General features: G+C 68.4%; 54 protein-coding genes and 1 pseudogene (1 of these 55 cut by a window edge). 23 read left to right on the top strand and 32 right to left on the bottom strand.

Annotation, left to right across the window (positions count from 1 at the left end):
• A protein-coding gene (locus ACWGRX_RS23130) for a hypothetical protein (protein ID WP_452119480.1) crosses the window boundary here: on the bottom strand, positions 1-2,251 show its 5' portion. Its footprint begins 137 nt before the window's first position; the window shows 2,251 of its 2,388 coding nt (coding positions 1-2,251); the start codon lies at positions 2,249-2,251; its stop codon lies beyond the left edge, outside the window.
• 257 nt (positions 2,252-2,508) lie between these two features.
• On the opposite strand from ACWGRX_RS23130, the gene ACWGRX_RS23125 reads away from it, so the two are divergent.
• The gene (locus tag ACWGRX_RS23125) at positions 2,509-3,099 is read left to right on the top strand and encodes a hypothetical protein (RefSeq protein ID WP_452119479.1); all 591 of its coding nucleotides are present in this window, start codon (positions 2,509-2,511) and stop codon (positions 3,097-3,099) included.
• Between the two features lie 8 nt (positions 3,100-3,107).
• On the opposite strand, the gene ACWGRX_RS23120 is transcribed toward ACWGRX_RS23125, so the two are convergent.
• The 3 genes from ACWGRX_RS23120 to ACWGRX_RS23110 form a co-directional block, all read right to left on the bottom strand.
• A complete protein-coding gene (locus tag ACWGRX_RS23120; RefSeq protein ID WP_452119478.1) occupies positions 3,108-4,904 on the bottom strand; it encodes a hypothetical protein in 1,797 nt (598 codons plus the stop codon).
• A gap of 99 nt (positions 4,905-5,003) precedes the next feature.
• The gene (locus ACWGRX_RS23115) at positions 5,004-5,441 is read right to left on the bottom strand and encodes a YMGG-like glycine zipper-containing protein (RefSeq protein ID WP_291636089.1); all 438 of its coding nucleotides are present in this window, start codon (positions 5,439-5,441) and stop codon (positions 5,004-5,006) included.
• A gap of 372 nt (positions 5,442-5,813) precedes the next feature.
• A complete protein-coding gene (locus ACWGRX_RS23110) occupies positions 5,814-7,256 on the bottom strand; it encodes a cytochrome P450 (RefSeq protein ID WP_452119477.1) in 1,443 nt (480 codons plus the stop codon).
• Positions 7,257-7,470: 214 nt separating this feature from the next.
• Here ACWGRX_RS23110 and ACWGRX_RS23105 point away from each other — a divergent pair, with 214 nt between their 5' ends.
• Positions 7,471-7,752 carry a hypothetical protein gene (locus ACWGRX_RS23105; RefSeq protein WP_291636093.1) on the top strand — a complete coding sequence of 94 codons (282 nt, stop codon included), beginning with the start codon at positions 7,471-7,473 and terminating at the stop codon, positions 7,750-7,752.
• Between the two features lie 196 nt (positions 7,753-7,948).
• On the opposite strand, the gene cueR is transcribed toward ACWGRX_RS23105, so the two are convergent.
• Together cueR and ACWGRX_RS23095 are read right to left on the bottom strand one after the other, a co-directional pair.
• The gene (gene cueR, locus ACWGRX_RS23100) at positions 7,949-8,359 is read right to left on the bottom strand and encodes a Cu(I)-responsive transcriptional regulator (protein ID WP_291636095.1); all 411 of its coding nucleotides are present in this window, start codon (positions 8,357-8,359) and stop codon (positions 7,949-7,951) included.
• Positions 8,360-8,370: 11 nt separating this feature from the next.
• Positions 8,371-10,881, bottom strand: a complete 2,511-nt coding sequence (locus ACWGRX_RS23095) for a heavy metal translocating P-type ATPase (protein ID WP_452119509.1) — start codon at positions 10,879-10,881, stop codon at positions 8,371-8,373.
• A 187-nt stretch (positions 10,882-11,068) separates the two neighbouring features.
• Between ACWGRX_RS23095 and ACWGRX_RS23090 the strand changes: the two genes are divergently transcribed.
• Positions 11,069-11,815: a 2OG-Fe(II) oxygenase gene (locus ACWGRX_RS23090; protein ID WP_452119476.1), complete on the top strand. Its 747-nt coding sequence runs from the start codon at positions 11,069-11,071 to the stop codon at positions 11,813-11,815.
• Positions 11,816-11,834: 19 nt separating this feature from the next.
• Here the strand turns inward: ACWGRX_RS23090 and ACWGRX_RS23085 are convergent, their stop codons facing one another.
• The 10 genes from ACWGRX_RS23085 to ACWGRX_RS23040 all read right to left on the bottom strand — a co-directional run bounded on the left by ACWGRX_RS23085 (position 11,835) and on the right by ACWGRX_RS23040 (position 21,970).
• Entirely contained in the window at positions 11,835-12,281 is a 447-nt protein-coding gene (locus ACWGRX_RS23085) for an NUDIX hydrolase (RefSeq protein WP_291636101.1), read from the bottom strand.
• A 261-nt stretch (positions 12,282-12,542) separates the two neighbouring features.
• Entirely contained in the window at positions 12,543-12,938 is a 396-nt protein-coding gene (locus tag ACWGRX_RS23080; RefSeq protein ID WP_452119475.1) for a c-type cytochrome, read from the bottom strand.
• 210 nt (positions 12,939-13,148) lie between these two features.
• Positions 13,149-14,000 (bottom strand): alpha/beta fold hydrolase, encoded by an 852-nt coding sequence (locus ACWGRX_RS23075; RefSeq protein ID WP_452119474.1) that lies wholly within the window; start codon positions 13,998-14,000, stop codon positions 13,149-13,151.
• Positions 14,001-14,082: 82 nt separating this feature from the next.
• Positions 14,083-14,595 carry a cupin domain-containing protein gene (locus ACWGRX_RS23070; RefSeq protein WP_291636107.1) on the bottom strand — a complete coding sequence of 171 codons (513 nt, stop codon included), beginning with the start codon at positions 14,593-14,595 and terminating at the stop codon, positions 14,083-14,085.
• Between the two features lie 171 nt (positions 14,596-14,766).
• Entirely contained in the window at positions 14,767-15,066 is a 300-nt protein-coding gene (locus tag ACWGRX_RS23065) for a formate dehydrogenase subunit delta (RefSeq protein ID WP_452119473.1), read from the bottom strand.
• The gene (gene fdhD, locus ACWGRX_RS23060) at positions 15,063-15,845 is read right to left on the bottom strand and encodes a formate dehydrogenase accessory sulfurtransferase FdhD (RefSeq protein ID WP_452119472.1); all 783 of its coding nucleotides are present in this window, start codon (positions 15,843-15,845) and stop codon (positions 15,063-15,065) included. Before fdhD ends, ACWGRX_RS23065 begins: the two co-directional genes overlap by 4 nt.
• A 46-nt stretch (positions 15,846-15,891) precedes the next feature.
• The gene (gene fdhF / locus ACWGRX_RS23055; protein WP_452119471.1) at positions 15,892-18,774 is read right to left on the bottom strand and encodes a formate dehydrogenase subunit alpha; all 2,883 of its coding nucleotides are present in this window, start codon (positions 18,772-18,774) and stop codon (positions 15,892-15,894) included.
• Between the two features lie 10 nt (positions 18,775-18,784).
• Positions 18,785-20,356: a formate dehydrogenase beta subunit gene (locus tag ACWGRX_RS23050; protein ID WP_452119470.1), complete on the bottom strand. Its 1,572-nt coding sequence runs from the start codon at positions 20,354-20,356 to the stop codon at positions 18,785-18,787.
• Positions 20,353-20,823 carry an NAD(P)H-dependent oxidoreductase subunit E gene (locus ACWGRX_RS23045; RefSeq protein WP_291646402.1) on the bottom strand — a complete coding sequence of 157 codons (471 nt, stop codon included), beginning with the start codon at positions 20,821-20,823 and terminating at the stop codon, positions 20,353-20,355. The genes ACWGRX_RS23050 and ACWGRX_RS23045 overlap by 4 nt, the downstream gene beginning before the upstream one ends.
• Before the next feature lie 232 nt (positions 20,824-21,055).
• Entirely contained in the window at positions 21,056-21,970 is a 915-nt protein-coding gene (locus tag ACWGRX_RS23040; RefSeq protein WP_291646403.1) for a LysR family transcriptional regulator, read from the bottom strand.
• 234 nt (positions 21,971-22,204) lie between these two features.
• Here ACWGRX_RS23040 and ACWGRX_RS23035 point away from each other — a divergent pair, with 234 nt between their 5' ends.
• The 8 genes from ACWGRX_RS23035 (at position 22,205) to ACWGRX_RS23000 (ending at position 29,847) form a co-directional block, all read left to right on the top strand.
• Positions 22,205-23,698: a xylulokinase gene (locus tag ACWGRX_RS23035; RefSeq protein ID WP_452119469.1), complete on the top strand. Its 1,494-nt coding sequence runs from the start codon at positions 22,205-22,207 to the stop codon at positions 23,696-23,698.
• A gap of 171 nt (positions 23,699-23,869) precedes the next feature.
• Complete coding sequence (locus ACWGRX_RS23030; RefSeq protein ID WP_452119468.1) at positions 23,870-24,649, top strand: SDR family NAD(P)-dependent oxidoreductase; 780 nt, start codon at positions 23,870-23,872, stop codon at positions 24,647-24,649.
• Between the two features lie 8 nt (positions 24,650-24,657).
• Positions 24,658-25,605 (top strand): ABC transporter permease, encoded by a 948-nt coding sequence (locus ACWGRX_RS23025; RefSeq protein ID WP_452119467.1) that lies wholly within the window; start codon positions 24,658-24,660, stop codon positions 25,603-25,605.
• Between the two features lie 70 nt (positions 25,606-25,675).
• Entirely contained in the window at positions 25,676-26,617 is a 942-nt protein-coding gene (locus ACWGRX_RS23020) for a sugar ABC transporter substrate-binding protein (RefSeq protein ID WP_452119466.1), read from the top strand.
• 139 nt (positions 26,618-26,756) lie between these two features.
• Positions 26,757-27,518: an ATP-binding cassette domain-containing protein gene (locus tag ACWGRX_RS23015; protein ID WP_291636127.1), complete on the top strand. Its 762-nt coding sequence runs from the start codon at positions 26,757-26,759 to the stop codon at positions 27,516-27,518.
• A 5-nt stretch (positions 27,519-27,523) separates the two neighbouring features.
• Entirely contained in the window at positions 27,524-28,453 is a 930-nt protein-coding gene (locus ACWGRX_RS23010; protein WP_452119465.1) for a nucleoside hydrolase, read from the top strand.
• Positions 28,454-28,465: 12 nt separating this feature from the next.
• Complete coding sequence (locus ACWGRX_RS23005; RefSeq protein ID WP_452119464.1) at positions 28,466-28,987, top strand: hypothetical protein; 522 nt, start codon at positions 28,466-28,468, stop codon at positions 28,985-28,987.
• The gene (locus tag ACWGRX_RS23000) at positions 28,984-29,847 is read left to right on the top strand and encodes a GNAT family N-acetyltransferase (protein ID WP_452119463.1); all 864 of its coding nucleotides are present in this window, start codon (positions 28,984-28,986) and stop codon (positions 29,845-29,847) included. The genes ACWGRX_RS23005 and ACWGRX_RS23000 overlap by 4 nt, the downstream gene beginning before the upstream one ends.
• Here the strand turns inward: ACWGRX_RS23000 and ACWGRX_RS22995 are convergent.
• Positions 29,828-30,727 (bottom strand): nickel/cobalt efflux transporter, encoded by a 900-nt coding sequence (locus ACWGRX_RS22995; RefSeq protein WP_452119462.1) that lies wholly within the window; start codon positions 30,725-30,727, stop codon positions 29,828-29,830. The genes ACWGRX_RS23000 and ACWGRX_RS22995 overlap by 20 nt on opposite strands.
• Before the next feature lie 201 nt (positions 30,728-30,928).
• On the opposite strand from ACWGRX_RS22995, the gene ACWGRX_RS22990 reads away from it, so the two are divergent.
• The 3 genes from ACWGRX_RS22990 to ACWGRX_RS22980 all read left to right on the top strand — a co-directional run bounded on the left by ACWGRX_RS22990 (position 30,929) and on the right by ACWGRX_RS22980 (position 33,474).
• Positions 30,929-31,219, top strand: a complete 291-nt coding sequence (locus ACWGRX_RS22990) for a metal-sensing transcriptional repressor (protein ID WP_291636137.1) — start codon at positions 30,929-30,931, stop codon at positions 31,217-31,219.
• A 103-nt stretch (positions 31,220-31,322) separates the two neighbouring features.
• Entirely contained in the window at positions 31,323-32,087 is a 765-nt protein-coding gene (locus tag ACWGRX_RS22985) for an SDR family NAD(P)-dependent oxidoreductase (protein ID WP_291646418.1), read from the top strand.
• A gap of 139 nt (positions 32,088-32,226) precedes the next feature.
• Positions 32,227-33,474 carry an alpha/beta hydrolase gene (locus ACWGRX_RS22980; RefSeq protein WP_452119508.1) on the top strand — a complete coding sequence of 416 codons (1,248 nt, stop codon included), beginning with the start codon at positions 32,227-32,229 and terminating at the stop codon, positions 33,472-33,474.
• Between the two features lie 55 nt (positions 33,475-33,529).
• Here the strand turns inward: ACWGRX_RS22980 and ACWGRX_RS22975 are convergent, their stop codons facing one another.
• From ACWGRX_RS22975 to ACWGRX_RS22940, 8 genes are all read right to left on the bottom strand, one after another.
• Positions 33,530-34,390 (bottom strand): TonB family protein, encoded by an 861-nt coding sequence (locus ACWGRX_RS22975; protein WP_452119461.1) that lies wholly within the window; start codon positions 34,388-34,390, stop codon positions 33,530-33,532.
• The gene (gene exbD, locus ACWGRX_RS22970; RefSeq protein WP_452119460.1) at positions 34,387-34,827 is read right to left on the bottom strand and encodes a TonB system transport protein ExbD; all 441 of its coding nucleotides are present in this window, start codon (positions 34,825-34,827) and stop codon (positions 34,387-34,389) included. The genes ACWGRX_RS22975 and exbD overlap by 4 nt, the downstream gene beginning before the upstream one ends.
• 6 nt (positions 34,828-34,833) lie before the next feature.
• Entirely contained in the window at positions 34,834-35,832 is a 999-nt protein-coding gene (exbB, locus tag ACWGRX_RS22965) for a tonB-system energizer ExbB (protein ID WP_452119459.1), read from the bottom strand.
• 265 nt (positions 35,833-36,097) lie between these two features.
• Positions 36,098-36,862 (bottom strand): SDR family NAD(P)-dependent oxidoreductase, encoded by a 765-nt coding sequence (locus ACWGRX_RS22960; RefSeq protein WP_452119458.1) that lies wholly within the window; start codon positions 36,860-36,862, stop codon positions 36,098-36,100.
• 197 nt (positions 36,863-37,059) lie between these two features.
• On the bottom strand, positions 37,060-37,539 hold the full coding sequence (locus ACWGRX_RS22955; protein WP_291636151.1) for a copper chaperone PCu(A)C: 480 nt from the start codon (positions 37,537-37,539) through the stop codon (positions 37,060-37,062).
• A gap of 41 nt (positions 37,540-37,580) precedes the next feature.
• Positions 37,581-39,176, bottom strand: coding sequence for a copper resistance CopC/CopD family protein (locus ACWGRX_RS22950; protein WP_452119457.1), 1,596 nt, complete (start codon positions 39,174-39,176; stop codon positions 37,581-37,583).
• Positions 39,177-39,221: 45 nt separating this feature from the next.
• The gene (locus ACWGRX_RS22945) at positions 39,222-39,743 is read right to left on the bottom strand and encodes a YcnI family copper-binding membrane protein (RefSeq protein WP_452119456.1); all 522 of its coding nucleotides are present in this window, start codon (positions 39,741-39,743) and stop codon (positions 39,222-39,224) included.
• Between the two features lie 221 nt (positions 39,744-39,964).
• Positions 39,965-40,318, bottom strand: coding sequence for a hypothetical protein (locus tag ACWGRX_RS22940; RefSeq protein ID WP_452119455.1), 354 nt, complete (start codon positions 40,316-40,318; stop codon positions 39,965-39,967).
• A gap of 63 nt (positions 40,319-40,381) precedes the next feature.
• Between ACWGRX_RS22940 and ACWGRX_RS22935 the strand changes: the two genes are divergently transcribed.
• From ACWGRX_RS22935 to ACWGRX_RS22910, 6 genes are all read left to right on the top strand, one after another.
• Positions 40,382-40,633 (top strand): hypothetical protein, encoded by a 252-nt coding sequence (locus ACWGRX_RS22935; RefSeq protein WP_452119454.1) that lies wholly within the window; start codon positions 40,382-40,384, stop codon positions 40,631-40,633.
• Positions 40,630-40,944: an NIPSNAP family protein gene (locus tag ACWGRX_RS22930; protein ID WP_316018786.1), complete on the top strand. Its 315-nt coding sequence runs from the start codon at positions 40,630-40,632 to the stop codon at positions 40,942-40,944. The genes ACWGRX_RS22935 and ACWGRX_RS22930 overlap by 4 nt, the downstream gene beginning before the upstream one ends.
• A 4-nt stretch (positions 40,945-40,948) precedes the next feature.
• Positions 40,949-42,814 (top strand): TRAP transporter large permease, encoded by a 1,866-nt coding sequence (locus ACWGRX_RS22925; RefSeq protein WP_452119453.1) that lies wholly within the window; start codon positions 40,949-40,951, stop codon positions 42,812-42,814.
• On the top strand, positions 42,811-43,800 hold the full coding sequence (locus ACWGRX_RS22920) for a TRAP transporter substrate-binding protein (protein WP_452119507.1): 990 nt from the start codon (positions 42,811-42,813) through the stop codon (positions 43,798-43,800). The genes ACWGRX_RS22925 and ACWGRX_RS22920 overlap by 4 nt, the downstream gene beginning before the upstream one ends.
• 168 nt (positions 43,801-43,968) lie before the next feature.
• Complete coding sequence (locus tag ACWGRX_RS22915) at positions 43,969-45,906, top strand: mechanosensitive ion channel family protein (protein WP_452119452.1); 1,938 nt, start codon at positions 43,969-43,971, stop codon at positions 45,904-45,906.
• Between the two features lie 79 nt (positions 45,907-45,985).
• Entirely contained in the window at positions 45,986-46,213 is a 228-nt protein-coding gene (locus tag ACWGRX_RS22910; RefSeq protein ID WP_291646433.1) for a hypothetical protein, read from the top strand.
• A gap of 38 nt (positions 46,214-46,251) precedes the next feature.
• On the opposite strand, the gene ACWGRX_RS22905 is transcribed toward ACWGRX_RS22910, so the two are convergent.
• Together ACWGRX_RS22905 and ACWGRX_RS22900 are read right to left on the bottom strand one after the other, a co-directional pair.
• The gene (locus ACWGRX_RS22905) at positions 46,252-47,580 is read right to left on the bottom strand and encodes an ATP-binding protein (protein ID WP_452119451.1); all 1,329 of its coding nucleotides are present in this window, start codon (positions 47,578-47,580) and stop codon (positions 46,252-46,254) included.
• On the bottom strand, positions 47,580-48,239 hold the full coding sequence (locus ACWGRX_RS22900; protein ID WP_452119450.1) for a response regulator: 660 nt from the start codon (positions 48,237-48,239) through the stop codon (positions 47,580-47,582). The genes ACWGRX_RS22905 and ACWGRX_RS22900 overlap by 1 nt, the downstream gene beginning before the upstream one ends.
• 187 nt (positions 48,240-48,426) lie before the next feature.
• Between ACWGRX_RS22900 and ACWGRX_RS22895 the strand changes: the two genes are divergently transcribed.
• Both ACWGRX_RS22895 and ACWGRX_RS22890 read left to right on the top strand, forming a co-directional pair.
• Positions 48,427-49,062, top strand: coding sequence for a DsbA family protein (locus ACWGRX_RS22895; protein WP_291636175.1), 636 nt, complete (start codon positions 48,427-48,429; stop codon positions 49,060-49,062).
• A gap of 52 nt (positions 49,063-49,114) precedes the next feature.
• Complete coding sequence (locus ACWGRX_RS22890) at positions 49,115-49,777, top strand: L,D-transpeptidase (protein ID WP_452119449.1); 663 nt, start codon at positions 49,115-49,117, stop codon at positions 49,775-49,777.
• Between the two features lie 99 nt (positions 49,778-49,876).
• Here the strand turns inward: ACWGRX_RS22890 and purU are convergent, their stop codons facing one another.
• The 4 genes from purU to ACWGRX_RS22870 all read right to left on the bottom strand — a co-directional run bounded on the left by purU (position 49,877) and on the right by ACWGRX_RS22870 (position 53,382).
• Complete coding sequence (purU, locus tag ACWGRX_RS22885) at positions 49,877-50,737, bottom strand: formyltetrahydrofolate deformylase (RefSeq protein WP_452119448.1); 861 nt, start codon at positions 50,735-50,737, stop codon at positions 49,877-49,879.
• Between the two features lie 199 nt (positions 50,738-50,936).
• Positions 50,937-51,215: a GNAT family N-acetyltransferase gene (locus ACWGRX_RS22880; RefSeq protein WP_291636180.1), complete on the bottom strand. Its 279-nt coding sequence runs from the start codon at positions 51,213-51,215 to the stop codon at positions 50,937-50,939.
• Positions 51,216-51,322: 107 nt separating this feature from the next.
• On the bottom strand, positions 51,323-52,711 hold the full coding sequence (locus ACWGRX_RS22875; RefSeq protein WP_452119447.1) for a sensor histidine kinase: 1,389 nt from the start codon (positions 52,709-52,711) through the stop codon (positions 51,323-51,325).
• Positions 52,708-53,382 carry a response regulator gene (locus ACWGRX_RS22870; protein ID WP_452119446.1) on the bottom strand — a complete coding sequence of 225 codons (675 nt, stop codon included), beginning with the start codon at positions 53,380-53,382 and terminating at the stop codon, positions 52,708-52,710. The genes ACWGRX_RS22875 and ACWGRX_RS22870 overlap by 4 nt, the downstream gene beginning before the upstream one ends.
• Before the next feature lie 456 nt (positions 53,383-53,838).
• Here ACWGRX_RS22870 and ACWGRX_RS22865 point away from each other — a divergent pair.
• Positions 53,839-54,849, top strand: a pseudogene (locus ACWGRX_RS22865) (P1 family peptidase); the annotation flags it as partial.
• 385 nt (positions 54,850-55,234) lie between these two features.
• Here ACWGRX_RS22865 and ACWGRX_RS22860 read toward each other — a convergent pair.
• Positions 55,235-55,513, bottom strand: a 279-nt coding sequence (locus tag ACWGRX_RS22860) for a hypothetical protein (protein WP_452119445.1), incomplete at its 5' end; no start/stop codon positions are given.

Here is a 55,513-nt window from a genome sequence, read left to right as displayed (position 1 = left end):
CGGCGCGCAGTCGTCGATAGGCGGCTCCGAAACCGGGATCTCCGGGATCCGCCAGGGCCTTGGCCGCGAAGGGCGTGCCCGCGAAGGCGGCATCGGCCTCTCGCAGGGCGAGGTCGACCAGGAGCAGCCGGCCATAGCCGCCCAGGATCCGGCGCAGCGCCGCCATGTGGGGGGCGGTGGTGTCATCCGGGCCCAGGACCCGGTCGATCTGTGCCTGGATCGCGGCCAGTGCCGGAGCCAGGCTCTCCACCGCATCGATGGTTTCGACGAAGCCCTGCGACGTCGCTGCTAGTCGCGAAGCGCCGCGCAACGGATCGCTGCCGCGATCATTCCGGGCGGCCAGGCCTGCCAGCCCCGCGATGGCCTCCCAGCTGGTGACGAGTTCGCCCGCCGCCCGTTTCTGCGTGGCTTCGCGGCGAAGCCCTGCGAAATACGCGTGCAGCAGCATGATCTCGCCTGGCGTGAGTTCACCCAGCCGCTTGGCGACTTCGTCCAGCAGCGCCGACGGCTGGCCTGCCTGTGCGCCGGAAGCGACGAGCTCGCTGCGCTGTCGCGCCACCTCCTCGAGCGCCGGCGTGGCCGGCGGCCGGCGCTGCGTCGTGCGTCGCAATTCGAGCAGCAGGCCGTCGAGATTGCTCAGCGGGCGCAGGCCGCGGCGCTTGCGGGCCTCGGAGATCGTCTGCTCGACCTCGGCGATTGCGTCGGCATCCAGCCAGCTCTGATGCGCGCAGGCAGCGATGTCGTGCAGAAGGCGCATCGCCCGGCGGTCCTGCCCGGCCAGCGTCATCGCCTCGCGGCTTAGGAGCTGCGGCAAGGCCGGATCCTCGTACCAGCCGAGCAGGCGTTCGGTTTTCGCCGCGGGACGTCCGGGGCCGGGGCTGGGCAGGAGCAGGCGCACCGTGCAGGCGCGCGCCGCGACCTTCGGTTGCGCCACCGCCCAGAGCAGCATGGCGGTCTGCTCGGCGAGTGCGCGCTCGCCGAGCTCGTCGGCCCGCGACGGATCGAGGCCCGTCAAGGCGGCCGCCGCACCCAGCAGATCGTCGGTGGCCCCTGGCGCCTTGGCGCGCGCGTCGATCCGGGCGAAGGGGCCGGCCTCGGCCTGTAAGGGCATCCGCGCCGCCGCGAATTCGGCCAGAAGCGCGCTCAGGCGGGCGGGGCGCGCCGCCGTTTCCTGCCAGCGGCCCTCGGCCGCTCGGCCGGCGGCCAGGGCGAGATCGTCGCGCAGCGGTGCAGCTGCGCCGGGCGTCGCCACGACAAGCGCCTGCCCGGTGCCGCCGCCGAGCGCGAGACCTGTCGAGACCGAGGCGGCATAGCTTTCGCGATGTGCGACGGCGCCGAACTCGCCGTCCTGCCAGCGGATCGTCATCGGGGCGCCGCTCGCCGCCTCGCCCGCGCCGGTCCAGACGAGCTGCCGGCGCGGCTCGGCGAAGATCAGAACCTCGTCCTCTTCGAGCCAGTCGGTCAGGATCAGCTGGCAGCGTCCGTCCGTCTCGTCGTTCGGGCGCAGCAGGCGAAAGCCGCGGCGCAGCGCCGCGACGCGCCCGAGGCCGGTCGCGTCGGCATCGCGCAGATCGGCGGGAGCGCCGCCGAGCGCGTCGAGTTCCTCCTCGACGGCGAGCCGCAGCTCCTGGTCGAGCTGTGCCAGGGCCTGACGGGCCTGCCGCATCGCGGCCGGCAGATGCGCGACCAGAATGCCGGCCTGGCTGCCTGCGCCGGCGAAGTCGATTGTCAGCCCGTTATCGCGGCTTGCCTCGACGCGCGTCAGCGTCGCCTGCTCGTCGGCCGGGTGCATGAAAGGGCCTGCGAGCAGGCGCAAGGCGCCAGAACCGGTTTCCGCGAGCTGGTTCAAGCCGCTGGCGATCAGAGACGGAGGAGCCGAAGCGGGGCGCTCGGCGAGCGCAAGGCGCTCGAGCAACAAGCTTCCTGCCGCGTCGCCGGCATGCGCCCGCAGCAGCGAGAGGCCGGCGCCGGCCGGATCGGCCTGGTTCGGTGTCAGGCGCTCGTCGAGTTGTATCGCGACGGAGCGGCTCTGGCCGTCGCCGCCGACGGTGACGGCATGAAGGACGCGGCAGCCGGGTGGCAGCGAGCCATGCAGCGGCGCGTCCTCGTCATCGCCCGCGGCGATCAGCGTGACGCGGCCACCGGCTTCTTCGGCAGCGAGGAAGCGGACTCGGGCGCCTTCGGTCCAGATTGCGGCGACATGGCGCGAGCCGTCCCAGATGATGGCGACGGGCGCCACGGAAAGATGCACGGGAGCTGGCTCCGGATGGACTGGCGCGGGAGGATGTCGGTGGCGGACCTTGCGCGATGGTCCGTCGTCTTGCAAGACGTTGGGGCATGGCTGGCGGCGAAGCTTCCGTATTGCTGGCGGAAGCTGTCGCTTGCGAGGTCTAGCGGTCCCGCCCTAATCTTGCCGAGATGGGCGCGCGACTTTGCGGGACGTGCTTGCCTTGTCCTGCTCGTTCGAGCCGGACATGTCGATAAGCGAACAGAGCGGAGAGCGGTTTCATGGCGGCAGAGCCGGTTTGTTTCGCGGCCTTGCCCGCCGCCTTGCCCGCGCAATGGGGCGTTTCGGCCACCGACGTGCTGACGGGCGACGAGGTCGTGCGGCGTCGCCTCATCCTGACCGGCCTTGCCGAGACCGCTCGTGAGCAGGAGACGCAGGCGAGCTTCCTGGCGCCGCGCCTGCTGCCGCGCCTGTTCCGTGAGCCGGTCCAGGCCGGGGCGGAGGCGCGGGCAGCGCTGGCGGGCGCTGAGCGGCTGGTGATCCTGCTGCCGATCGGTCGCTATGACGACGGTGTCTGGGCGCCGATCATCGAGCGCATCCTGCTCGAAACCGCGGAAGGCACGGCGCGACCGCGTGAGACGATCCTGGCCTGGAGTGGGATCGAGCCTTTCCTGGCGCCGTTCGGCCGGCGCGCCCAGGAGATCTGGAGCGATCCGCGGCTGGTCGAGACTCTGCTGGGCGTGTTCGAGCGCTCCGCCCGTTCGCTCGCCGCCGTCCTGCGCGAGTCCGGTGCCGGACTTCGGCGCGGCCTGATCCGGTTCGAGCCAGGCTCGGGCGAGGCGCCGGCGCGGGTCGCGCTGGCGCTGGCCTGAGCCGCCGGCTACTTCCAGACGAGGGCGTTGGCGAGATCGCGGCGGCCGCATTCGAGCGACATGGCGTTGACGGCGGCACGGTAGCCCTGCAGCGAATAGACCACATGGGCCGGCCGGCCATCGGGCGTGGTGCCGGTGAGTTCGAGGGTCGTGCCTTTGTTGTAGCCGGCGACCGCGTCCATATCGAGGATCGGCTGGCCGTTCGAGCCTTCCTTCATCGGGCGGATGAAGTTGCCGGGCGCGCTGGCGTTGAGCGCGCGGACCTCGCCGCCTTCGGTGACCGAGGCCTCGATCGGCGCGCCGGTGCGGTAATAGCGCTTGTCGTCGAGCAGGTGCTGGATCGCGCCGCTGCCCTCGCTCTCGGCCGAGAGCAGGATGAAGGGCGCCTGCTCGCGCCAGTTCAGCGGCCCGGCCTCGGTCGCGGCGGTATAGGCATAGCAGGTCCGCTTGCCGGTCGCCGGATTCTCGACGACGCTAGCATACCAGTTCTGGAACCGGCGGATCAGGCGGCCGGGTGCTTCCGGCATCAGCATGTCGCTGGTGTCGACCGCGCGGGCCCGCAATTGATATTCCTGCCGCGTCGGGCCGGTATTGGCGACGCGGATGGTGTACTGGCCCGGGCCGAGCCGGTAGCGGCGCAGGTTCGGCCGGCTGGGATTGGCGATGTGGATCGTCCGCAGCGGGGGATGGCCCGGCGCGAAGACCTCGACCAGCAGCTTGCCGGGGCCGCGCAGGCTCGGCAGCGGGATGTCGACCTCGACATAGGATTCGCGGGCGATCGAGAAGGCGTATTGCTGCAGGCCGCGTCCGCCTTCGACCCGGCCGTCGATCCGCAGCGGCGCCTCGCCCAGGCGCGGGGCCGAGACTGCGTCCTGACTGCGCGAGGAGCCGAGCGCCGCCCAATGCGTTGCCGTCGGCAGATCGTCGAAGGCGACGAGGCCACCGCTGAACACCGGTGTCGTATCCTTGCGGTTGGCACTGACGGAGATGCGGTAGCCATTGTGCCGCTGCTCGACCGAGACTGAGGCGCTCCAGCGCCTGCCTTCTTCCGAGGACGGGTCGTGCAGCATCGCGAAGGAGACCTGCCGGGGCGCCCGGATGCGCGACTTTTTCTCCTCGTCGGCCTGTTTGCTCAGGGCCCGACGCATGCGGTCGGAGAAGAATTCGAGCCAACCCGGATTGACCGGTGCGCCGTTCAGCATGTGCGCGGACAGGGCCAGCGTGTTGGAGGTCTCGGTCGATTGCTCCCAGACCGCCTCGGCGACCTCGTCGAAGATGTTCTCCGTCCGCCGATAGATTTCGCCGATGAACTCCTCGGAAACCGTGAAGGGGTCGAGGCTCGGAGAACAGCTCACATAATCGTTCCAGCCATGCGCCGAAAGCAGCAGCCGGGTCGAGGCGCCGATGCGCTGGCCGGTGGCCCGGATCTCGATCTCGATCTTGCTGAGCTGTTCCTTGGCATTGCCGGCGAGGACGCTGTCGAGGATACCGGTGTCGTTGAGGTTCAGGACCGGGCCGATGTCGAGGAAGGGCGCCATCCGGACGCCGTCCAGCCGTGAGAATGCGGCATGGACCTGTTGCATGACGTTGTTGCCCTGGTCCCGCGAGAACGCGTTCTCAGGCTGGGGACGCGACGCCGTGCCGAGCCGGATCGGCAGCTTCAACGGGCCGCATTGCTTCTCGATGCGCTGCCACAAGGCCTGCGCTGCCGAACCGATCGGGTCCTGCGGATTATATCCCGGGAAGGTCTGGGTCTGCGCCGCCGCCACGGTCGGCGACGCGGCTATGAGCCAGACCGTCGCCATCCAACTCACCAACTTCGGCAACGCTCTCGCCGTCATCCTCGTCCCCATGGACCCTCCCTCGCGGCGCGAGGGAGGGCCGTTCTTCTGGCTGTGCCCGGCTCAGATGCCGGACGCTTCGTTCGTCGAAAGATTGACCTCGACCGTATCGGTACCGGCGGCCTGGCCGTTGCGCGTCACGGTGCGCTCGACGACGCGAACGCGCTGGCCGGCGCTGTTGTTGTAGGACTTCACCGTACGCGCCTTCACGACCACGTCCTGGCCGCTCGAATTGCGGAAGCGCTGGGTGTTCGAGCCCGAACGCGCCGCGATATAGGCGGCCTCGCGGGCCCGCTCGCGCTCGATCGCATCGGCGATCACGAGGCCGGTCAGGCCGCCGATCGCCGCACCGATCGCCGCGCCGCGCCAGCCGCCGAACGCGCCGCCGATCAGGGCGCCGGCGCCGGCGCCGATGGCGCCACCGGTCGCGACACGCTCCTGCGACGCGGTGCAGCCGCCCAGCGCAAGCGCGCCAGCGACGAGAATGGTTCCGACTTTCATGGTCTTGGCATGCATTACGTCACCCCACTGCAAGTTTGCTTCTTGAAACATGGCGCTTGCAGCTGTCACAGCCTTTGCGGCCGGCTGGGCCGTTTTCGCCAAACCGGCCAGGAACATGCAGCACCACACGCGCCATCTGTTCCATATCGCCCATTTCCGGGCAAGAGGTCAGAAATGTGGCAGTCGCTTGTGCCAATAGTGGCAGAGCTGTGCCCGGAGACGCGGTCAGCGTGAAGCAAAAGCCGTCGCCACAGGGTTCCATGCGCGGAAACCCGAGCTGGTGAGCCGAAGTCAGATCAAGACGACATCTTGTCGGATGAATGCCTTTTTCTTGGCGCCTGTGGTTAATTGGTCGCGCCTGACCTGTCTGCATTACGAAAGGTCACTTGTGTCGAATCGTGGTGCCGCGTGGCGTGGTCTGACGTGCATCGGCATGCCCTGGTCCGGCCGCAAGGTAATCTGCTGGACCGGCATCGGTGTCTCTCCAGCATGCTCGAAGCGGAACGCACGCAGCAGTGTGGCGAGCACGATCATGGCTTCGACCATGGCGAATTGCTGGCCGATGCAGATGCGTGGTCCGGCCCCGAAAGGCAGATAGGCATAGCGTTCGATGCTCTCGCGGGCGCCGGGCAGGAAGCGCTCGGGCCGGAAGCGGTCCGGCTCGCGCCACAAGGTCTCGTGGCGATGGAGCAGATAGGGCGAGATCACCACCAGCGCGCCTCTCGGGATGAAGCAGCGCCCGCCGACATCATCGTCGGCCAGCGCCGTCCGCGACAGCGAGGGCACCGGAGGGTAGAGGCGCATCGCCTCTTCGATCACGGCGCGGGTCAGCGCCTGCCCGGAACCCGACAGCGCTGCTGTCGCCAGGTCGTTGACCGCGTCGATTTCTGCCTCGACCGCCTGCCGCGTCGCGGGGGCTTGCGACAGCAGGTAGAGCGCCCAGGTCAATGCATTGGCGGTCGTCTCGTGGCCGGCGCCGATGAAGGTGATGATGTTGGCGCCGATCTCCGCCTCGGACAGGCCGGAGCCGGTCGCCGGGTCGCGTGCCTCGAGCAGCGCATCGAGCAGATCGGGCTGGCCGGCTGCCGAGACATGGGCGCGCAGGGCGCGGCGCGCGGCGATGATCGCCTCGACCTGCGCCTCGAAGAAGGCGATCGAAGGACGTGCCATCCAGCGTCCGAGGCGCGGCAGCCAGGCCGGGGCGCCGAGAATGTCGAGCGGGTCGATCCTACCTTGCGTTCCGAAATAGGCGGTGAGGGCCTTGGCGAAGGCCGGGGCACCGCCGGCGATCGCGTTCGAGAACATGGTCTCGGCCAGGATGTCGAAGGTGACCCGCGTCATCTCCTGCGCGATGTCGACGATCCGGCCTGGCCGCCTCCGGGAAAGGCGCTCTGCGGCCGCTGCGGCCGGTCCCAGCATCCTGGTGGCCAGCGCGGCGACCGCGCGCGGAGTGAATAATGGCGCCAGCGTCCGACGAGCCCGTTTCCAGGCCTCTCCCTCGGCCGTCAGCAGCCCCTCGCCCAGCCCGGGGGCGAGGATGCTGCGTTGCAGGTCGTCCTTGCGATAATTTGCGGCGTTGTCGACCAGGACATGGCGTATGGCCGTCGGATCGGACAGGACGACGCCATAGCCGAAGATGCCGTCGCCCGCGATGATCGGCTCGCGGAAATGGCGTCGGCGCCAGATGGTCAGCGGGTTGCGGCGCAGGCGCAGCAGGATTTCAAGCCGGCCGAGTTCGCGCTCGCCCGGCAGTGGCGCAGGGGGACGCTGCCGCTGCCGCGCTCTCGGATCGCTCGCGAAACCGGTTGGGCTCATCGGCGCTGTCTCCCGCTGAAGGCGGTGCGAACCGATGCGAGCCTGTCGCCGCTTTCGGGCCGCATCAAGGCGCGGTGACATGTCACGGCGCGACTTCGGTCTTGGTCATGCATCTAGTGCAGAGCGGAGGTGATTGCTGCGCTGCGGCTAAACTCCGACATAATCTTGTGCGATGCACAATAGGTGCCTATCTTCGCCCCCAAGGAGCGATCCAATGCCTGCCTACAAGAATCCCCCGCCGCGCATCTTGCGGCCCCGAGTCGAGCCGCCGACCCTGGACGAGGCCATTACGGCCGCGCAGGGCCTGAGCGATTTGCCGCAGGAGCAGGCCGAGATCGCCGCCAATCTGATGGGCGTGCCGGTTTCCGACGTCGTGCCGCTGGTTCGCAAGGCTGCCAACCGCACCATGGTGACGACGCCGAACCGCGCCGTCGTCGTCGTTCGTCGCCCGGTGCGGACCTTCTCGCCGCGCCTCGCCGAGGCGATGCGGCGCTGAGCTGCCGCCATAGCATCGGACCGAAAAGTGGACTCCACTCTTCGGAAGACTCCGATGCGATAACAATGAGATAGATCACCGTGACCGCGTCCGAACGGACGCGCGGCGATCCAGGGTCGATCGCCAGTTTCTTCTGCGATCCACAGAATGAAGCAATGCCGGCCTTTCGGGCCGGAAAAGCGCGGATCGGCCTGGTTCAGGCCGATTGCTGCGCACTGCCCTGACTGCCGATCTCGTCCAGGATCGGGCAGTCCGGCCGGCCGTCGCCATGGCAATGGCTGGCCAGGTGGCGCAGCGTCTTGGCCATCGCCTTGAGCGCCGCCGCCTTCTCCTCGAGTTCGGCGACATGCTTCAGCGCCATCGCCTTGACGTCGGCACTCGCCCGCGAGCGATCGCGCCAGAGGGCGAGGAGGGCGCCGGTCTCCTCGATCGAGAAGCCGAGGCTGCGGGCCCGGCGCACGAAGCGCAGCGTGTGGACGTCGTCCTCGCCATAGACGCGATAGCCCGATTGCGAGCGCGCCGGCGGGGGGATCAGTGCGATCTCCTCGTAATAGCGGATCATCTTGGCGCTGACGCCAGAAGCCTCCGCCGCTTGTCCGATATTCATGCCGTCCTCCTTCAGGCCGTGGCCGGCAGAGTGGCAGGCCGGGCCTCTTCCGTCCGCGGCTGCGCGGCGAAGCGCTTCAGTCTCAACGCGTTGCCGAGCACGCTGACGCTGGAGAATGCCATGGCGAAACTGGCGAAGACCGGTGACATCAGCACCCCCCAGAGCGGATAGAGCAGCCCGGCCGCGACCGGGATCAGCAGGATGTTATAGCCGAAGGCCCAGCCGAGATTCTGCCCGATATTGGCCATCGTCGCCTTGGACAGCGCGATCGCTTCGGGAACATGGCGCAGATCGCCCGAGATCAGCACGATATCGGCGCTTTCGATGGCGATATCGGTTCCCGCGCCCATGGCGATGCCGATATCGGCCTGGGCCAGAGCGGGCGCGTCGTTGATGCCGTCGCCGACGAAGGCGATGCTGCGCGCGCCATCGCCCTGGAGTTCGGCGACGATTCGCGCCTTGTCGGTCGGCAGCACCTCGGCGCGGACCTCGTCGATCCCGAGCCGGCGGCCGATCGCCTCGGCGGTCGCCCGGTTGTCGCCGGTCACCATGACGATGCGCAGCCCCTGCCGGCGCAGGCTCTCGATCGCCGCCGGCGTGCCGGGCTTGATCTGGTCCGCGACCGCGATCAGCGCGGCGAGCCTGCCATCGATCGCGGCATAGAGCGGCGACTGACCGTCGCGCGCCAGGGCCTCGGCACGCCCGGCGAAGCCAGCCGGATCGATGCCGAGCCGCTGCATCAGGCGCTGCGAGCCGACGGCGACGAGCCGCCCTTCGACCATGGCCTCGATGCCCAGGCCGGGCTCGGCCTGGAATTCGCTGGCCGGGGCGAGCGCAAGGCCGCGCCGGCCGGCCTCATCGACGATCGCCTCGGCCGAGGGATGCTCGGAGGCGCTTTCCGCCGAAGCGGCCAGACGCAGTGCTTCCGCCTCGTCGAAACCGGCGGCAGCCAGGATTTCCGTCACCTCGGGCGTGCCCTTGGTCAGGGTCCCCGTCTTGTCGAAGGCGATGGTGGAGATGCCGCTGAGGCTCTGCAGGGCCGCGCCCTGGCGGAACAGGATGCCGAGCTCGGCCGCCTTGCCGGTGCCGACCATGATCGAGGTCGGGGTGGCGAGACCCATCGCGCAGGGGCAGGCGACGATCAGCACCGCGACCGAATTGACCAGCGCATAGGTCAGGGCCGGCGAGGGGCCGAAATAAAGCCAGGCCGCGAAGGTCAGAACCGAGACGGCGATCACCGCCGGCACGAACCAGTTGGTCACGCGGTCGACCAGTGCCTGGATCGGCAGCTTGGCGCCCTGCGCCGTCTCGACCATGCGCAGGATCTGCGCCAGCAAGGTATCGGCGCCGACCTTCTCGGCCCGGAAGCGCAAGGCACCGTTCCGGTTGATCGTGCCGCCGATCACGCCGGCTCCGGCGCTCTTATGGGCAGGAGCCGGCTCGCCGGTGACCATCGATTCGTCGACATAGGACGAGCCTTCGACGACCTCGCCATCGACAGGGACCTTCTCGCCGGGCCGCACCAGCACGAGATCGCCGACGCGCACCTGCTCGACCGCGATCTCGCGTTCGGCGCCGTCGCGCAGCACGCGGGCGGTCCGGGCCTGCAGGGTCACCAGCCGGCTGATCGCCGCGCTGGTGCGGCCCTTGGCGCGGGCCTCGAACCAGCGCCCGAGCAGGATCAGGGTGACGATCACCGCGCCGGTCTCGAAATAGGTGTGGGCCGTGCCTTCGGGCAGCCAGCCAGGCCGGAAGGTCGCGACGGCCGAGTAGAGATAGGCCGCGCCGGCGCCGATCATGACGAGCGCGTTCATATCGGGTGCCCCACGCAGCAGCGCCGGCCCGCCCTTCTGGAAGAAGCGCAGTCCGGGCCAGAACAGCACGAGGCTGGCCAATGCGAAGGCGCTGAACTTCAGAGTGAAAGGATCGAAGCGGCGGAGGAGCCAGTGATGGAAGGCGTCGCTTAGATGCGGCCCCATCTCGATGAGCATCAGCGGCAGCGTCGCCAGCGTGGCGACGATGACCGCGCGGCCGAGCTCGCTCTGCTCCGCCTCTCGCCGTTCCTGGATGCCGGCTTGCGGGTTCGTATTGGCACCGAGAGGCTCGGCCTCGTAGCCGGCAGCGGCAATGGCGGCGATCAGTGCCGGCATGACGGCGGGGTCGGCCAGCTGGATGGTCGCGCGCTCGGTCGCGAGGTTGACGTTCGGCGCCAGCACGCCGGGCACGCCGCGCAGGGCCTTCTCGACCCGGCCGACGCAGGAGGCGCAGGTCATGCCGGTGACCGACAGGTTCACCTCGGTTTCGACCGGCTCGTAGCCGGCGCCGCGGATCGCCGCGGCGATGGCGGCCGTCTCGCCGCCTGCGATCTGCGCTCGCCCGGTCGCGAGATTGACCTGCGCACTGGTCACGCCGGGCACGGCCGCGATCGCCTTTTCGACCTTGCCGACACAGGAGGCGCAGCTCATTCCGTCCACGGTGATGTCGAGCACGGTGGTTCCGCGCGGTTCGAGCGTTGCTTGCATCGCCATGATGTCCGCTTTCCTTCTCATCGTGCTGAGATGGCTACACCTTCCCATCATTGGAAGGTCAAGCGGCGATTTTGGCTGTTTCGCGACTGCTGGCGCGATGGCGAAATCGCAGGAACCGGGTGGCGCCCGGGCTGGATCGCTGGCGAGATCGGGCGCAGTTCCCGGCTCGAAAGGAAGCGCCATGCCCGCAACGAACCGCCAAAGCATGTCGTCAGACGAGCAGGACCTCGAATCGATGGTCTCGGCGCTCGATTGGGCAGGGATCGAAGCCGAGCTCGACGCGTATGGCGTCGGCCTGACCGGCCGGATGCTCGATGCAGAGGCTTGCGCTGCCTTGCGCGGTCTCTATGGCGAGCCAGCGCGTTTCCGCAGCCGGATCGTGATGGCACGGCACGGCTTCGGGCGCGGCGAGTACCAGTACTTCGCCCATCCGCTGCCTGGGCCGATCGCCGACCTGCGCCCCCTGATCTATGCGCGGCTGGCGCCGATCGCCAATCGCTGGAACGAGACGCTCGGTATCGCCCAGCGCTATCCTGCAAGCCTCGACGCGTTCCTGGCGCTTTGCCATGCGGCCGGCCAGCAGCGCCCGACGCCGCTGCTGCTGAAATACGAGGCCGGCGACTATAATTGCCTGCACCAGGACCTTTATGGCGACCTGTTCTTCCCCTTTCAGATGGTGATCCTGCTCTCGCAGCCCGGCCGCGATTTCACCGGCGGCGAGTTCACTTTGGTCGAACAGCGGCCGCGCATGCAGTCGCGGCCGGAGGTCGTGCCGCTCGCGCAGGGGGAGGCGGCGATCTTCGCCGTTCAGCACCGGCCGGTTGCCGGCACACGTGGTTCCTATCGGGTCAATTTGCGCCATGGCGTCAGCCGCATACGCAGCGGCGAGCGCTTCACCGCCGGGCTGATCTTCCATGATGCCCGCTGAACCCGGGCCTTGCGCGCCTTCATGGGGCTGCGATGTCGAGCCCGGCGACGATCGCACCGAGCGCCGGCTCGTCGATCAGATCGGCTGCATCAGCCTGGGTGAACCAGAGACAGCGGCGCTGGTCCTGTTCTGGCCAGACCGGCAGCTGCTGTTTGACCTCGAGCAGATAGAGCCGGACCTTGCACAGGATGAAATGGTCGGGCTTGCGCTTCCAGTAGGTGTAGCGCCCGACCGGCTTCCTGCCGATCTCGCCGATCAGGCCGGCTTCCTCCATCGCTTCGCGCGCAGCGGTCTCGTGACCCTTGAGGCCACGGATCGGCCAGCCCTTCGGGACGATCCAGCGCTGGGTTTCGCGCGTCGTCACCAGCATGATCTCGATCGCGCCGTCGGCGCGCCGCCTGAACGGGATGGCGCCGACCTGGACCTTCGGCTCGGCCGGCCGTTTGCCGGCTGTCGTCTTCGCCACCCTCGATGACCTTCGCGCGCTTTTTCCCCCGCAGCAGCATAGGGTGATTCGTTGTCGGCACGGCCAGAAAATTTGTAGCCGGCAATCATTATCGGCGGACGGTGCCGTAGCGACATCGTCCTGGCGACGCCGGCGGCTGCGTTCAGGCTAGTTGTCGGGAACGGCAAGGCGAGCTGCCGCACCGTTCCGGAAGCAATCCGCCATGTTCACAAGGCCCCCTCGCGCGCGGCGCGAAGGAGCCTTGTCGCGACGCTGGTCGGATCAGCTCTTCTTGCCGTCCTTGCCGAACTGCTTGAGGAAAGCCGTCAGATCGGCGATTTCCTTCTCGTTCTTGATGCCGGCGAAGATCATTTTGGTGCCCGGGATCTTGGCGCGCGGATCCTTGATGTACTCGGCGAAGATCGCCTCGTTCCAGGTGATGTCGGCGCCCTTGTTGGCGGCCGAATAGCTGTAGCCCTCGACGGCACCGGTGTGCCGGCCGAACAGGCCGTTCAGATGCGGGCCTACCAGGTTCTTGGCGCCCTCGCCGATCTGATGGCAGGCGCGGCACTTGTTCCAGGAGCGCTCGCCGGCGGCGATGTCCTGGGCCGAGGCCGAGCTTGCGGCGGCCGTGGCGAGGCCGAGGGCGAGAAGGGCGGCGCTGGCGATGGTTTTCATGGTCGATCCTTCTTGAAGCAGGTGCGTGGCACGGGACCGGGCAGTCAGGTCGGCACGACCCGTTCGCTCGCGGTGTCCGGGCGGCATCGCGCAAACCGTCGATACCGACCGGACCCCGGCGTCTATGGGATAGCGAATTGGAGGAATTCTGAAACGGGTCAGTTCGCCGCGGATGAACTGCGCCTGCGCGCCCGCCCGCGGCGTTCTGCTTCACGATCCCGTGGGAGCGACGCGCGCTGCGATCTCGCTGATCCATTCCGCGACATTGGCCGTGAAGGCATCCGGTCGCGAGACGGGGAAATAATGGCCGCCGGTGTCGAGCATGGTCTTGCGCGCGCCGGGCAGGCCGGCGGCGAGCTCGTCCTGCAGGAAGGCGGGCACGACCATGTCGTCCCGCGCGCCGAGGATCAGCACGGGCAGGGTCAGGCCGGCGCTCCAGGCCGAGCCGTCGAAAGAGCGCAGCGCGTCGATGCGCTCGCGCATGACCTGTCTTTCTTCATTCGTCGCCGGCGCGTTGGTGATGGCGCTCTCGTAGACCTGCCAATGCGCCTCCAGCCAGGCAGGGGGATAGGCCATCAGTGTCGCGCTCGCGGCATAGGCGCGCGGATGCTGGTCGAGAATGGCGAGGCGCGTCTCGAAAAGCGCTGACATGTAGCGGTTCTGCTTCAGCCAGCTGCCGCTCAGGATCAGTCCGGCGAGCCGGTGCGGGGCCTGGCGCGCCAGCGACAGGCCGATGCAGCCGCCGGTCGAGTGCCCGAGCAGCACGGCGCGTTCGACGCCGGCAGCGTCGAGGACGGCAAGGCAGTCCTGCGCCAGCTGGTCGATCGTCGAGCGCGCGGTGCCGCGCGTGCTGGCCCCCATGCCGCGCTGGTCGAAGCGCAGCACTCTAAAGGAGCGGGCAAGCGTCGCGGCATTGTCGTCCCAGAATGCGGCAGCGCCGTTGAGGCCGCTGACCAGAAGAAGCGTCTGACCCTCGCCCTGCGAGCAGGCACGCAACACGGCGCCGTCGGCGGTATGGACCTCGAATTCGCCGCCCGCTGCACGTTGTGCGACGGCGCTCATCGGGCCCCGCCGGCACGTGCGAGGCTGTTCGATCCGGTCTTCTTCATCGCTGCGTCTCCTGCGGCGCGGGCGCGCCTGTCACTTACTTATGCTGGTCGAAGCTCGCATCGGTCCAGCCGAAGACGGTGCGGGCTTCGATTTCGGCGATGTTCGCCGGGCGCGGGAACGGCTCCGGTGCTGGCTCCCCTGGGCTGCGTGGCCGGCCGATTTCGGCGAAGAAATCATCGAGGCCACCAGGCATGATCAGCCACAGAAAGGTCAGAGGCTCGTCATGGGGGTTGAGGAAATGATGCTTGCGGTCCCGGCCGACGAAAACGCAGGAGCCTTCCTCCAGCGGATGGTCGACGCCGTCCATACGGGCGATGCCGCGGCCCCTGACCACGAAGATGATCTCCTCATTGCGGTCATGGGTGTGCTCGCGGATGAAGGAGTGTGGGGCGACGGTCTGGGTGCCGATGGCGAAGCGGTTGGCGCTGGCGACCGCCCGGTCGCGCAGAAGATTGCGCACGAAGCCATTGGCCGGAACCGGCTGCCAGAAGCTTTCGCCGTCCTGCGGGCCAAGCACCCTGATCTCGCCGGCAGATCGCGCCACCATTCCGATTCCCTCCCGCTCGATGGGATTGTGTTCGGATCGTGACGCCGGGCGCGGCAGAGTTGTAGCCGCGTTTGATCATGGCCGGGTAGGCCGTCACGCAGGACGGGACGCTAGGTAAGGCGAGGCTTTTCCGGCAGGATAGGGGGCGGGCTGCGGGCCGGCTTGCGAGCGCTAGCCCGGTGGCGAGGCCCTGACCTTCTCGCGCGCCTGCCGCACCAGCGGCGACAGGGCGGGGTCGTCCTCGGCGAAGCCGGCGCGGAAGTCCTCGCGCATGCGCCGGGTCCAGAACTGGTTGATGTGGTCGGCGATCGCCTCGACCGCCTCGGCTTCCGGATAGGCCTGGAAGAACTCGGCGATCTGGTTGGCCATGCGCGCGAGTTTGGCGAGGGGATCGCTCGGCTGGGCATGGGCCTCCGCCGCGGCTGCAGGAATCTCGGTCACAACAATCTCTGTCACAAGGATCTCGGTCATGGCGCCTCGGCCTCCACAGGGTTGGCCAGCGCGCCGGCGAAGATGCGTGCGCTGTCCTCGCGGGCGACGCAGACCAGGGTCAGTCCAAGCACCTTGGCTCGCTCTATCGCCAGCGAGGTCGGAGCCGAAATCGTGACCAGCGTCCCTGCGCCGAAGATCGCGGCCTTCTCGACCATCTCGAAGGAGGCGCGGCTGGTGACCAGCACGAAGCCGTCATTGACCGGCTGGCCCGCCCGCAGCCGCGCACCGATCAGCTTGTCGAGCGCGTTGTGCCGGCCGACATCCTCGCGCGCCGCCAGGATCGTCCCGTCGCGGTCGCACCAGGCGGCGGCATGCACCGAGCGGGTCAGTCGGTGCAGCGGCTGATGGCGCTCGAGTGCGGACAGCGCAGCGGCGATCGCCACCGGCGTGATCGCCGCTGCGGTGCCGCTACGCGCTTCCGCTGTCGGCAGGTCGGCGAGCGCCTCGACGCCGCAGAGGCCGCAGGAGGTACGACCCGAGAGATTGCGCCGCCGCGCCAGATGCTCGCGGAAGCGGCCGGGGGCCAGCGCCACGGTGACCACGATGCCGTTGGCCTGGGGGCGGACCGCGATGTTCCTTATCTCGTCGCTGCTGCGGATAATGCCTTCCGTCAGGCTGAAGCCGACGACGAAATCCTCGAGATCCGACGGCGTCGCCATCATCACGGCATAGGGGAGGTTGCCGTAGACGATGTTGACCGCCGCCTCGACCGCGACTTCGGCGCTCGCGGCCTCCGCCCGTCCGGAGGCGAAACGCAATGTTGATGCCGGCGTTGCGACGCTCGCCGGCGGCTGGGCAGGCGGGCTATTCCGCGGCATCGGGCAAGCGTCCCGCGATCAGGCGCAGCGAGACGTCCTCGTCGCGGTTGCGCTCCTGCCACTGCGAATAATAGTTCGTCCTTCGCACCTCGACCGCCGTCACCTTGTATTCCGGGCAGTTGGTCGCCCAGTCCGAATAGTCGGTGGTGATGACGTTGGCGCCGGTCGCGGCGTGGTGGAAGGTGGTGTAGACCACGCCCGGCTGCATGCGCTCGGAAATTTCGGCGCGCAGCGAGATGTCGCCGGAGCGGCTGGCGAGGGCGACGAGGTCGCCATCCTTGATGCCGCGGCTTTCGGCGTCGAAGGGGTGGATCTCCAGCACGTCCTCGGCATGCCAGGCCTGGTTTTCGGTGCGCCTGGTCTGCGCGCCGACATTATATTGCGAGAGGATGCGTCCGGTGGTCAGGATCAGCGGATAGCGCGGGCCGGTGCGCTCCTGCGTCGGCACGTATTCCGTGATCATGAACTTGCCCTTGCCGCGCACGAAGCGGTCGACATGCATCAGCGGCGTGCCGGTCGGCGCCTTCTCGTTGCAGGGCCACTGCACCGAGCCGAGCGCCTCGAGCGTGTCGTAGCTGACCCCGGCGAAGCTTGGCGTCAGCGCCGCGATCTCGTCCATGATCTGCGAGGGATGGCTATAGCCCATCTCGTAGCCGAGCGCCCGGGCGAGCTCGATCGTCACCTGCCATTCGGCCTTGCCGGAGAGCGGCGCCATGACCTGGCGGACGCGGTTGATGCGCCGTTCGGCATTGGTGAAGGTGCCGTCCTTTTCCAGGAAAGAGGAACCCGGCAGGAAGACATGGCCGTATTTCGCGGTCTCGTTCAGGAACAGGTCCTGGATGACCACGCATTCCATCGAGGCGAGGCCGGCGGTGACGTGTTGGGTATTGGGGTCCGACTGGGCGATGTCCTCGCCCTGGACATAGAGGCCCTTGAAGCTGCCGCCGACGGCTTCGTCGAGCATGTTGGTGATGCGCAGGCCCTGCTCGGCGTCGAGCGGCACGCCCCACAGCGCCTCGAAGCTCTGCCGCGTCGCGTCGTCGGCGACATGGCGATAGCCCGAGAATTCGTGCGGGAAGGAGCCCATGTCGCAGGAGCCCTGGACATTGTTCTGGCCACGCAGCGGATTGATGCCGACGCCGTCGCGCCCGATATTGCCGGTCGCCATGGCGAGATTGGCCATGGCCATCACCGTGGTCGAGCCCTGGCTGTGCTCGGTGACGCCGAGCCCGTAATAGATCGCGCCATTGCCGCCGGTCGCGTAGAGCCGCGCCGCGGCGCGGACATCGGCTGCCGGCACGCCGGTAAACGCCTCGCTCGCTTCCGGGGAATTGCGCTCTTCGGCGATGAAACGGGCCCAGATCTCGAAATCGGCGAGATCGCAGCGCTCGCGGACATAATCCTCGGCGATCAGCCCTTCGGTGACTACCACATGGGCGAGAGCGTTGACGAGCGCGACATTGGTGCCGGGCTTGAGCTGGAGGTGATGCTCCGCCTTGACATGCGGCGATTTCACCAGGTCGATCCGGCGTGGATCGATGACGACCAGGCGGGCGCCCTCGCGCAGGCGCTTCTTCATCCGCGAGCCGAAGACCGGGTGGCCGTCGGTCGGATTGGCGCCGATCACCAGGATCACGTCGGCCTTGGCGACCGATTTGAAATCCTGCGTGCCGGCCGAGGTGCCGAGCGTCGTCTTGAGGCCGTAGCCGGTCGGCGAATGGCAGACGCGGGCGCAGGTATCGACATTATTGTTGCGGAAGGCGGCGCGCACCAGCTTCTGGACGAGGAAGACCTCCTCATTGGTGCAGCGCGAGGAGGTGATCGCGCCGACGGATTCGCGGCCATATTTGGCCTGGATGCGCTTGAACTCGCTGGCGGCGTGGTTGATCGCCTCCTCCCAGGACACTTCGCGCCAGGGATCGGTGATCTTCTCGCGGATCATCGGGCTGGTGATGCGGTCCTTGTGGTTGGCATAGCCCCAGGCGAAGCGGCCCTTGACGCAGCTATGGCCTTCGTTCGCCTTGCCGTCCTTGTAGGGCACCATGCGCACGACGCGGTCGCCCTGCATCTCGGCCTTGAACGAGCAGCCGACGCCGCAATAGGCGCAGGTGGTGACCTTGGAATGCTCGGGCTGGCCGAACTCGATCACCTTGTTCTCGATCAGCGTCGCGGTCGGGCAGGCCTGCACGCAAGCGCCGCAGGAGACGCATTCGGAGCCGAGAAAGTCGGTCGGCCCGGCGGCGACGCGCGAATCGAAGCCGCGCCCGGTGATCGTCAGCGCGAAGGTGCCCTGCACCTCGGCGCAGGCCCGCACGCAGCGATTGCAGACGATGCATTTCGAGGGGTCATAGGTGAAATACGGGTTGGAGGTGTCCTTGGGCAGCCAGTTCTCGTTGGCCAAGCCTTCTGCGCCGGTTGGCCGGACATGGTTCTCGCCTTCATAGCCATAGCGGACTTCGCGCAGGCCGACGGCGCCGGCCATGTCCTGCAACTCGCAGTCGCCATTGGCCGAGCAGGTCAGGCAGTCGAGCGGATGGTCGGAGATGTAGAGCTCCATCACGCCCTTGCGCAGGCCCGCCAGCCGCTCCGACTGGGTGCGCACCACCATGCCGTCCTCGGCCGGAGTCGTGCAGGAGGCGGGCGTGCCGCGCCGCCCCTCGATCTCGACCAGGCAGAGCCGGCAAGAGCCAAAGGGCTCGAGCGAGTCGGTGGCGCAGAGCTTGGGAATGGCGGTGCCCATGCTCATCGCCGCGGCCATCACCGAAGTGCCGGCCGGAACCGTGACGCTCTCGCCATCGATCGTCAGCGTCACCGTCTTCTCGGCGATCCGGATCGGCGTGCCGAAATCAATTTCCTTGATCAGGCTCATGGTGAGCTCCTCACTCGGCCGCCTGCGGCAGGGCCTCTGGTGGCGGGCGGTCGAAATCCTCGGAGAAATGGTTCAGCGCGCTCATCACCGGCATCGGTGTCAGTCCGCCCATGGCGCAGAGCGAAGCGTCGGTCATCAGCCGGTTGAGGTCGCGCAGTACGGCGAGATTCTTCGGCCGCTCATGGCCGGCGATGATCTTGTCGACGATTTCGACGCCGCGCGTCGCGCCGATGCGGCAGGGCGTGCACTTGCCGCAGCTCTCCTTGGCGCAGAATGCGAAGGCGAAGCGGGCCTGCCTGGCCATGTCGACGCTGTCGTCGAAGACGACGATACCGCCATGGCCGAGCATCGCGCCGATGCCGGCCAGCGCCTCGTAGTCCATCGGGGTGTCGAGCTGCTTTTCGGTGAGATAGGCGCCGAGCGGCCCGCCGACCTGCACGGCCCGGATCGGCCGGCCCGACAGCGTGCCGCCGCCCATCTCCTCGATGATCGCGCGCAGCGAGATGCCGAAGGCGAGCTCGATCAGCCCGCCGCGTTTGATGTTGCCGCCGAGCTGGACCGGCAAGGTGCCGCGCGAGCGACCCATGCCGTAATCGGCATAGGCCTTGCCGCCATGGTCGAGGATCCAGGGCACGGCTGCGAAGGAAAGGACATTGTTGACGACGGTCGGCTTGCCGAACAGGCCCTGGAGGGCCGGGATCGGCGGTTTCGCCCGGACGATGGCGCGCCTGCCCTCGAGGCTTTCCAGCAGCGAGGTCTCCTCGCCGCAGATATAGGCGCCGGCGCCGACGCGCACCTCCATGTCGAAATGGCGGGTCGAGCCCATCACGGATGCGCCGAGAATGCCGGCATTGCGTGCCTTCAGCACGGCCTGCTGCATCGTCCTGATCGCGTGCGGATATTCCGAGCGGATATAGAGATAGCCCTTGGTCGCGCCGGCCGCGATCGCGGCGATCGTCATGCCCTCGATCAGCAGGAAAGGGTCGCCCTCGAACAGCATCCGGTCGGCGAAGGTGCCGCTGTCGCCCTCATCGCCATTGCAGACGATATATTTCTGCTCCGCCTTGGCGTCGTGGACCGTCTGCCACTTGATTCCGGTCGGGAAGCCGGCGCCGCCGCGCCCGCGCAGACCCGATGCCTTGATCGCGTCGACGATGCTCTGGCTGGACAAGGCGAGTGCCTTTTCCAACCCCTTCAGGCCGCCAAGCCTGCGATAATCGGCGAGCGAGAGCGGGTCGGTGACGCCGACGCGCTCGAAGGTCAGGCGCTGCTGGCGCTTGAGCCAGTCGAGCTCTTCGATCTGGCCGAGACGCAGCTTATGCGCCTCGCCGCGCTCGAAACCCGCCTCGAACAGTCCGGCGACGTCCTTCGCCGCGACCGGACCATAGGCGATGCGCCCTTTCGCCGTCTCGACCTCGACCAGCGGCTCGAGCCAGAGCATGCCGCGCGAGCCGTTCCGGACGATCTCGACATTGCGGCCGCGCGCCTGCGCCTCCTGCGCGACGGCGCGGGCTACCGACTCGGCACCGACTGAGAGCGCTGCCGCGTCGATCGGAACGTAGATCCGGACCGTCTCGCTCATTGCCGGCCTCCGCACAACGCGGCGACGCGATCGGCATCGACTCGGCCGATCAGCTCACCGTCGCTCAGGGCGGAGGGGCCGAGTGCGCAATTGCCGAGGCAGTAGACGGTTTCGACCACCGCATCGTGGCCGCCGCCATGGCCGTCGACGACGATGCCGTGCTCGCGCGCGAGGTCCTCGACCAGCGTCTCGCAGCCCAGAGCCTGGCAGGCCTCGGCCCGGCAGAGCTTGACGACGCGGCGCGGCGGCGGAGCCGTGCGGAAATCGTGGTAGAAGGAGATGGTGCCGTGGACATCGGCCCGCGACTGGTTGAGCGCCTCGGCGATCAGCGGCACGGCCTGCGGATCGACATAGCCGAATTCTTCTTGCAGGGCGTGCAGGATCGGCAGGGTCGCACCTTCGAGATGCGCGAGGCCGGCAATGAGCGAGCGCGCCTCGTCCTGATCCCAGGCTGGGTATTGGGCCATCGTCCCTCCAAGGAAGCCGTTTCGCGACTTTCGAATTTCTGGAGAGGGTGACGAAGTTTAGGATGATTTCAAATCGTTTGTTCTGACTGATCGATAGATTCCAGCTATTAAAAAAGGGGGCGGGGCGCGTTCCCGATCCGCCGGGTCGCAGAAAAATCGCCGATAGCCTTTGCTTATCGTTTGGCTGGCCGGGGGAGGTGCCGTTTCCTTCGGCTGTTTCGATAGTCTGTGGCTATTTCACGATGGGGCGCCGCGGCAGCGCCGCATCGGCCACCGTGTCGGACATCATCAGCAGGTTGCGCGCGAGCGGCGCCGCGGGCTGACGATCGGCCATGATCAGGCCGATCGTGCGCTTGGCGTCGGGCGCGGTGAGCGGCAGCGCCTTGGTGCCGAGCGGCACGCCGAAGAACTCCAGGAGCTGGATCGAGACGATGCTGGAAACGCCCTGGATGCCGGCATGCGAGCACAGGTTGAAGATCGAATTGGTCTCGATCGCCGGCTTCGGGGCATGGCCAACCGAACGGAAAATGCCGTCGATGATCCGCCGGTTCTGCATGTCCGAGGTCAGCAGGCAGAGCTTCAGCGCGGCGGCTTCGGCCCAGCTGATCGTCTCGCGCCCTCCGAGCGGCCCGTCCTCGCGGGTCAGCAGGACGTATGATTCCTGGTAAATCGGTTTGGAGACGACACGTTCCAGCGGCTCGTTGTCGAGATAGGTCAGGCCGACATCGAGCTCGAAATTGTCGATTCCGTTCTGAATCTCGGTCGAGGTCAGCGACAGCACGGTCAGCGCGGCGCCGGGATAGCGCGTCGAGAACGGCGCGGTGATGTGGGCGATCATCGGCAGGGCGGTGGGGACGGCGCCGAGTCTGATCCGGCCGCTGACGCCCTCGCGCAGCTCCGCGATCGCGTCCTTCATCTGGTCGGCCTCGGCGAGGATGCGGCGCGCATGGGCGAGCACGACCTCGCCCTCCTTGGTCAGCCCCTGGAAGCGCCGGCCGCGCTCGACGATCAGGATGCCGAGCTCCTCCTCGAGCTGGGCGATAGCGGCTGACAGGGTCGGCTGCGAGACATGACATGCCTCGGCGGCACGGCGGAAATGCTTCTCGCGGGCGAGCGCGTCGAGATAGACCAGTTGGCGGATGATCATGCGGCGGTTCTGCCCCAGTCTCGGCGCGAGCGTTTCTTCGGCGAGTATTTCTTGGGCATGAGCATTTCGGTAGCCGCCCGGCTTGGCAAGCGCTAGAGCCGGCAGGGTCCAGTCCCGTCTCGGTCCGCACGGCTTGATCTGCATGGCTTTACCTCGTCCGCGCCTGTCCGCGAGCGCCTGTCCCGCCCCGGCATCAGCCGCGCTCCCGGTCTTCCTCGCTGCCGAGCGCCGAGCGTGAGCGTCGTCCTCGCCTGCGATCTCGGCGGCACCTCCTTCCGCGCCGCGCTCGTCGACGGGAGCGGGCGGCTTTGCGCCCAGAGCGCCGTTCCGGGGCCGGCAAGCCTCGATGTGGCCGGCGCGTCCGAGATCGATGCCGATGCCTGGTGGCGCCTGCTGATCGAGGCCTGCGCCGGGCTCGACCGAAAGGCGCCCGAGCTCTTCGCCGCCATCGAGGCCGTCGCGATCTGCGGCGTCACCCGGACCCAGATCATCCTCGGGCAGGGCGGCAGGCCGTTGCGCCCGGCGATGACCTGGAAGGATACGCGCGCCGAAGCCGCGGCCGCCCGCCTGCGCGCGCGGCTCGACCCGGCTCATGCCGAACATGCCGCGATCAATGCCTTCCACCCGCTGGCGCGGCTGGCCTGGCTGCGCGAAGCCGAGCCGGAGACGGTCCGTGACCTCGCGACCGTGCTCGAGCCCAAGGACTATCTGAACTTCCGCCTGACCGGCGTTTTGGTGAGCGATCCTGTCTCCATGGCACGCCTGCACGCCTGCACAGCGTCGGGCCCCGCCGGCGACCTGCTCTCGGCCGCCGGCTTTCCGGCCACGATCCTGCCGTCGCTGCGCGAGCCCTGGGAGCAGGTCGCTCCGGTCCTGCCGGGCCTGCCGGCGCCTCTCGACCGGTTGGCGGGCGCGCCTGTGTTCTGCGCCTCCAATGACACCTGGGCGGCGGTGGTCGGCCTCGGCGCGATGCGTGACGGCTATGCCTACAACATCTCCGGCACCACCGAGGTTCTGGGCATGCTCGGGCCGGAGCCGGCGCAGGCGCAAGGGCTCCTCACCGTCGACTGGCGCGGGCTGTTTCAGCTCGGCGGCCCCAGCCAGACCGGTGCCGACACCGTCTCCTGGCTGCTCGCTTTGCTCGGGCGCGACGGCGCGGCAATCGGCGCCGAGATCGATGCGCTGCTTTCGGGGGCGCGCCAGGGGCAGCCGGTGCTCTTCCTGCCCTATCTCCAGGGCGAGCGCGTGCCCTATTGGGATCCGTCGCTGCGCGGCGCCTTCATCGGCTTGAATCGCCGGCACGGTGCCACCGATCTCGCCTTTGCGGTGCTGGAAGGCGTCGCCTTCCTCAACCGGATAGTGCTCGAGGGTGCCGAAGCTGCGACGGGAAGGCCCGTCACCGAGATCCGCTTCGGCGGCGGGGGCGCGGCGAATCCGGTCTGGAGCCAGATCAAGGCCGATATCTGCGGCCGGCCGGTCGTCGTCGGCGCGTCGCCGGAGCCCGGCCTGCTCGGCGCCGCCATCATCGCCTTCACCGGGCTCGGCTTCTTCGCTTCGTTGGCGGAGGCGCAGGAAGCGCTGGTCGCGACGGCCTCCCGTTTCGAGCCCGACCTCTCCCGCAAGCAGGGTTATGACGCGCTCTTCGCCCTCTATCGCCGCAGCGAGCAGGCGCTCGGGCCGATCTCGCAGGAGCTCGCCACCTGGTCCTGGGATGGCGGCCGGCCCTGAAGTCCCGCTCCGGGGCAATCGCGATCTCCACCGGGCGATTGCGATTGGGGTTGCCGCGCCCGGCTTTGCGCCTTACCGACGGGCATCCAGACCTCCGAGTTCCCGCATGCCGCCGCCCGATCCCGTGAAGCCTGTTCCCTCCCGTATCTGCCTCCGGCCCAGCTTCGCCTGATGGCACGGCCCGTCACTCTGATCACCGGCGCATCTGGCGGTATCGGCGGCGCGCTCGCCAGGGCCCTGGCGCCCGGCCATCGGCTCGTCCTGTCCGGGCTCGAGGCCGGTCCGCTCGCTGAAATGACGGCGGGCATCGAGGCGAATGGCGGCGAGGCCGTGGGGCTCGCCGGCGATGCCCGCGATCGCGAGCTCGGCAAGGCGCTGGTCGAGCTTGCCGTATCGCGCTTCGGCCGTCTCGACAATCTCGTCACCGGGGCAGGGGCCTCGCGCCCGGTGCCGATGGTCGAGATGGAGGACGAGGAATGGGACAAGTTCGTCGACATCAACCTCTCGGCCGCCTTCCGTGTCTCCAAGGCCGCCGCGAAGCAGCTGATCGCACAGGGTGAGGGCGGCGCCATCGTCCACATCTCCTCGATCGCTCATAGCAATGGCGGCGCGAACCTCGCCTATGGCGCGGCCAAGGGCGGTGTCGCGACGTTGACCTACGGCATGGCCCAGCAGCTCGGCCGGCACGGCATTCGGGTGAATGCGGTCGCGCCCGGCATCATCGACACGCCGATGGTCCGCGGCGGCTTTGCGAGCCAGTTCGACGCCCTGGTCGAGGGCGCCGCGCAACGTACCCCGCTCGGCCGGCTCGGCCGGCCGGAGGATGTCGCCGGCGTCATCGCCTTCCTGCTCTCGCCGGCTGCCGCCTTCGTCACCGGCGCGCTGATCCCGGTTACCGGCGGGATCGAAATCCTCTCGCCGATCTCGGCGATCGCCAAGGGACCGGCATGATGGCCGGCATGAGCATGCGCGACTTCATCGGCCGCTACGGCACGGCGCTGGCCGGCCTCCTGCTGATCGTCTTCTTCGTCGCCTTCGCGCCGAATTTCGCGACGACGATGAACATCGTCAACGTGCTGAAGGATACCAGCTTCCTCGCCATCCTGGCGCTCGGCTTCGCTCTCGCCTTCACCGTCGCCGAACTCGATCTCTCGATCTCGGAGATGGCGAGCCTCGCTGCCGTGGTCTGCGGCTGGCTGGTGCAGTTGCAGTATCCGCCGCTGGTCGCGGTCGCGGCGGCGCTTGCCGTCGGCGTCGTGCTCGGCTCGGTCAACGGCTATGGCGTCACCGTGCTGCGCATCCCTTCGCTGATCATGACGCTCGGCACGGCGGCGATCGCCAAGGGCTTCGCCTTCATGATCACCCAGGGCGTCGCCTTCGTCGGGCGTTGGCCGACCGGCTTCACCGGGCTGGCCCGCGGCTATACCTTCGATATTCCCAATCTCGTGCTCTGGCTCGCCGGCGTCACGCTCTTCGCCTGGGGGCTGGTCAAATGGACCCGCACCGGCGCCCATATGGTCGCGACCGGCGAGGCCGACGAGGCGGCGCGGCTCGCCGGCATCGCCACCGCGCGGATGAAGCGCATCGGCCTCCTGCTTGCCGGCGTCCTGGCCAGCATCACCGCCGTCCTGCTCGCCGCCAACCTGTCCTCGGCGGCGCCCAACATGGCCGGCGACTACCTGCTCTACGCGATCGCCGCCGTGCTGCTCGGCATGACCATGTTCGAGCCCGGCAAGCCGAACGTGCCGGGCACGGTCTTCGCGGCGCTGGTGCTCAAGGTGCTCGGCAACGGCTTGGTGCTGCTCGGCCAGCCCTATTACGTTCAGGACATCGTTCTCGGCCTGATCATCATCGGCTCGGTCGCCTTCTCGGCCAGCGCGATGAAAAAGGCGGCATTCAAGGTCTGAGGTTTGGCTGTCATCTCGTCGCTCCTCAGGATGAGGGCCGGGGAGAAACGGAAGTCGGAGGGGAAAGACAATGAAGACAATGAAATCGCTCATGCTGGCGGCCGCTGCCGTTGTCGGTCTGGGGCAGGGCGCACAGGCTTTCGAGCTCGGCGTCATCGGCTTCCAGTTCACCTCGGAGACCCATGCCCGCGTCGCCAATGCGGCGGCCGCCGCGGCCAAGGCCAAGGGCTGGAACGTCACGCTGCTGAATTCCGAGGGCGCGCTGCCCAGGCATGCCGAGCAGTTCGACGCGCTGATCGCCAAGAAGGTCGACGCGATCATCATCGCCATGGGCAAGCCGGTCGAGGCCGACGCACAGTTCAAGGCGGCCAAGGACGCCAAGATCCCGGTCATCACCGTGCAGTCCGGCGCGAGCCCGCATGCGCTCTTCGACATCCAGACCAATGAGTACAAGGTCGGTGCCGAGGCCGCGCTCTACCTGCTTGGCCAGCTCGGCTACCAGGGCAACATCGTCTCGGCCCGCTTCGACCTCAACGTCGCCTCGCGGATCCGCGGCAAGCTGCTCGACGCCGTGCTCTCCGAGAACCAGGCGGTGAAGGAGCTCGGCAAGTTCTCGATGGCCCGCACCCAGAGCTGGCGCGACGATGTCCGCGCCGGCATGCAGGCGCTGCTCCTGCAGAACCAGGGCAAGATCAACGGCATCTGGGCCTCCTTCGACGGCCAGGCCTATATCATCGACGACCTGCTGCAGGCGCAGGGCGTGAAGAAGGGCCAGATCCCGCTGGTCTCGGTCGATGGCGGCAAGGAGACCTATGCCCGCATCGCCGATCCGAACTCGACCTTCATGGCCACCGTCTCGATCCCCTTCGAGGAGATGGGCAAGCAGGCAGTCGACGCGGTCCAGACCATCGTCGTCGACAAAAAGCCGAAGGAGACCATCACCTCCGGTCCCTATCTCTTCACCGACGCCGTGCTGGTCGACAAGAACAACGTCCAGCAGTTCCTGAAGTGAAGATAAGGGCGAACCTCTCATCGTCATGGTCGGGCTTGTCCCGACCATCCACGTCTTCGTTCGTCCGATGCGGTGTTCAAGACGTGGATGCTCGCCACAAGGGCGAGCATGACGGACGGAGCTTTCGGAGCCATTTGCGATGACCGCCACCCCCCTCCTGTCCCTGCGCGGCATCGGCAAGAGCTACGGCCCGGTCGTGGCGGTGCGCGAGGTCGATCTCGACATCCACCCCGGCGAGGTCGTCGCGATCTGCGGCGACAACGGCGCCGGCAAATCGAGCCTGATCAAGGTCATTTCCGGGGCCGAGGAGGCGACGGCGGGCACGATCTCTATGCGTGGCAAGCAGGTCGTCTTCGCCTCGCCGCATGATGCGCTCAGCCATGGCGTTGCGACGATCTACCAGGATCTCGCGCTCGCCCCGCGTCTCTCCATCGCCCAGAACGTCTTCATGGGCTCGGAGCTGACCAAGCCCGTGCTGCTGCCCTTCCTGCGCGTGCTCGACAAGAAGAAGATGGCCGATGAGGCACGCGGCTTCCTCAAGCAGCTCTCGGTCGCGGTCGAGGACATGGACCGGCCGGTCGAACGGCTTTCCGGCGGCCAGCGCCAGGCGGTCGCGATCTCGCGCGCCCTGCGCTGGAAGGCCGAGATCATCATCATGGACGAGCCCACGGCGGCGCTCGGCGTCAAGGAGACGGCGCTCGTCCTCGATCTGATCCGCAAGCTCAAGGCCGACGGCAAGACGGTATTGCTGATCAGCCACAATATGCGCGATGTCGTCGCGCTCGCCGACCGCGTGGTGATCATGGGCGCCGGCCGAAAATATGTCGATCAGCCGCTCGGCGGTCTCACCGCCGACGATCTCAGTCACATGATCATGGCCGGCAACGCCCGCGCCGCCTGAACACCATGCGCGAAACCATCATCATCGACACCGATCCCGGCCAGGACGACGCCGTCGCCCTGCTGCTCGCCTTCGCCAGCGCCGCCGAACTCGATCTCAGGGCGATCACCACCGTCGCCGGCAATGTCCCGGTGGCACAGACCACCGCCAATGCGCTGCGTATCCGCGAGCTCGGCGGGCGCGAGGATATCCCCGTCCATCGCGGCGCCGATGTGCCGTTGGTCTATCCGCTTTCGACGGCGGAGTTCGTCTGCGGGTCGGACGGGCTCGCCGGTGCCGATCTGCCGCCGCCGCGTGGCGAGGTTGCGCCCGGCCACGCCGTCGAGGCGTTGATCGCGATCCTGCGGGCGGCTCCGGATGACGGCGTCACGCTCTGTCCGCTCGGGCCGCTGACCAATCTCGCGCTCGTATTCCGGCTGGCGCCGGACGTGCTGCCGAAAGTGAAGCGCATCGTCCTGATGGGCGGGGCGCTGGCGCTCGGCAACGTCACTCCGGCGGCCGAGTTCAACATCCATGTCGACCCGCATGCGGCGGCGATCGTCTTCGGCTGCGGCCGACCTATCGTGATGATGGGCCTCGGCGTGACGCTTCAGGCGATCGCCGCGCGCGGGCAGGTCGCGCGCCTGCTCGAACACGGCAACGCGGCCGGCCGCGTCGTGCACGGCATGCTGACCCGGCCGCGCCCCGGCGGGCTCGGCACGGTTGGCCACCCCATGCACGATCCCTGCGTCATCGCCTTTCTGCTCTGGCCCGAGCTGTTCTCCGGCCGCGACTGTCATGTCGAGGTCGAGACCGCCGACGGGCCGCTGCGCGGGCGCACCACCATCGACTGGAACGGCCGCCTCAAGCGCGAGCCCAACGCCCATGTCGTCGCGACCGTGCAGGCCGAGGCGCTGTTCGAGCGGATGTTTGCCCGCCTCGCGACTCTGCCCTGACCGGAGAAGACCATGCCCCATTTCGTCGAGGATCTGCAGCAGGAGGCGCAGCGCGCCGTCGCGGCCATGCAGAGCGCCGCCCTCGCCGCCCGTCATATCCATGCCCGCGCCGAGCTGATGCGGCACATGCTGACCACGGCCCGCAAGGTCGCCACCAAGCCGAAGGCAGAGGCCGTCGAGACCGTGGTGCGCGAATGGATGGATGCCTGGAATCTCGGCCGCAGCGAGTGGCCGCATATCGCCCGCGAGATGGAAGCCTTCACCGAAGCCTTCCACGTCTATGCCAATGATCCCAGCGACGCCCATGACGCGGCGCTGCGCCGGAGCTGCGAGGCGCTCGACGCCGCGCTCGCCCGCGAGGGCACCTCGATCAGCGAGCAGATGGCCTTCCGCTCGCAATGCGCCCATCGCTGGTGGGAGCTGGTCGTACCGGTCCCGGCCGATCTGCCCGGCGCCAAGCCGCGCCCCTCGGTGCCGGCGCTGGCGGAAGGGGCGCCGTTCTGGGAGGCCGGCTGCGCCGATTTCTGCCGATGAGTGCTGTGCCGAGCGTTGCTGGCGGGGTCCATCTGCGTGCGCTGGCGCCGGATGATCTCGACGCCTGCCACAGCCTGTCGGTGGCGGTCGGCTGGGCGCATCGGCGCGAGGATTGGGCGCTGGTGCTCGGCCTCGGCCAGGGGCTCGCCGCCATCGCCGAAGGCGAGCTCGTCGGCACCGCGATGTGGTGGGCGTTCGGCTTAGGCCACGCTTCGCTCGGCAGCATCATCGTCGCGCCCGAGCGCCAGGGCGTGGGCATTGGCAAGCTGCTGATGCAGGGGCTGCTCGAGGCCACGAGCGGCCGTTCGCGCGGCCTGATCGCGACAGAGGAGGGCCGGCCGCTCTATGCGAAATACGGCTTCGTGCCAGCCGGTACGGTCCTGCAGCATCAGGGATCGGCACCGGCCATCGCAGCTCTTCCTTTAGAACCGGGCGAAACTCTGCGCCTTGCGACCGAAGCCGATCTTCCGGTTCTGGCCGGGCTCGACGAGGCCGCGACGGGCCTGCCGCGCGCCTCGGTTCTCGCGGCCCTGCTCGATCGCGGCGAGGCCCATGTCCTGGAACGGCACGGCGTCGTCGCGGGCTTCTCCGTCCTTCGCCGCCACGGGCTCGGCTGGCTGATCGGTCCCGTCGTCGCCATCGACGATCGGGCGGCGCGCTGCCTGATCGCTCATGGCCTGGCGGCCCGGCCGGGCGAGTTCATTCGCGTCGACGTGCCTGCGCCGACGGGCCTCGGTGGCTGGCTCGCCGAGCGCGGCCTGCCGCAGGTCGCGTCCGGTCTTGTCATGGCACATGGCCAGCCACCGGTCGCCCGCGGTCCGGCGAGGCTTTTCTCCCTGGTCAACCAGGCGCTGGGCTGACCACCATCGCCACGGGACGCGTCGCCTGCGCCCGTAGCCCGCTCCAGCCGTGATGCAGGGTGTAGAGGCCGACGAGCACGATCAGGACGCCCGAGACATAGGGCGCTCGTGCCGCGAGGGTCGACAGCCAGCGCGATCGCTTCTCGGCCGCGCGCAGGCTGAGCGAGGCGACGACGCCGACCGAGACCAGGGTCAGCGCCAGGCCGATCGAGAAGCACAGCACCAGCACGGCGCCGAGCGTGATCTCGCGCAGCTGCATGCAGATCAGCAGCACGGTGATCGCGGCGGGGCAGGGGATCAGGCCGCCGGTCAGCCCGAACAGCGCGATCTGCCAGGTCGTCACCGGCCGGCCCGAGAAACGGCGCCGGATGTCCTCGGCATGGGCACGCTGATGGGCATCCATCGGCGCGTCCTCGCCGTCATGGCGATGCGCGTGGCCGTTCCCATGCGAATGTCCGTGGGAGTGCCGATGGGAATGACCGTGCGAATGGCCATGACCATGGGTATGCCCGTGCCCGGCCGTCCGCAACGCTGCCTGCTCCGCCCATGTCCGCCAGATCATCCAGAGCGCGATCGCGATGATGATCAGGCCGGAGGCGAGCTGGAACCAGGGCTCCGTCGCCTCGGCGTCGAGATCGCGCGCCAGATAAAGGCCGGTCAGGGCCACCGCCCAGACCACCAGCGTATGCGAAAGCGTCGCGGCGAGGCCGAGCAGGACCGCTTGCGGGACGGAGCCCCGCACCGCGACGATGAAGGCCGCCATCATCGTCTTGGAATGGCCGGGCTCGAGCCCGTGCAGCGCGCCGAGCAGGATCGCGCTTGGAATGAACAGCCAGGCATGGCCCGCACCCTGTGCGAGCAGTTCGGTGAAGCTAGGCACGCGCTCGTGCTCCGGATCCGGAACGGATCGAACGCTGCCGTGCCGTCCGGCATCTGCCGGCGCTGGTCGGGGGCGCCCGTCTCGTCCTCGCCCGCCCGATCTTCGGGATGCGCCCGGTCTCGCGCCGGCGCCTGCCTGATCGGGGTCCGCTTGTGCAGCGGCTGGACCGGCCTATAACCCCCCCAGGAGGATAGGATCAAGATGCAGGACGATGCCCACGCCAAGATCCACCATCATCGACACCCGGAGGTCATCACCCGGCTGAGGCGGGCCGAGGGCCATCTGCGCGCGACCATCGAGATGGTGGTCGATGTCCGCTCCTGTCTCGACATCGCGCAGCAACTGCAAGCGGTCGAGGGAGCGATCGCGAATGCCCGCAAGATCCTGATCCAGGAGCATATCGACCACTGCCTGGAGGAGGCTGCCGGCCATATCCCGGATGGCTCGCGCGAGCTGCTGGCCGAATTCAAGGCGATGACCAGGTTCCTCTGAGCCAGCGCCAGCGAATGGCCGGGTTGCCTGCACGGCGCTGGCGATCTCGCCCCCCGTCGCGCATGATCGCGGTTGAAACGATTTAATCCGAAGTGGAGGAACTATGCTTGAGGATCTGAAGGGCATGCGTGCCCTGATCACCGGCTCCAGCACCGGCATCGGTGCGGCCGTCGCCAAGGCCTATGCGGCGCATGGCATGCGCGTCATCGTCCACTACAAGTCGAGCGAGGCGGAGGCCAATGCGGTCGTCGCCGAGATCCGCGCCGCCGGCGGCGAGGCGCATGCGCTCAAGGCGGATGTCTCCGACAGCGCCGCGACCGAGGACCTCGTCGGCAAGGCGGCCGAAAAACTCGGCGGGCTCGATGTCCTCGTCAACAATGCCGGCGCGCTGGTGAAGCGCACCCCGATCGGGGAAGTGGACGACGCCTTCTTCGACAGCGTCGTCGACCTCAATGTCCGCTCGGTGGTGATGGCCTCGAAGGCCGCGCTGCCGCATCTCAAGCAGTCCGGCCATTCCAGCGTCATCAATCTGAGCTCGGTCGCGGCCCGCAATGGCGGCGGTCCGGGGTCCTCGCTCTATGCCAGCTCCAAGGCCTTCGTGCTCAACCTGACCCGCGGCATGGCCAAGGAGTTCCTGCCCTTCGGGATCCGCGTCAACGCCGTCTCGCCCGGCGTGATCATGACGCCGTTCCACGAGCGCTATTCGACGCCGCAGCAGATCGAGGCCATGCGCCAGACGATTCCGATGGGGCGCGTCGGCACGCCGCAGGAGAATGTCGGGGCGTTCCTGTTCTTCGCCAGCCCGTCGATGAGCGGCTACGTCACCGGCCAGACCCTCGAGGTCAATGGCGGCCAGTTCATGGTGTAGCCGGCATAGCGCCGACGTGCCGCTTGACGCCGCGCGTCGGCGCCGACAATGGTCGGGCCGTTGGGGTGGCTCGGGGTGGCCTGTGACAGTGTTGAACAGCAATCCGGCCACGGTCCGGCATCGACGTTCTGCCGCGCCGGTGGCGTTTCTGCTCGCCGGGCTGCTGGCCGGCTGCGCCGGTGACGTCAAGGGCGTGCTCGGGCCCGTCGCCGCGGGCGCGCCGGGCACCAGCAAGGTGACCATGCTGGTCGCGACGACGCGCGCGCCCGATGCGGATGAGGGCGTGCTGTTCTCGGGCGAGCGCGGCAAGAGCGCCTTTGCCGAGATCACCGTCTCGCTGCCGCCTGACGAGAAGCGCACGATCGGCGAGGTGCAATGGCCGAGCCGGCTGCCCGGCAACCCGGCGACCGATTTCGTCACGCTGAAGGTCGACAAGCTCGATCGGACCGCCGCGCTGGCGCGCCTGCATGCGGCAGCGTCGAAAGTGCCGAAGCGCCGTGTCATGGTCTTCATCCACGGCTTCAACAACCGTTTCGAGGATGCGGTCTATCGCTTCGCCCAGATCGTCCATGATTCCGGTGCCGAGGTCGTACCGGTGCTGTTCACCTGGCCCTCGCGCGGCTCGATCTTCGCCTATGGCTATGATCGCGAGAGTTCCAACTACTCCCGCCATGCGCTCGAGAACCTGCTCCAGGCGCTCGCCCGCGACCCGGCCGTCGGCGAGGTCTCGATCCTCGCCCACTCCATGGGCAACTGGGTCACGCTCGAGGCGCTGACGCTGATGGCGATCCGCAATCGCGGCATTCCCGCGAAGATCGCAAACGTCATGCTGGCCTCGCCCGATGTCGACGTCGACGTCTTCCGGACCCAGGTCAAGGAGATGGAGGGGCGCAAGCCGAAATTCACCCTGTTCGTCTCGCAGGACGATCGGGCGCTCGCGGTCTCCCGCCGCGTCTGGGGCTCGACCGCGCGCCTGGGGGCGATCGACCCTGACGTCGAGCCCTATAAGAGCGAGATGGAGGCGGACAAGATCACCGTCCTCAACCTGACCAAGCTCAAGAGCGGCGACAGCCTCAACCATGGCAAGTTCGCCGAGAGCCCCGAAGTGGTGAAGCTGATCGGCACGCGTCTGGTCTCCGGCCAGCCGATCACCGATTCGCGCGTCGGCCTCGGCGACCGGCTGATCCAGGCGACCGGCTCGGCCGCTGCGGCCGTCGGTACCGCGGCCGGCCTTGTCGTCTCGGCGCCGATCGCGGTCATCGACCCGCATACGCGCAATAATTTCGGCGACAAGGTCGAGGAGCTCGGCCGCAGCATCAAGGATGCCGGCGATGCCACCGGGCAGGCCGTGGCCGCGCCATTGGAGCGTGTCGGCCAGCAAAGGTGAAGATCGCCAGGCCCGGGCGGTGATCCCCGCCAGGCCTTCTGGCGGCCTTGCCCCCTCAGCGGTTGAAGCGCACCGGCACCGAGAGCGAGACGGTTCCGCCACCGCCGACGCCGTCCGGCGGCGCCGGAACCGGGCTGGCCCGCCGGATCATCGCCGCCGCCTCGGCGTCGAGCGCGGCGTCGCCGGAGGAGGCGACGACCCGTGCCGAGAGCACCCGTCCGCCCCTGTCGATCGCGAAGGCGACCTGCACCGTGCCGGGATTGGCGCCGGCCGGGAAGCGCTTATGGCGGTTCAGATGCGCGATCAGCATGCCGCGCCATGACGCGCTGGAGACGCTGGGGCGCGAGGCCGCGCCCTGTGCCATGGACGGCGCCGCGCCTGTCGGCGTCGAGGCCTGCGGCGCGGCGGCCTCGCGCGCCTTCGGACGCTCGCGATCGACCCGCCGGCGTTCCACCAGCTTCTTCGGCCGCTCCTTCTTCTCGACGATCTTCGGCTTCGGTGGCGGCTTCTTCTCCACCTCCTTGGGCTTCGGAGGCGGCAGCAGCACCGCGTCGAGCTGCGGGATCGCCGGAAGCGGCGGCAGCTCGATCTCCGGCTGCTCGACCGGCATTGGCTCGGGTTCGGGCTCCGGCTCCGGCAGGGTCTCTTCGACCGGCTCGGGTTCCGGCGTCGGCTCGGTTTCGGGCTCGACGCGCTCGGGCGCCACCGGCAGGTCCTCGGCCGGTGCCTCTGGCGCGATCGAGAGGGCGGCAAGCTCGATCATCACGGCCGGCTCGGGCGCGCCGGCGGCGGCTTCTGCCGGGCGCCAGTTGAGCGCGACCCACGCCGCGCCGCCATGGACCGAGGCGACGGTGAGCGCCGCCGCGGCCCATCGCAGGGCGGCGAGGCCGCGTCTTTGCGGGGCGATCGCGATCATGGCTTCGTCGCTCCCTGGCCGGTGTCCTCGAGCCCGACCAGCGCGATCTTGAGATAGCCGGCCTGGCGCAGGCTGTTCATCACCTCCATCAACTCGCGATAGGCGACGGCTCCGTCGGCACGCAGAAACACGCGCTGCTCGCGGTCATGGCCGGTCTGGCGGTCGAGCACGTCCTGCAAGTGCTCGCGCGCCACGCTGTCATTGCCCAGCGCCAGCGAGAGATCCTGTTTCACGGTCAGGAAGACCGGCTTGTCCGGGCGGGGCTGCGGCTGCGCGTTCGAGACCGGCAGGTCCACCGCGACGTCGACGGTGGAGAGTGGCGCCGCCACCATGAAGATGATCAGCAGCACCAGGATGACGTCGATGAACGGCGTGACGTTGATCTCGCTGACCTCGGCGAGATCGCCATCCTGGGGCTCCTTGAGCGAAACCGCCATCCCCGCCTACTCCGCCCGGGCGCGCGGCAGCGCCGCGGCCTGTGCCGGAACCGCATGCAGCCCGGCGCGCGCCTGCGGGGCGCGGCGCATCCGTTCCAGATCGCGCGAGAGATGGCGCAGCACTTCGCCGGACGCGTCGGACAGCGTCGCCCGATAGCCGGCAATCGAGCGCGAGAAGACGTTGTAGATGATCACCGCCGGGATCGCCGCGACGAGGCCGATCGCGGTTGCCAGCAGCGCCTCGGCGATGCCGGGCGCGACCACTGCGAGATTGGTCGTCTTCGCCTGGCTGATGCCGATGAACGAATTCATGATGCCCCAGACCGTGCCGAACAGGCCGACGAAGGGGGCGGTCGAGCCGATCGTCGCCAGCAGACCGGTGCCGCGCGCCATGTTGCGCCCAGCCCGGGCCTCGATCCGCGACAGGGCGATGGCGACGCGTTCCTTGATGCCTTCCTCGCCGAGATCGGCGGAGCGCTCGCGCTCGTTCTGGGCGGCGGCGACCAGGAACGCGACCGGCCCACGCCCCTGGCTCTTGCGCCCGGCGATGGCCTGCGCCGCTTCGTCCAGGCTGCCGGCCTGTTGCAGCCGGCGCGTCGCGCGCTGGGCGCGGGCCTTGGCGGCGGCGAGTTCGACGGCCTTGGCGAGCCAGATCGTCCAGGTCACCAGCGAGGCGAAGGCAAGCCCGACCATCACCGCCTTCACCACGATGTCGGCCGCCATGAACATGCCCCAGGCGGAGAGGTCATGCGGCAGGGTCGCCGGCGCGACCACGGTCGGCATCGGTGTGGGCAGCGGCGAAAGCGGCGTCATCGTGGACGGGGTGGAGGGACCGCCGATCGCGCCGTGGGGCACGCCTTCGGGAATCGTCGGCGCGGATTGGACTTGCGCCTCGGCGGGTAGGGCCGGAGCGGCGGGCGAAGGAATGCTCTGCGCGAGCGCGCTCGCTCCGGGGAGGGCGGCGAGGCTCATCGCGAGCAGGACAAGGCCGATCAAACGCTGCATCGAATGGTTCCGTAGCCTGGGCTGAGTGCCTTCTGATGGGAGCGCCGGAGGTTCGCGAGATGACAGGCGGGCGCTCGGCCGTATCGTGGCCGCTGGGGATGCATCCGGGCAGGACGCCGCCGGTACGACCGTTCGCAGCAGTTAAGACAAACAAGATAACTTAGCAAATACAATAATTTACATGCTTTCTAAAGTGCGGCTGACCGCGTCGGGGTTGCGGCCGGCCGGCGGAACGCACGGTGCGGATGGACCGCCCGGCGCGCCCTCAGACCGTCCCCGCATCGACGATGAAGTTCTGGCCGGTGCACATGCACGAGGCGTCCGCGCAGAGGAACAGCACCATGGCGGCGATGTCGGCCGGCAGGATGTCGCCCTTGATCGACTGAGCCTGCTGGGCCGCCTGCCATTTCTCCGGAGTGACCCAGAGCCTGCGCTGCCGCTCGGTCATCACCCAGCCGGGTGTGACGCAATTGACCCTGATCCCGTCCGGGCCGAGCCCGCGGGCCAGCGAGCGGGTGAAGCCGAGCACGGCCGATTTGGCTGTCGTATAGGCGATCATGTGCGGCGAGCCCTTCATCCACGAGGTCGAGGACAGGTTGACCAGCGCCCCGCCGCCCAGCCCGCGCATATCGGGCGCCAGGGCCTGTGCCACGAACATCATCGGCCGGAGGTTCACCGCGAGGCGGTCGTCCCAGTACTCCGGCGTCACCTGATCGAAATCATGCCGCTCGTCATGGCCGGCATTGTTGATCCCGATCGCGAGGGGGCCGTGCAGCGCACGCGCCTCGGCGATGGCGGCTCGTGTCGCCGGGATGTCACGCAGGTCGACGGCGTGGAAGGAGACGGTGCGGCCGGCGGCCGCCAGTTCCGCCGCCAGATTATCGCCGCGAGCGGCGTCGCGGTCGAGGAACGCCACCTTGCAGCCCTGCGCCGCCAGTGCCGCGACGATGGCCCTGCCGATACCGTCGGCACCGCCAGTGACCAGGGCCGCGCGCCCAGCGAGGTCGGGATAGATCGCCGAAAGCGTCATCGGCAGGGCTCCGTCAGCATGGCCGGCGGCGGGCCGGTCCCCTCGACCCGCCCGGCGGATCGCGCACCAGTTCTATGAAACAGAAACGCCGAGTCGGCGATCTCCCTTCGGCGAGCCCCTGCCGAAACGTAATGCCGCAGGGCGGGGAGGGCCCGCCCTGCGGCAGCGATGCCTGCCGGAGAGGTCGGCGCTCGTGCTCAGTGCTTGTGGCCGCCGGCCGGGGCGCGGGCTCCGACCGACTGGACCGTGAATTCGACCGCGACGGCACCGGCCTTCTCGAAATTGAGCGTCGCCTTGATGCTCTCGCCCTCCTTGAGCTGACGTTTCAGATCCATCAGCATCAGATGGTAGCTGCCGGGCTTGAGCTCGGTCTTCTCGCCGGGTTTGATCACCAGGCCATCGGGCAGGCCGCGCATGGTCATGACGCCGTCCTTCACCGCCATCTCGTGGATCTCCACCTTGCCGGAAACCTCGCTGCTGCCGCCGAGCAGGCGGTCCGGGGCGCTGCCGGTATTGGTCACCACGAGATAGCCGCCGGCGATCTTGGCGCCGGCCGGCGTCGCCCGCGTCCAGGGCTGTTCGAGCTTGAGTGGCCCGGCGGTGTAGTCGTTGGCCAGGGCCGAGAACCCCACGAGCGAGAAGGCCAGGGCGGCGGACATACGAATGAGAGAGTTCATCTTGAGGCTCCTTTAGCCGGGTTGAAAAGGTTGAATGGGAATCAAGGCTTGATCTCGACGGTGTCGTTCAGGCGGATCATCTCGAAATCCGAGACCAGGATTTCGATCTCGACGCTCCAGTGTCCGGCTATGGGCACGGTCAGGCCCTCGACCAGCCAGTTGCCGTCGGGCTGGCGCAGCGCCGGGCGTTCGACCGGCTCGATGCCGGCGGAGCGGTTGGCGAGCGAGAGGCGCACCTCCTTGGCCGTGAGCGGGCCGAAATCGCCGTCGAGCAGGGAGATCGAGACGCTGCTGGGGCCTGCCCGTCCCGGCATGATGCTGATCTCGGCCATCGCCTTGTCGCTGTGGATATGGACCGAGGCCGGCGCCGCTGCGGCGACGGCTACCGCCAAGGCCCGGGGCGGTGGCGTGAAGCGCCAGAGTGCGGCGGTGGCGAGGATCGCCAGGACGACCACGATCTCGACGCCGATCACGCGTCGCAGGCGGCGCCGAGCCGGCTCGGCGCCCTCTCGCGCCGGCGCGGTCAGTCGGTAGCGGTTGAAGGCTGCGAGCCCCAGCAGGGCGGCGACCAAAGCGAGCTTGGCCGTGAGAACGAGGCCATATGCGCTGGTCAGCAGCGCACCGGGCTGCTCGACCTGGACGATGGCGAGGGCGACGCCGCTGGCGAGCAGGATGACCAGGACCAATGGCACGCGGCGCGAGAACCGGGTCAGCGCATCAGCTCCGCCGGCCTCGCGCAAAGCCAGAGCGAGGGGAAGCAGCGCGCCGGCCCAGGCCGTCATGGCGAGCCCGTGCAGGAAGACGGCGGGGCGCATCAGCCATTGCGGCGAGGCCGCACTGGCATGGCCGCTCGCCGCCAGCGCCAGCCCGGCACCGAGCAGGGCGGCGATCGCGAGCGCGCGGCCGGCGCCCCCTGTCCGCGCCAGCGACATCAGCCCAGCCAGCAGGGCCAGGCTCGCGATCGCGGCGGTGCGGCCAAAACTGCTGCCGATCCCGGCCCGCCAGATCTCTGGACGCAAGACGTCGGAAGCCGGGGCGGCCAGGGCGTCGAGGCCCTGCGCGCCTAAGGCCAGCGGCAGGGCGGCGAGGCCGAGGAGGAGGAAGAGGCGGAGCGGCTTGCCCGCGCTCGCGGGCAAGGGCCCGACCCAGGCCGAGAAGGCGACGCCGCCAATGCCGAGGGCGAGGCCGAGATAGAGCCCGACGCGCCCCAGCCAGAGCGCCAGGGTGACCGGCAAGTTTCGTTGCGAGCTTGCCTCCGGCGGCCTTTCGCTCGGCCTTCCGACAGAAAACACCACCGAGCCACCGACGGGATGGCCGTCCTCGGAGATCACCCGCCAGCTCAGCACATGGCTGCCCTCGGCGAGATCGGCCGGCGCCTCGATCGTCAGCGTCCTGTCGCCGAGCGAGAAGCGTTCGAGCGTCTTGGCCGCCCCGTCCGGGCCGATCAGGCGCAGCACCAGCGGCGAGACCGGCTCGCTGAAGCTCAGCGTGAATTGCGCGGGCGCGCGCGCCATCACGGCGCCGTCCGCCGGCAGCGTCGTGACGAGCGCGGCATGGGCGAGGGCGGAGCCGGGCCGCAAGGTCGCCGCGGCGCAGGCCCCGAGCAGGATGAGAAGGATGAAGAGGCGCCGGATCATGGGTTTGGAGCCGGCGGCCGGGCACGAGGCCCGGCCGCCTTCGCCTTACTTTTTCGGGATGAGCTTGAGGCCGGGCGCCGGGAATTTGTAATCATCTGCGCTCTTGCCCTCGGCTGGGATCTCGATCCAGCGCTCGACGCCGCCGCCCTCGCATTCCTGGACGACCGGCACGTGCAGCGTCGTCTCGGGCTTGAGGTCGGCGGTGAGATAGCCGCGCAGCACGAACTCGTCATAGTGCTCGTCGAGCAGCTTGCCGCCGCTCCAGACCACCTCGGTGACGCCCTCGGCGGTCGGTGTGCCGTAATAGTCGTAGGTCTTGCCGTATTTGCCTTTCACCGTCTCCAGTGCCCAGCCCGCCTTCGGCATCGGCTTCACCGCGATCATGCCTTCCGGCACGCGGATGCGGACCTTGATCGTCGGGGCGCCCTTGCAGCCATGGGGCACGCGCAGCACCGCCTTGTAGGTCGAGCCGACCGCGGCCTGCTGGGTTTCGAGCGTGACATGGGCGAGGGTCGGGGAGGTGGCGAGAGCGGCGAACGCTGCCGCGAGGAATGCGGATTTCGACATGGTCTGAAGCCTTTGGCGTCTTCGGCCGCGGGGGCGCGAAGGGGCGAGCTTGCCCTGAGGATGAGCCTGCGCGCAGGCTGCTCACGTTGAGCGGGAGCAACGAAGGCGCTGTTTGCTGAGAAGATCGCCCATTGCACGCCGAGCTGTCGCCGGCCCTGCGAGGGCAGGGCGGCCTGACGTGGAAGGGCGGGGAGCTGCCGGCGCGCCTGGCGCGGGCGGGCTCAGATGGCGGCGGGTGGCGCGCGCGGATTGGCCGGGGAGCGCCCGGCGGCGAAGCCATGCGGCAGGTCGCGCCTGAGCTGGAAGGCGATCAGATCGACCGGGCGATGGATGACCGGGGTGAAGCCGGCCGTCGCGGCGGGCGCGCCGGAACCTGAGAGGAAGCAGCCGAGCATGCAGCAGCTCGGCATCTCGTGGGGCGCGGCGCCGCCATCGGCGGGTGGCATCTCTCCAGGCGCGCATAGCGTCATGCCCAGCGAGCGGTCGAGGCTCATGCCGGCCGCATGCGCACCGGAGGCGAGGCCGCCGAACACCGCCTGCAGCACGAGCAGATAGGCGGCGGCGATCGCGGCCAACCGGCTCCATCCTGCTTTGCGGCGTATTGCGGACAAGCTCTGCCCTCCTGCCCCTTCGATAGCATGGCGGTGCGGCGCGTCAATTTCGCAGGGGCGGGCGCGTTGCCGCAGGCCGTGTCCTCGACCAGAAGGAGAAAATCCTTCTACGGCGCTGGTGCTTTAAGGTGGTCGGTTCTATTGACCGGCTTCGATCCGGCCGCGATCCTCCGCGCCGGTTTTGGCCGGGCATTCGGACCGGCCGTCGCCCGGCAGGACCGGGCATTCGACAGGCTGCGCCGCGATCGCACCGCAGCCCAGGAACAGGTTGATTCATGATCCTCGACGAGCGCACCTACGCGATCAAGCCGGCCCATGTCCGCGACTATCTCGACCTCTATGTGAAGGAGGGCATGGCGCTGCAGATCTCGCATCTCGGCCAGCTGATCGGCTGGTTCACCACCGATAGCGGTGTCGTCAACGAGGTCGTCCATATGTGGCGCTTCGAGGATGCGGGCGATCGCGAGCGTCGGCGTGCGGCGATGGAGGCCGATCCGCGCTGGCAGGAATTCCGCGCCAAGGCCGCTCCCTATGTGCTGGAGATGCGCAGCCGCATCCTGCGACCGACAGATTTCTCGCCGCTACGCTAGTTCTGTGAACCTCGCTGCTGCCCGAACGCCGGCTTCGCCCGCGCTTCGCCGACAGGGCGAGCGCTGGCTCGCCGGCGTCTCGGCGGTGCTCGAATGGCTGGGGGCGGCCGTGCTCGGTCTGCTCTTCGCCATCGTCATGCTGGCCGTCCTGCGCCGCTATCTCTTCGGTGCCGGGCTGATCTGGTCCGACGAGCTCGCGATCTGGCTCAATGTCGCGCTGGTCGCGCTCGGCATGCCGCTGGCCGCGACCAGCGCCCTGTCGATGCGGCTCGACGTCCTCGTCCGGCTGCTGCCGGGAGCCGGGCAGCGCCTGGCGGCGATCCTTGCCGATGCGATCGCGATCCATGGCGCGCTCGTCATCGCCATCGGCGGGGCCGGCGTCGCAGCGTTGGTCGGCGGCACCTCGACCGTGCTCGGCCTGCCCGAGAGCCTGCGTTTTGCCACCTTCGCCGCAGGCGGCGGTCTGACGGTGCTGCTCCTGCTCTGGCGGGCCGCACTCGACCGCTCGGCTGCCGCCGCCCTGGCCTCGCTGCTTCTCGGCATCGGCCTCTACCTCGCCGCCCAGAGCACGACCGGCCTGTCGCTGACCACGCCGAGCCTGGTTGCGGCGCTCGCCGCCGGGATCGGCCTGCTGATCGGCGCGCCTCTGCCTTTCGCACTGCTCGCCGGGGTCTCGCTCTCCGGCCCGTTCGGCGGCATGCTGCCCGAGCCGGCGATCGTCCAGAACACCGTCTCCGGCGTCTCGAAATTCCTGCTGCTGGCGATCCCCTTCTTCCTGCTCGCCGGCGAACTCCTGACCGCCGGCGGCCTCGCCGAGCGGCTGGTACGCTTTGCCGCATCGCTCGTCGGCCATTGGCGCGCCGGTCTGGCGCAGACGGCGCTGGTCGCCAGCACGCTGTTCTCCGGCGCTTCCGGTTCCTCGGTGGCGAACGCCGCCTTCGGCGCGAAGGTGATGGCTCCCGCTTTGGTGGCGCGCGGCTACCCGCCGGCCAATGCGGCGGCGATCGTCGCCGGCGTCTCGATGCTCGACAACATCATCCCGCCCTCGATCGCCTTCCTGATCCTGGCGACGGCGACCAATCTCTCGGTCGGCTCGCTCTTGGTCGGCGGCTTCGTCGCCGGCGCGGTGCTGGTGCCGGCGCTGGCCATCGGCATCCATCTCAGTGTCCGCGGCGTCGTCGACGAGGCCCCGAAGGCCACGGCGACCGAGCGGGGGCGCAGCTTCGTCGGCGCCTTGCCGGCGATCGGGCTCGGCGTCGTCGTCGTGGTCGGCATCCGCTTCGGGGTGGTCACGGTGACGGAGGCCTCGGCTCTGGCGGTTGCCTATGCGCTCGTCGTCTGCCTCGCCTTGCGCAGCCTCGATCTTTCCGGTGTCGGCCGGGCCCTGCGCAGCTCGGCCGGCGAGGCGGCGGCTGTCGGTCTGCTGATCGGGGCCTCGGCCCCCTTCGCCTTCCTGCTCGCCGTCGACCGGGTTTCCGAGCACATGGCCGCTCTCGTCACCGCCTTCGGTGGCGGGCCCTATGCGGTGATGCTGCTGGCCAACCTCGTCCTGCTCGTCGCCGGGCTCTTCCTCGATATCGGTGCCGCAATCCTGCTGCTCGCGCCGCTCATGCTGCCCGTGGCGATCGCGGCCGGCCTTGATCCGATCCAGTTCGGCGTCGTCCTCGTCGTCAACCTGATGATCCACGGGCTGACGCCGCCGCTCGGCATCCTCGTCTATGTCGTCAGCGGCATCACCCGTGTGCCCGCCGCTTCGGTGTTCAGGGCGGTGTTGCCGCTGCTCGCCAGCCTGCTCGCGGCGCTCGCGGTTCTCTGCCTCGGCGCTGCGGCCTGGCCCTCACTTTCGCCTTCGATCAAGGAGCTGTTCTGATGTCCTTCACCCGCCGCCAGTTTGCCGCCGGGCTCGTCGCAGCGCCCGCGCTTCTCTCCGCAGGTGCAGGCCTCGCTGCCGGCCGTCCGGTCACGGTCGCTTCGCTGCTCGGCGAGGACAAGCCGGAAACCCGGATCTGGCGCAGGATCTCCGAGATTCTCGCGAAGACCGCACCCGGCCGTTTCGACCTGCGCATCGTCGCCAATGCCGCGCTGGGGGGCGAGAAGGAGGTCGCCGAAGGTATCAAGCTCGGCTCGGTCCAGGCTTCGCTCTCGACCATCTCGGCCCTGTCCGGCTGGGTGCCGGAGGGCCAGATCCTCGACCTGCCCTTCCTGTTCCGCGACCGCGGCCATCTGAAGCGCGTGCTCGCCGGACCGCTCGGGAACGAGCTCAAGGCGAAATACGAAGCGCAGGGCTTCGTCGTGCTCGGGTTCATCAACTATGGCGCCCGCCATCTTCTCGCCAAGGAGCCGATCACCACGCCGGCCGGCATCAAGGGCAAGCGCATCCGGGTGATCCAGAGCCCGCTGCACACCGAGCTCTGGGCGGGCTTTGGCGCCCATCCGACGCCGATCCCGATCCCGGAGACCTACAACGCCCTGAAGACCGGTGTCGTCGACGCGATGGACCTGACCAAATCCGCCTATGTCGGCTTCAAGCTGCATGAGGTCGTGCCCTGGCTGATCGAGACCGGCCATATCTGGGCGACCGGCGTGGTCTACGTCTCGGCGCCCTTCTGGAAATCGCTCTCGGCCGAGGACAAGGCCGCGCTGGCGGCTGCGGCGATGGAAGGAACTGCCTATTTCGACGAGCTCATCATCGCCGATGAGGAGGCTTCGATGGCCAAGGCCAAGGCCGAGGGTGGAAAGGTCGCACAGCCCGAGGACCGGGCCGGCTGGGAAGCCGGCGCCCGCAAGGTCTGGGCCTCCTTCGCGCCCAAGCTCGGCGGCATCGAGAAGATCGAGGCGATCGCCGGCAGCGCCTGAGGGCTTCGGTTGCTCCCCGGGCTATGAAACGCGCCGGGACAATCTGGATCGCGGCCACGTCTTCGATTATCCCATGACGTAGGGGGATGGCGCATCGGCCGGTACGCCGATCCTGTTCGTCGAAGCAGCGGCAAGCTGCGCGGATGCGCGAAAAGTGGGGAACGCCGCATGCAGAGCGGCCCGTCAGTTCCGGCCGCAGCGCCGGTGCCGGCCTCGGCGATGGCCTCGCCGCTGGACGGCGTGACGCTGTTGCTCAAGCGTATCGAGGCGGAGGCCCTGGCGGCGCTCGACGCTGCGCCCCTGCTGCCGGACGCGCTCTGGCGCATCCTGCCGGGTTCGCCCTCCGCCTGGGTGGTTTTGGCCGAGGCACTGCTCGTCGCCGGCGCCGTGCTCGCAGTCTATCTGCTGACCGGGCATCTGCTGAGGCATCGCCGCCAGCGAGCCGGCGCGGCGCGCTCGGCCTTCGCCGGGATCATGCGGGTCACGGGGCTCGATGCGCTGGTGGTGCTCGCGGCGACCGTGACGGGCAGGGTGCTGCTGGTCCGCGTCCTCGGCATCGCGCCCGGCACGAGCACCTTTCCGAGCGATCTGACGACGGGGCTGATCCGCTGGCTTTTGCTGCTGACGCTGCTGCACATCCTGTTCCAGCCGACGATGCGGCGTCTGCGACTGGTAGCGGTCGACGATCACGGCGCCCGCAAGGCGGTCTGGCAGTTCGGCATCATCTTCGCCGTGGGCCACCTGCACAACGCGCTGCTCGGCGCGGCGCAGCGTATGGGGCTGCCTCTGCCTTCGCTGCGGCTGATCTCCTGGGTCGTGGCGCTCTGCATGGCGCTGGCGGCGCTGCGGCTGCTGCGGGATCTCGGCCGCCATGGCCTGCCTATGGTCTCGCGCCTGCTCGCCTCTGGGATGGTGCTGCTGCTGTTCAGCTTCTGGGTCTGGGGGTGGATCGGGCTCGATTTCGACCTTTATCGCGGTGCTGTCGGCATGATCGTGATCCTGCTGCTGGCGGTCGCGCTCGATCGGGCGTTGGCGGTGAGCATCCGCGATTCCCGCAAGCCCGAGATCATGCGCCGCTTCTTCGTCGTCCGCGTCGTGGTCGACGCGCTGGCGGCGGCGCTGCTGGTCCGCATCGTCATCCAGTTCTGGTGGCGGGACGTGTTCGGCGGCTTCACGCCCGAGGCTTGGCTCAGCTTCACCCACCGGCTGACCTTCGCCTCCTTCGTTCTCGTGCTCGCCGTCACCCTCTCGGCGGCGATCCACGTCTGGACGGAGGCGAAGCTCACACCCGGTGAGGCGGAGCTCGGAACGGCATCGGGGGATGATCGGATGGCGCGGCTCACCACCGTGCTGCCGATCCTGCGTTTCGTCGCGATCGGGCTGATCGGGGTCGTGTTCCTGCTGATCGCGCTCTCGACGATGGGCATCGACACCACGCCTTTGCTCGCCGGTGCCAGCATTGCCGGCCTGGCGATCAGCTTCGGCTCGCAGACCCTGGTCAAGGATATCGTCTCGGGCGTCTTCTACATGCTCGACGACGTCTTCCGGCTCGGCGAGACCATCGAGGCCGCCGGCCGTTGCGGCCGGCTGGAGCAGATCAATCTGCGCAGCGTTCGCCTGCGTGACGAGTCGGGACGCGTCCACACCATCCCGCTCGGTGAACTCGGCACCGTCACCAACCACAGCCGCCGGCTGGTGCATGTGATCGTCGATGTGCCCTTCGCGGCGCCGCCGGGCCAGGCGGGGATGACCCGCTTCAGGCGCAACGCGGTCGCCGCCCTGCGCAGCGAGCCGACGATCCATGCCGCGATCGTCGGCGATATCGCGATGCTGCGGACGGAACCGCAGGACGGCACCGGCGGCAGCATCGGCTTCGGCTTCGACATGGTGGCGCCGGCGATCGAGCGCGTGCCACCGTTGGTGCGGCATTTGATCGAGGAGGTGGTCGAGGACTCGCGGATGACCGGCGCTCCGGGCCCGGTCTCGGTCGCCATCGCGGAGCTGCCGGCCTCGCCACCTGCTGCGGAAGCCTCGGCGACTGGGGTTCCGGATAGCGCCTCGGCGGCAGATCCCGTGCCCGGGAAACCCTCCGGGGCGACGCCATGATCGAAACGCCGCCCCGCTTTCCCTTCGATCCCCGTTACCCCGGGCCGCGGGGGGCGGCTCACGATGAAAGGACGATGCGATGACCAGGTATCTTGTCGGCGCTTGCGCCAGTCTCTTGCTGGCCGGCTCGCCAGTGTTCGCCCAGGCCGAGCCGACGGCCCAGGAGCGTGCGGCCTGCCGCTCCGATGCGGTCAAGCTTTGTGCCTCCTTCGTCGGCAAGTCGGAGCAGATGAACGCCTGCCTGCGTGACAACAAGGCCAAGCTCTCCGAGAGCTGCCGCAAGGTGGTCGAGGCGCGCGGGGGCTGAGCCGCCCGGCCCGCGGGCGCCTGTCTGCCTTCGCGGCTTCAGGCGCCGAGCTCGATCTCGGCCCGCAGGCCCGAGCGGTCGAGCCGGTTGCTCAGCCGTAGTAAGGCGCCCATGCGCCGTGCTGCGGCGTCGGCGATGGCGAGACCGAGGCCCGTGCCGAGCGCGCTCTTGTGCTGGCCGCGAAAGAAGCGCTGCGTGACGAGCGCCATCTCATCCTCCGGGATGCCCGGGCCCTCGTCTTCGATGGCGATGCCAAGGCCGCTCGCGGTTGCCCGCCAGATGATCTTGCCGCCAACAGGCGAATGCTGGACGGCATTTTCGTGCAGGTTCCGTAGCGCCAGGGTCAGGAACTCGCGGCTGGCCCGTATCGTCAGATCCCGGAGCGCCGGATCAATCGCGACCGAGACCTGTGGTCCGGCGCCGTGCGCATTGTCGGTGATCTCGTCGAAGACTAGGCCGACGGGCACCGTCTCTGGGGTGGGCGGCGGGCCGCCCGCATCGAGCTTCGTCAGGGCCAGAAGTTGCCGAACCAGCCTTGTGGTCCGGTCGACCGAAAGCACGATCCGCTGCAGTGCTCCCTGCCGCACCGCCGGATCTTCTGTCGCCATCGCGATCTGCGCCTGTGTCTTCAGCCCCGCCAGCGGCGTGCGCAACTCGTGCGCGGCGAAGGCGGTGACCTCGCGCTCATGCCGGCGCGCCGTCTCGACCTTCGCGAACAGGCCGTTCAGGGCCTCGGTGAGCGGCTTCACCTCGGCCGGGGCATGGGCGCTGTCGATCGGCCTGACATCGTCGGCCTCACGGGAGCGCACCTCATTGGCCATGGCCCGCAGCGGCCGCAGTCCCTGTCCGAGGCTGATCCAGATCAGCAGGCCGAGCAGCGGTGCGATCAACAGGGCCGGGGCGAGCAACCCCTTGATCAACTCGGAGACGAGGCGGTCGCGCAGGCCGAGCCGATCGCCGACCATGATGTGGATTCCGGCCGTCTCGTTGGCGACGGTGTAGACGCGCCAGGGCTCGCCATCGACGATGCGGTCGGAAAAGCCCGAGGGAGCCTCCGTCAGGCGGCCGGGGGGTGTGCCGTCCGAGCGCGCGACGAGACGGCCGTCGAAGGACCAGATCTGGCAGGAAAGCTGGCGCTCATAGCCGAGGGGCTCGAATTGCTGATTGGGCAGCGCCGCCATCGCGACCGTCATGTTGGCGCTTCCGACCAGCGAGTTCACCATACGCGCCGCCTCCTGGAGACGGGTGTCGAGGACACGTTCGAGCTCCCTATGGGTGCCGGAATAGATCCAGACCACGGCGGAGAGCCAGATCACGCCGGTCGCCGTCAGCAGGATCGCGAAGAGCCGTCCGCGCAGCGAGCTCATCAGATCGCCCTGATCCGGTAGCCGAGGCCGCGCACCGTCTCGATCGCATCGCGGCCGATTTTGGCGCGCAGATGGTGGATGTGGACCTCCACCGCATTGCTCTCGATCTCCTCCTGCCAGCCATAGAGCCGGTCCTCGATCTCCGATTTCGAGAGCACGATCCCGGGCCGTTCCATGAGGGCCGAGAGCACCGCGAACTCGCGCCGCGACAGGGCGAGCGGCGTGTCGTTCAACGTCGCGGAAAGGCTCGCCGGATCGAGCACGACACCGCCGGCGCTCAGGCGGGGCGCAGCCCGGCCGCTGCCGCGCCTCGCGATCGCCCGCACGCGGGCCCCCAGCTCGTCGAGGTCGAAGGGCTTGCCGAGATAGTCGTCGGCGCCACTGTCGAGGCCGCGGATGCGGTCGGGCGTATCGTCCATCGCGGTCAGCAGGAGGACCGGTGTCCGGTTGCCGCTGCGCCGCATCTCGCCGAGCACGTCGAGCCCGGAGCCGTCCGGAAGCATCAGGTCGAGCACCATGGCGTCGAAGGCCGAGGTCGCGAGCGCCGCGCGGGCATCGGCGCAATTCTCCACCCGGTCCACCGTCATGCCGGCAAGGCCGAGGCCGACGGCGAGGCCGTCGGCGAGGATCGGGTCGTCCTCGACCACGAGAATGCGCATCCGCTCGCTCCTTCGCCCGCGACCAGCCAGCCCAGCCTTAAGGCTGGCTTAAGCTGGAATTTCGACAGGGCAGCTCCAACCGATCGAAAGGTCGCCCATGCCCTGCCGCCATCCGCCGCCTGTGCCGGCCGAGCCGCTCCTGCTGCCCGGTCCCCGTCATTCCCCCGCCGTCCTGCTGGAGATTCCCATGAACCGTCGTGCCGCGCTCATCCGACTGGCTGCATCCGGCGTTGCCATCGCCGGCGTTCCGGCGCTGCTTGGCGCCCGGCCCGCTTTCGCCGTCGAGACCGGCGCCGACGCGGTGCTCAACGATCCCGAGGCACCCAATGCCGGCAACCCGAAGGGCGACGTCACCATCGCCGCCTTCCTCGACTACAATTGCCCCTACTGCAAGAAGGCGGCGCCCGATCTCGCCCGCATCGTCAAGACCGATGGCAAGATCCGCTTGGTCTACAAGGATTGGCCGATCCTCGGCGACGCCTCGGTCTATGGCGCGCAGCTCGCCCTCGCGGCGCATTATCAGGGCAAGTACGAAGCGGCTCACCATGCCCTGATGACCCTGCCGAGCATGCGCATCCCCAAAGACAAGATCCTCGGGGCGATCCAGGCCGCCGGTGTCGAGATGCCCCGCCTCCAGGCCGATCTCAAGGCCAAGTCGGAGGCGATCACCGCGCTGCTGCGGCGCAATCTCGCCCAGGCCGACGCCATCGGCCTCGAAGGCACGCCAGCCTATCTCGTCGGCCCGTTCCGGACCGCGGCGCTCGACTATGCCGGCTTCAAACAGGTGGTCGCCGATGCGCGCGCCAGGCAGGCCGGAAAATAGCCCAGGCGCCGCTTCCGTTCCCCGCTCTACCCCTCTCAGCCGAAAGCCTCGCATGATCTGCGCCTTCCTGCCGGCGAAACGTCTCGCCGTCATCGCCTTCGCCCTGACCATGGCTGCCTGCACCACCGTGCGGCCCCCGCTGCCGCAGGTTGCTGCCGCGCCTGCCATCGATCCGCTGGTGGCGCAGCGCTACAGCGCGCTCGAGACCGAGAAATTCCATGTCCCGGCGGTCAACCTCGCCGATCTTCAGCCGCGTTACGTCCGCAAGCTCGTCGACTACCCGACCAAGCACGAGCCGGGGACGCTCGTCGTCGATCCGAAGAACCGCTTCCTCTATCTGGTGCAGGAGGGCGGCAAGGCGCTGCGCTACGGCGTTGGAGTCGGCAAGGCCGGGCTCGAATTCAGCGGCACGGCGGTGGTCGAGCGCAAGGCGCAATGGCCGCGCTGGACGCCGACACGGGACATGATCCGGCGTGAGCCGGAACGCTATGCCAAATGGGCCGGCGGCATGGCCGGCGGCGAGAACAACCCGCTCGGCGCCCGCGCGCTCTATCTGTTCAAGAACGGCCAGGACACGCTCTACCGCATCCATGGCACCAACGAGCCCGAGACGATCGGCGAAGCGGTCTCCTCCGGCTGCATCCGGATGATGAACCAGGATGTTATCGACCTCTACAACCGCATCCCGAGCGGCTCGAAGGTGGTGGTTCTCTAGATCGCCGTGCGTCCGTCCGGACGCGATCAAGGTGATCTATCTTTTTGTTATCGCATCCGGTGCGGGATCGGCCTGAGCGCCGATCCCGACCCTTCCTGCTCAGTCCCGGAAGACCACGGTCTTGCTGCCATTGCCGAGCACGCGTCCGTCGAGATGCCAGGCGACGGCGCGGGCGAGGACGCGCCGCTCGATGTCGCGGCCCTTGCGGACGAGATCCTCGGGCGTGTCGTGATGGCTGATGCGCTCGATGTCCTGCTCGATGATCGGCCCTTCGTCGAGATCGGCCGTCACGTAGTGCGCAGTGGCGCCGATCAGCTTCACGCCGCGCGAATGCGCCTGATGATAGGGCTTGGCGCCCTTGAACCCCGGCAGGAAGGAGTGGTGGATGTTGATGCAGCGCCCGCTGAGCTTGCCGGCGAGGTCGTCGGACAGCACCTGCATGTAGCGGGCGAGGATGACGAGATCGGCGCGCGTTTCCTGCACCAATGCCCAGATCTGAGCCTCCTGCTGCGGCTTGGTGTCCTTGCTGATCGGCAGATGATGGAAGGGGATGCCGTCGAAATCGAGGTGCTGATAGATCTCGCGCGGATAGTTCGAGACGATGCCGGCGATCTCCATGTCGAGCTCGCCGGTGCGCCAGCGATAGAGCAGATCGGCCAGGCAATGGTCGAATTTCGAGACCAGCAGCAGCACCGGCTGGCGCTCCCGGCGCGGCCTTGCATGCCATGTCATCGCATGGTGTTCAGCGATCGCGCCGAAGCCCTCGCGGAACTGCGCGAGCGAGCCGGTCTCCGGAAAATTGAAGACGACGCGCATGAAGAAGTCGCCGGTCTCGACATCGTCGAACTGGTTGGCTTCCTGGATGTTGCCGCCGTTCTCGAAAAGATGCCGTGAAACCGCGGCGACGATGCCCGGGCGGTTCGGGCAGGAGAGGGTCAGGAGGTATTGTTCGGTCGGCATGAAAGGGGCTCTCAAGGTCATCGCCCCCCGCAGATCGAAGGACGGCTGTCGAAGCGCCGGCGGGCAGTTCGGTCGGTATCGGAATGCCGGCTGGACGCACGCGTTTCGTGGCGCCCGGGCGGCCTCGTCCACCTATCGGCTCGGCCTGGCGCTCCGCAAGGTCCGTGTGCGACCCGAGGGTGAGGCTCGCTGACGCGGTCTAGCCGGCGAGGAGGTCGTTGTATTCCGGATGCCGGCTGACCCAGCCCGCCATGAAGGAGCAGCGCGGCACGACCTTGCGCCCGCCGGCGCGGATCTGCTCGAACACGCCCTTCGCCAGCCGCGAGCCGACGCCCTGGCCCGAAAGCGCCTGCGGAACCTCGGTATGGGTGAGGACGATATGATCGCCTTCGATGCGATAATAGGCGAGGGCGAGCTCATCGCCGATCGCCAGCTCGAAGCGGTTCTGATCCGGTCTGTCGACGACGGCATTGTCCATCGGCGGCCCTTCCTGTGGGTCTGCGTCAGCGAGCCGCCGCGCGCGGATCGTTTCGGCAGGTGACCAGCAGCACGCCCGGTGCGTCAAGTCTCAAAAGAACGGCGTGCTCAATGCGGGCGGGGGAGCCCCAGCGCCGGTTCTGCGTCTGGCACGAGCGGAAGGCGGATGACGAAGGCTGTGCCTCGCCCCTCGGCCGAGTGCAGCGTGATCGAGCCGCCATTGGATTGCGCGACGCGCTGGACGATCGCCATGCCGAGCCCGGCACCCGCATTGCCGCTGCGCTTGCGCCGCCAGAAGCGCTTGAAGATATGCTCATGCAGCGCCTCCGGAATGCCCGGCCCGTCGTCCCGGACGGTCAGGCTGCCATCCTTCTCCAGGACGACGTCGATCGTGGTGCCCGCCGGCGTGTGGCGGATGGCGTTCTCGACGAGGTTGCGCAGCATGTGCCAGACATCCTGCTCCTGCGCCTGGACACGCAGGCTGGTCAGGCCTTCCGGCTCGACGAGCCCGAGCGATTGCCCCTTCTTGATGGCCTCGATCGCGAGATCCCCGACCACGGAGCGGCTGATCTCGAGCAGGTCCGTCTCGCCGCCGTCCCGGCCCGCCTGCTCCAGGGTCGCCATGTCGAGCAACTGGTTGACGATCCGCGCCATCAGCCTCGCATCCGCGAGCAAAGCGGAGCGGGCTTCCGATTCCGGCAGGGTCTGCAGGCGCGCATCGAGGACCGCGAGCGGCGTACGCAGCTCATGGGCGGCGTCGGCGGTGAACTCCTTCTGGACCAGGTAGCTCTGCTCGACCCGCTCGAGCGCGAGGTTGAAAGCCTCGGCGAGCGGCAGGATCTCGGCGGGCAGGCTTTGCGTGGGCAGGCGCAGATCGCTGCGGCCCGGATCCAGCGCCGCGACCTGCCGGGAGAGGTCGAGCACCGGGCGGAAGAAGCGCTTCACGATCAGCGCGTTGAGGAGGAGCAGCAGCAATAGCAACGGCGCCGCGACGGCGAGGGCGCTCCACAGGAAATTGTGCAGCAGATCGTCGTGGATCACATCCTCTTCGCTGAGGTTCCAGCCCAGCATTACCCAATAGGGCCGGTTCTCGACCGTGACGGGGAAGCTCACCGCCCGATATTGGCGGCCCTCCGCCGCCAGCGAGGAGAACTGGGTTTTCTCGCTTCGGCCGAGTGGACCCAGCAGGCCTTCGGCGAACGGCGACGAGGCGAGCGATACCGTCCCGGCCGCGTCGACCACCGCATAGCCGAACTCCCCGCTTTCGCCTTCCCGCGAATAGCGCCCCGGCGCCAGCGCCAGCCGGCCATCGGGCGTGACGGCCAGCGCCTCCGCGACCAGCCGGGCCCGGTCAGTCAGGACCTTCTGCTCGAAGAAGGCGGCGCGCCGCTTCAGCATCGCATCTATGGCGAGGGGGACGGCCAGCGCCGCCAGACACAGAACCAGCGCCTGCAGCAGGAATATCTTCGACAGCAGGCTGCGTCCCGGCCGGATCATGGGGCCGCCGTCAACACATAACCGACCCCGCGCACCGTATTGATGGTCACCGCGGCCTTGCCGTCCTGCAGCCGCTTGCGCAGCCTGTGGATATAGACCTCGACGGCATTGGAGCCGAACTCGTCGTCGAGCCCGAAAAGCTGGTCCTCGACCGCGTTCTTCGGCACGATCCTGTCGGCCCGGCGCATCAGCAGCTCGAGCAGCTGGGTCTCGCGCGCGGAGAGGGGCAGAGGCCGTTCCCCGACGCTGGCCTGACGGCCCTGCGTATCGAAGACGAGATTGCTCACGGTCAGCTGCGCGCCGAGCAGGGCTCCCGGCCGGCGCAGCAGCGCCGCAAGGCGCGCCTTCAGCTCCTCGAAGGCGAAGGGCTTGGCAAGATAGTCGTCGGCACCCTGCTCCAGGCCCTTCACCCGCTCGTCCATGGCGCCGCGCGCGCTCAGAATCAGCACAGGCAAGGAGAGCTGGCGGCTGCGGACATGGCGCAGGACCTTGAGGCCATCGCCATCAGGCAGGCCGAGATCGAGGATCATCGCAGCGTAGCTGCGCGAGTCCAGCACCGCGATCGCATCGGCGACACAGTCGACCCGGTCGAGGCCATAGCCGCCGGCCTGGAGCTGGCCTTCGATCAGGCCGGCGAGTTCGTCATTGTCTTCGACGAGCAGTAATCTCAAAGCCGCAAGCCCATCCTCGGCCGCCGATGACGGCAAACCTGCCGATCCGCGACGAACCCCCGTTCGAAAAGCAGCGCCTAGATAAGCGGTTCAATCCTTGCGCAATCGCAAATGGCCCAGGCGGCTTGCTCTTGGCGCTGCGAGTGCGGCCGAGCCGTTCCTGCTGCCGCCGTCCTCTGCCGTAAGGTTGCTGCACACGTGCCACTTGATCTGCGGTCATCGCAAGACATGATCGCAGCCGGTCGGAATGCAGGGAGCGTCGAGTTCTTAACGTAACTGCAATCTGTCGCTCGCTAGTGCTTCAGCTGACATCCTCGGCTGCACCGAGTTTCGCCGCCGCTTTACCGGTGTCATGCTCGCCTGTCGTGCCCCACCTGAATACCTGCTGGCCGCGCCCCGGCTGCGACATGGCGATCTGTGATTAAGGGAAGGGCGATGACCTTGGACCATCGAAGCGACATTCTCGGCGGCTGCATCGTCGACGTGCCCGGCATCAAGCTGGGGCATCACAGCCTGACCGCCCGCCCGACCGGCTGTTCGGTCATCCTCTGCGAGGAGGGAGCGGTGGCGGGCGTCGATGTCCGCGGCGCGGCGCCGGGCACGCGCGAGACCGACCTGCTCGACCCCAGCAATTATGTCCAGAAGGTCCAGGCGGTGCTGCTTTCCGGCGGCAGCGCCTATGGCCTCGCGGCGGCGACCGGCGTGGCCCGCTATCTGGAGGAGCGCGGGCATGGCTTCCCGATCGGTGCCGGTGTGGTGCCGATCGTCCCGGCTGCGGTGCTGATGGATCTCGGCGTCGGCGATTTCTCGGTCCGGCCCGATGCCGATGCCGGCTATGCCGCCTGCCTCGCCGCGACGCGGGAGCCTTCGGCGCAGGGCAATGTCGGTGCCGGCGCCGGCGCGAGCATCGGCAAGCTCTTCGGTCCGGCGTTCGCGATGAAGGGCGGGCTCGGCACGGCGAGCTGGACCGTACCGGGCACCGGGATCGTCGTCGGCGCGATCGTCGCGGTCAACGCCGTCGGCGATGTCTATGATCCCCGAAACGGCCGGATCCTCGCCGGCGCGCGCAGTGGCGAGGGGAGCGGCTTCCGCGATACGGTCGCTGCGATGATGGGCGGCTATGGCGTGGCGGGTTTCGGCGGCGCCAACACCACAATCGGCGCGATCGCGACCAACGCGCCCTTCGGCAAGGCCGAGCTGCGCAAGATCGCGCAGATGGCGCATGACGGGTTCGCCCGCAGCATCAATCCGATCCACACCATGTTCGATGGCGACACCATCTTCGCGCTTTCGACTGGCAAGGCGGTGCATGTCAGCGCCGATGTCACTGTGATCGGGACGATCGCCGCGATGGTGATGGCGCATGCGGTGGCGCGCGCCATCATGAGCGCGGAGAGCCTGCCGGAACACGATCTCCCGGCCTGGCGCGACTACGATGGCGGAGCGGCGAAACCGTCGATCGGCTGAGCCCCGGCAGCGAGCCTTGCTCGACGGGGTCATTGCCGGCGCCGAGATGCGGCCGCTTTCCTGTGAGCATGGCTTCCCGAAAATGTCGTAGGCAGGTCTGCTGACAATCCTGCCATGCGCGCACGCGAGCAGGCACACGAGACCGCGCACGCGCGCAGAACTCCTCTGTCGGTCCTTCGTCTCGAACGGAGGCCGGAGCTGCGGCCGTGTCCCGGCCCTGGCTCTCCTTGACGGCGTCGGGGATGGCCGAGGCCAGGCGCCTCACAGGTCCGGACCACAGGCAAAGTACGGGCGAGGCGATCGTTCATTGCGGCAGAGAGCCTCCGGGCCAGCGGCATGACCGCGAGCGCATCGACCCTGACAGTTTCCGGACGACGGCAGGCAATCAGGCGGAAGCGCCGATAGCGATTGGCCAATGCTGCGAGGTGGAACGTAAGCTGATTATCGGCGGCGGCAGCACCAGACACACGCTGGCGATCGACATATTTGGGCGCAGGCGCCGATGGGACGGCCGGGGGAGGGCGGATGGCCCGAGCCCGGTGCACTGTTTCCGGGCCTTGATGGTTTGTTTTTGGGTTGTGAGTGGCTGTTGTGTTGTTTCCGGGTGTTTGTTGATTGTCTTAAGCTGTTGTTTTTGTGGTGTTTTTTGTTGTTTGGGTGTTTT

The sequence above is a fragment of the Allobosea sp. NPDC055594 genome, from assembly GCF_053618995.1.
The sequence above is the reverse complement of the archived record's forward strand: the minus strand, read 5'-3'. Positions and strand labels throughout refer to the sequence as shown.

Bases quoted from the DNA above. Each gene is read 5' to 3' on its own strand.
- ACWGRX_RS23010 (WP_452119465.1), top strand. From the start codon at position 27,524: ATGCGCGAAACCATCATCATCGACACCGATCCCGGCCAGGACGACGCC.
- ACWGRX_RS23070 (WP_291636107.1), bottom strand. From the start codon at position 14,595: ATGGTGGCGCGATCTGCCGGCGAGATCAGGGTGCTTGGCCCGCAGGAC.
- ACWGRX_RS22935 (WP_452119454.1), top strand. From the start codon at position 40,382: ATGGCGGTGCGGCGCGTCAATTTCGCAGGGGCGGGCGCGTTGCCGCAG.
- ACWGRX_RS23030 (WP_452119468.1), top strand. From the start codon at position 23,870: ATGGCACGGCCCGTCACTCTGATCACCGGCGCATCTGGCGGTATCGGC.
- ACWGRX_RS22880 (WP_291636180.1), bottom strand. From the start codon at position 51,215: ATGGACAATGCCGTCGTCGACAGACCGGATCAGAACCGCTTCGAGCTG.
- ACWGRX_RS22890 (WP_452119449.1), top strand. From the start codon at position 49,115: ATGATCTGCGCCTTCCTGCCGGCGAAACGTCTCGCCGTCATCGCCTTC.
- ACWGRX_RS23105 (WP_291636093.1), top strand. From the start codon at position 7,471: ATGCCTGCCTACAAGAATCCCCCGCCGCGCATCTTGCGGCCCCGAGTC.
- ACWGRX_RS22930 (WP_316018786.1), top strand. From the start codon at position 40,630: ATGATCCTCGACGAGCGCACCTACGCGATCAAGCCGGCCCATGTCCGC.
- ACWGRX_RS22895 (WP_291636175.1), top strand. From the start codon at position 48,427: ATGAACCGTCGTGCCGCGCTCATCCGACTGGCTGCATCCGGCGTTGCC.
- ACWGRX_RS22900 (WP_452119450.1), bottom strand. From the start codon at position 48,239: ATGCGCATTCTCGTGGTCGAGGACGACCCGATCCTCGCCGACGGCCTC.
- ACWGRX_RS23120 (WP_452119478.1), bottom strand. From the start codon at position 4,904: ATGGCGACGGTCTGGCTCATAGCCGCGTCGCCGACCGTGGCGGCGGCG.
- ACWGRX_RS23000 (WP_452119463.1), top strand. From the start codon at position 28,984: ATGAGTGCTGTGCCGAGCGTTGCTGGCGGGGTCCATCTGCGTGCGCTG.
- ACWGRX_RS22985 (WP_291646418.1), top strand. From the start codon at position 31,323: ATGCTTGAGGATCTGAAGGGCATGCGTGCCCTGATCACCGGCTCCAGC.
- ACWGRX_RS22875 (WP_452119447.1), bottom strand. From the start codon at position 52,711: ATGATCCGGCCGGGACGCAGCCTGCTGTCGAAGATATTCCTGCTGCAG.
- ACWGRX_RS22910 (WP_291646433.1), top strand. From the start codon at position 45,986: ATGACCAGGTATCTTGTCGGCGCTTGCGCCAGTCTCTTGCTGGCCGGC.
- ACWGRX_RS22960 (WP_452119458.1), bottom strand. From the start codon at position 36,862: ATGACGCTTTCGGCGATCTATCCCGACCTCGCTGGGCGCGCGGCCCTG.
- ACWGRX_RS23040 (WP_291646403.1), bottom strand. From the start codon at position 21,970: ATGATCATCCGCCAACTGGTCTATCTCGACGCGCTCGCCCGCGAGAAG.
- cueR (WP_291636095.1), bottom strand. From the start codon at position 8,359: ATGAATATCGGACAAGCGGCGGAGGCTTCTGGCGTCAGCGCCAAGATG.
- exbD (WP_452119460.1), bottom strand. From the start codon at position 34,827: ATGGCGGTTTCGCTCAAGGAGCCCCAGGATGGCGATCTCGCCGAGGTC.
- ACWGRX_RS22905 (WP_452119451.1), bottom strand. From the start codon at position 47,580: ATGAGCTCGCTGCGCGGACGGCTCTTCGCGATCCTGCTGACGGCGACC.
- ACWGRX_RS22990 (WP_291636137.1), top strand. From the start codon at position 30,929: ATGCAGGACGATGCCCACGCCAAGATCCACCATCATCGACACCCGGAG.
- ACWGRX_RS22950 (WP_452119457.1), bottom strand. From the start codon at position 39,176: ATGATCCGGCGCCTCTTCATCCTTCTCATCCTGCTCGGGGCCTGCGCC.
- ACWGRX_RS23115 (WP_291636089.1), bottom strand. From the start codon at position 5,441: ATGAAAGTCGGAACCATTCTCGTCGCTGGCGCGCTTGCGCTGGGCGGC.
- purU (WP_452119448.1), bottom strand. From the start codon at position 50,737: ATGCCGACCGAACAATACCTCCTGACCCTCTCCTGCCCGAACCGCCCG.
- ACWGRX_RS23020 (WP_452119466.1), top strand. From the start codon at position 25,676: ATGAAGACAATGAAATCGCTCATGCTGGCGGCCGCTGCCGTTGTCGGT.
- ACWGRX_RS23015 (WP_291636127.1), top strand. From the start codon at position 26,757: ATGACCGCCACCCCCCTCCTGTCCCTGCGCGGCATCGGCAAGAGCTAC.
- ACWGRX_RS23005 (WP_452119464.1), top strand. From the start codon at position 28,466: ATGCCCCATTTCGTCGAGGATCTGCAGCAGGAGGCGCAGCGCGCCGTC.
- exbB (WP_452119459.1), bottom strand. From the start codon at position 35,832: ATGCAGCGTTTGATCGGCCTTGTCCTGCTCGCGATGAGCCTCGCCGCC.
- ACWGRX_RS23125 (WP_452119479.1), top strand. From the start codon at position 2,509: ATGGCGGCAGAGCCGGTTTGTTTCGCGGCCTTGCCCGCCGCCTTGCCC.
- ACWGRX_RS23110 (WP_452119477.1), bottom strand. From the start codon at position 7,256: ATGAGCCCAACCGGTTTCGCGAGCGATCCGAGAGCGCGGCAGCGGCAG.
- ACWGRX_RS22955 (WP_291636151.1), bottom strand. From the start codon at position 37,539: ATGAACTCTCTCATTCGTATGTCCGCCGCCCTGGCCTTCTCGCTCGTG.
- fdhF (WP_452119471.1), bottom strand. From the start codon at position 18,774: ATGAGCCTGATCAAGGAAATTGATTTCGGCACGCCGATCCGGATCGCC.
- ACWGRX_RS23075 (WP_452119474.1), bottom strand. From the start codon at position 14,000: ATGAGCGCCGTCGCACAACGTGCAGCGGGCGGCGAATTCGAGGTCCAT.
- ACWGRX_RS23080 (WP_452119475.1), bottom strand. From the start codon at position 12,938: ATGAAAACCATCGCCAGCGCCGCCCTTCTCGCCCTCGGCCTCGCCACG.
- ACWGRX_RS22915 (WP_452119452.1), top strand. From the start codon at position 43,969: ATGCAGAGCGGCCCGTCAGTTCCGGCCGCAGCGCCGGTGCCGGCCTCG.
- ACWGRX_RS23025 (WP_452119467.1), top strand. From the start codon at position 24,658: ATGAGCATGCGCGACTTCATCGGCCGCTACGGCACGGCGCTGGCCGGC.
- ACWGRX_RS23090 (WP_452119476.1), top strand. From the start codon at position 11,069: ATGCCCGCAACGAACCGCCAAAGCATGTCGTCAGACGAGCAGGACCTC.
- ACWGRX_RS23045 (WP_291646402.1), bottom strand. From the start codon at position 20,823: ATGGCCCAATACCCAGCCTGGGATCAGGACGAGGCGCGCTCGCTCATT.
- ACWGRX_RS23065 (WP_452119473.1), bottom strand. From the start codon at position 15,066: ATGACCGAGATCCTTGTGACAGAGATTGTTGTGACCGAGATTCCTGCA.
- ACWGRX_RS23050 (WP_452119470.1), bottom strand. From the start codon at position 20,356: ATGAGCGAGACGGTCCGGATCTACGTTCCGATCGACGCGGCAGCGCTC.
- ACWGRX_RS22945 (WP_452119456.1), bottom strand. From the start codon at position 39,743: ATGTCGAAATCCGCATTCCTCGCGGCAGCGTTCGCCGCTCTCGCCACC.
- ACWGRX_RS23095 (WP_452119509.1), bottom strand. From the start codon at position 10,881: ATGCAAGCAACGCTCGAACCGCGCGGAACCACCGTGCTCGACATCACC.
- ACWGRX_RS22975 (WP_452119461.1), bottom strand. From the start codon at position 34,390: ATGATCGCGATCGCCCCGCAAAGACGCGGCCTCGCCGCCCTGCGATGG.